General features: G+C 72.7%; 51 protein-coding genes and 1 pseudogene (1 of these 52 cut by a window edge). 20 read left to right on the forward strand and 32 right to left on the reverse strand.

Going from position 1 to position 56,023, the window contains the following annotated elements:
- Positions 1 to 604 precede the first annotated feature (604 nt).
- Positions 605 to 1,615, forward strand: a complete 1,011-nt coding sequence (trpS, locus tag ACZ5GP_RS11925; protein ID WP_468750739.1) for a tryptophan--tRNA ligase — start codon at positions 605 to 607, stop codon at positions 1,613 to 1,615.
- Here the strand turns inward: trpS and ACZ5GP_RS11930 are convergent.
- The gene (locus ACZ5GP_RS11930) at positions 1,570 to 2,595 is read right to left on the reverse strand and encodes a GlxA family transcriptional regulator (RefSeq protein ID WP_468750740.1); all 1,026 of its coding nucleotides are present in this window, start codon (positions 2,593 to 2,595) and stop codon (positions 1,570 to 1,572) included. The genes trpS and ACZ5GP_RS11930 overlap by 46 nt on opposite strands.
- A gap of 75 nt (positions 2,596 to 2,670) precedes the next feature.
- Here ACZ5GP_RS11930 and ACZ5GP_RS11935 point away from each other — a divergent pair, with 75 nt between their 5' ends.
- Positions 2,671 to 3,255 carry a cysteine hydrolase family protein gene (locus ACZ5GP_RS11935; RefSeq protein ID WP_467163533.1) on the forward strand — a complete coding sequence of 195 codons (585 nt, stop codon included), beginning with the start codon at positions 2,671 to 2,673 and terminating at the stop codon, positions 3,253 to 3,255.
- 22 nt (positions 3,256 to 3,277) lie between these two features.
- Here ACZ5GP_RS11935 and proC read toward each other — a convergent pair whose 3' ends face one another.
- The 4 genes from proC to ACZ5GP_RS11955 form a co-directional block, all read right to left on the reverse strand.
- Positions 3,278 to 4,102, reverse strand: coding sequence for a pyrroline-5-carboxylate reductase (gene proC, locus ACZ5GP_RS11940; protein ID WP_467163534.1), 825 nt, complete (start codon positions 4,100 to 4,102; stop codon positions 3,278 to 3,280).
- Positions 4,103 to 4,218: 116 nt separating this feature from the next.
- A complete protein-coding gene (locus ACZ5GP_RS11945; RefSeq protein WP_468750741.1) occupies positions 4,219 to 4,956 on the reverse strand; it encodes an ABC transporter permease in 738 nt (245 codons plus the stop codon).
- The gene (locus ACZ5GP_RS11950) at positions 4,953 to 5,756 is read right to left on the reverse strand and encodes an ABC transporter ATP-binding protein (protein ID WP_468750742.1); all 804 of its coding nucleotides are present in this window, start codon (positions 5,754 to 5,756) and stop codon (positions 4,953 to 4,955) included. Before ACZ5GP_RS11950 ends, ACZ5GP_RS11945 begins: the two co-directional genes overlap by 4 nt.
- A gap of 241 nt (positions 5,757 to 5,997) precedes the next feature.
- Positions 5,998 to 6,480 carry an EamA/RhaT family transporter gene (locus ACZ5GP_RS11955; protein WP_468750743.1) on the reverse strand — a complete coding sequence of 161 codons (483 nt, stop codon included), beginning with the start codon at positions 6,478 to 6,480 and terminating at the stop codon, positions 5,998 to 6,000.
- 129 nt (positions 6,481 to 6,609) lie between these two features.
- Here ACZ5GP_RS11955 and ACZ5GP_RS11960 point away from each other — a divergent pair, with 129 nt between their 5' ends.
- Positions 6,610 to 8,895 (forward strand): protein kinase domain-containing protein, encoded by a 2,286-nt coding sequence (locus ACZ5GP_RS11960; RefSeq protein ID WP_468750744.1) that lies wholly within the window; start codon positions 6,610 to 6,612, stop codon positions 8,893 to 8,895.
- 255 nt (positions 8,896 to 9,150) lie between these two features.
- On the opposite strand, the gene ACZ5GP_RS11965 is transcribed toward ACZ5GP_RS11960, so the two are convergent.
- From ACZ5GP_RS11965 to ACZ5GP_RS11985, 5 genes are all read right to left on the reverse strand, one after another.
- On the reverse strand, positions 9,151 to 9,459 hold the full coding sequence (locus tag ACZ5GP_RS11965; protein ID WP_468750745.1) for an SH3 domain-containing protein: 309 nt from the start codon (positions 9,457 to 9,459) through the stop codon (positions 9,151 to 9,153).
- 102 nt (positions 9,460 to 9,561) lie between these two features.
- Positions 9,562 to 11,415 carry a dihydroxy-acid dehydratase gene (gene ilvD / locus ACZ5GP_RS11970; RefSeq protein WP_468750746.1) on the reverse strand — a complete coding sequence of 618 codons (1,854 nt, stop codon included), beginning with the start codon at positions 11,413 to 11,415 and terminating at the stop codon, positions 9,562 to 9,564.
- A gap of 170 nt (positions 11,416 to 11,585) precedes the next feature.
- A complete protein-coding gene (locus tag ACZ5GP_RS11975; RefSeq protein ID WP_468750747.1) occupies positions 11,586 to 12,218 on the reverse strand; it encodes a TetR/AcrR family transcriptional regulator in 633 nt (210 codons plus the stop codon).
- On the reverse strand, positions 12,215 to 13,039 hold the full coding sequence (locus ACZ5GP_RS11980; RefSeq protein WP_468750748.1) for a sugar phosphate isomerase/epimerase family protein: 825 nt from the start codon (positions 13,037 to 13,039) through the stop codon (positions 12,215 to 12,217). Before ACZ5GP_RS11980 ends, ACZ5GP_RS11975 begins: the two co-directional genes overlap by 4 nt.
- Positions 13,040 to 13,096: 57 nt before the next feature.
- Positions 13,097 to 14,032 carry a Ppx/GppA family phosphatase gene (locus tag ACZ5GP_RS11985; RefSeq protein ID WP_468750749.1) on the reverse strand — a complete coding sequence of 312 codons (936 nt, stop codon included), beginning with the start codon at positions 14,030 to 14,032 and terminating at the stop codon, positions 13,097 to 13,099.
- Positions 14,033 to 14,442: 410 nt separating this feature from the next.
- Here ACZ5GP_RS11985 and ACZ5GP_RS11990 point away from each other — a divergent pair, with 410 nt between their 5' ends.
- Complete coding sequence (locus tag ACZ5GP_RS11990; protein WP_468751262.1) at positions 14,443 to 15,234, forward strand: DUF3109 family protein; 792 nt, start codon at positions 14,443 to 14,445, stop codon at positions 15,232 to 15,234.
- 47 nt (positions 15,235 to 15,281) lie between these two features.
- On the opposite strand, the gene ACZ5GP_RS11995 is transcribed toward ACZ5GP_RS11990, so the two are convergent.
- Positions 15,282 to 17,327, reverse strand: coding sequence for a BACON domain-containing protein (locus ACZ5GP_RS11995; RefSeq protein ID WP_468750750.1), 2,046 nt, complete (start codon positions 17,325 to 17,327; stop codon positions 15,282 to 15,284).
- Between the two features lie 186 nt (positions 17,328 to 17,513).
- Between ACZ5GP_RS11995 and radA the strand changes: the two genes are divergently transcribed.
- Together radA and disA are read left to right on the forward strand one after the other, a co-directional pair.
- A complete protein-coding gene (radA, locus tag ACZ5GP_RS12000) occupies positions 17,514 to 18,923 on the forward strand; it encodes a DNA repair protein RadA (RefSeq protein WP_358586120.1) in 1,410 nt (469 codons plus the stop codon).
- Positions 18,924 to 19,002: 79 nt separating this feature from the next.
- Entirely contained in the window at positions 19,003 to 20,127 is a 1,125-nt protein-coding gene (gene disA, locus ACZ5GP_RS12005; RefSeq protein WP_468750751.1) for a DNA integrity scanning diadenylate cyclase DisA, read from the forward strand.
- 80 nt (positions 20,128 to 20,207) lie between these two features.
- On the opposite strand, the gene ACZ5GP_RS12010 is transcribed toward disA, so the two are convergent.
- Positions 20,208 to 21,035: a hypothetical protein gene (locus ACZ5GP_RS12010; protein WP_468750752.1), complete on the reverse strand. Its 828-nt coding sequence runs from the start codon at positions 21,033 to 21,035 to the stop codon at positions 20,208 to 20,210.
- A gap of 183 nt (positions 21,036 to 21,218) precedes the next feature.
- Here ACZ5GP_RS12010 and ACZ5GP_RS12015 point away from each other — a divergent pair.
- Positions 21,219 to 21,821: pseudogene (locus ACZ5GP_RS12015) on the forward strand (phosphatase PAP2 family protein); the annotation flags it as partial.
- A 244-nt stretch (positions 21,822 to 22,065) separates the two neighbouring features.
- Here the strand turns inward: ACZ5GP_RS12015 and ACZ5GP_RS12020 are convergent.
- Both ACZ5GP_RS12020 and ACZ5GP_RS12025 read right to left on the reverse strand, forming a co-directional pair.
- Entirely contained in the window at positions 22,066 to 22,692 is a 627-nt protein-coding gene (locus ACZ5GP_RS12020; RefSeq protein ID WP_468751263.1) for a response regulator, read from the reverse strand.
- A gap of 80 nt (positions 22,693 to 22,772) precedes the next feature.
- Positions 22,773 to 24,359 (reverse strand): sensor histidine kinase, encoded by a 1,587-nt coding sequence (locus ACZ5GP_RS12025; RefSeq protein ID WP_468750753.1) that lies wholly within the window; start codon positions 24,357 to 24,359, stop codon positions 22,773 to 22,775.
- Positions 24,360 to 24,578: 219 nt separating this feature from the next.
- Between ACZ5GP_RS12025 and ACZ5GP_RS12030 the strand changes: the two genes are divergently transcribed.
- From ACZ5GP_RS12030 to cseC, 5 genes are all read left to right on the forward strand, one after another.
- Positions 24,579 to 25,514 carry an HhH-GPD family protein gene (locus ACZ5GP_RS12030; protein WP_358586112.1) on the forward strand — a complete coding sequence of 312 codons (936 nt, stop codon included), beginning with the start codon at positions 24,579 to 24,581 and terminating at the stop codon, positions 25,512 to 25,514.
- Between the two features lie 242 nt (positions 25,515 to 25,756).
- Complete coding sequence (locus ACZ5GP_RS12035; RefSeq protein WP_468750754.1) at positions 25,757 to 26,305, forward strand: SigE family RNA polymerase sigma factor; 549 nt, start codon at positions 25,757 to 25,759, stop codon at positions 26,303 to 26,305.
- Between the two features lie 20 nt (positions 26,306 to 26,325).
- Positions 26,326 to 26,931 carry a hypothetical protein gene (locus ACZ5GP_RS12040; protein ID WP_468750755.1) on the forward strand — a complete coding sequence of 202 codons (606 nt, stop codon included), beginning with the start codon at positions 26,326 to 26,328 and terminating at the stop codon, positions 26,929 to 26,931.
- Between the two features lie 55 nt (positions 26,932 to 26,986).
- Positions 26,987 to 27,700: a two-component system response regulator CseB gene (gene cseB / locus ACZ5GP_RS12045; RefSeq protein WP_468750756.1), complete on the forward strand. Its 714-nt coding sequence runs from the start codon at positions 26,987 to 26,989 to the stop codon at positions 27,698 to 27,700.
- A 77-nt stretch (positions 27,701 to 27,777) separates the two neighbouring features.
- Complete coding sequence (cseC, locus tag ACZ5GP_RS12050) at positions 27,778 to 29,160, forward strand: two-component system sensor histidine kinase CseC (RefSeq protein WP_468751264.1); 1,383 nt, start codon at positions 27,778 to 27,780, stop codon at positions 29,158 to 29,160.
- A gap of 19 nt (positions 29,161 to 29,179) precedes the next feature.
- On the opposite strand, the gene ACZ5GP_RS12055 is transcribed toward cseC, so the two are convergent.
- Positions 29,180 to 29,626 carry a VOC family protein gene (locus ACZ5GP_RS12055; protein WP_468750757.1) on the reverse strand — a complete coding sequence of 149 codons (447 nt, stop codon included), beginning with the start codon at positions 29,624 to 29,626 and terminating at the stop codon, positions 29,180 to 29,182.
- Positions 29,627 to 29,741: 115 nt separating this feature from the next.
- On the reverse strand, positions 29,742 to 31,385 hold the full coding sequence (locus tag ACZ5GP_RS12060) for an MDR family MFS transporter (RefSeq protein WP_468750758.1): 1,644 nt from the start codon (positions 31,383 to 31,385) through the stop codon (positions 29,742 to 29,744).
- 135 nt (positions 31,386 to 31,520) lie between these two features.
- Here ACZ5GP_RS12060 and ACZ5GP_RS12065 point away from each other — a divergent pair, with 135 nt between their 5' ends.
- A complete protein-coding gene (locus tag ACZ5GP_RS12065) occupies positions 31,521 to 32,108 on the forward strand; it encodes a TetR/AcrR family transcriptional regulator (protein ID WP_468750759.1) in 588 nt (195 codons plus the stop codon).
- Positions 32,109 to 32,120: 12 nt separating this feature from the next.
- Here ACZ5GP_RS12065 and ACZ5GP_RS12070 read toward each other — a convergent pair whose 3' ends face one another.
- Complete coding sequence (locus ACZ5GP_RS12070; protein ID WP_468750760.1) at positions 32,121 to 32,810, reverse strand: M23 family metallopeptidase; 690 nt, start codon at positions 32,808 to 32,810, stop codon at positions 32,121 to 32,123.
- Positions 32,811 to 33,279: 469 nt separating this feature from the next.
- Between ACZ5GP_RS12070 and ACZ5GP_RS12075 the strand changes: the two genes are divergently transcribed.
- Positions 33,280 to 36,327, forward strand: coding sequence for an NACHT domain-containing protein (locus tag ACZ5GP_RS12075; protein WP_468750761.1), 3,048 nt, complete (start codon positions 33,280 to 33,282; stop codon positions 36,325 to 36,327).
- 99 nt (positions 36,328 to 36,426) lie between these two features.
- Here the strand turns inward: ACZ5GP_RS12075 and ACZ5GP_RS12080 are convergent, their stop codons facing one another.
- A complete protein-coding gene (locus ACZ5GP_RS12080) occupies positions 36,427 to 38,955 on the reverse strand; it encodes an ATP-dependent Clp protease ATP-binding subunit (RefSeq protein ID WP_468750762.1) in 2,529 nt (842 codons plus the stop codon).
- Positions 38,956 to 39,395: 440 nt separating this feature from the next.
- On the opposite strand from ACZ5GP_RS12080, the gene ACZ5GP_RS12085 reads away from it, so the two are divergent.
- Positions 39,396 to 39,986: an SCO3374 family protein gene (locus ACZ5GP_RS12085; RefSeq protein ID WP_468750763.1), complete on the forward strand. Its 591-nt coding sequence runs from the start codon at positions 39,396 to 39,398 to the stop codon at positions 39,984 to 39,986.
- Here the strand turns inward: ACZ5GP_RS12085 and ACZ5GP_RS12090 are convergent.
- The 10 genes from ACZ5GP_RS12090 to ACZ5GP_RS12135 form a co-directional block, all read right to left on the reverse strand.
- Positions 39,965 to 40,303 (reverse strand): histone-like nucleoid-structuring protein Lsr2, encoded by a 339-nt coding sequence (locus tag ACZ5GP_RS12090; RefSeq protein WP_358586093.1) that lies wholly within the window; start codon positions 40,301 to 40,303, stop codon positions 39,965 to 39,967. The genes ACZ5GP_RS12085 and ACZ5GP_RS12090 overlap by 22 nt on opposite strands.
- 226 nt (positions 40,304 to 40,529) lie before the next feature.
- Complete coding sequence (locus tag ACZ5GP_RS12095; protein ID WP_468750764.1) at positions 40,530 to 41,072, reverse strand: amino-acid N-acetyltransferase; 543 nt, start codon at positions 41,070 to 41,072, stop codon at positions 40,530 to 40,532.
- A gap of 10 nt (positions 41,073 to 41,082) precedes the next feature.
- Positions 41,083 to 41,481, reverse strand: a complete 399-nt coding sequence (locus ACZ5GP_RS12100) for a BlaI/MecI/CopY family transcriptional regulator (RefSeq protein ID WP_358586090.1) — start codon at positions 41,479 to 41,481, stop codon at positions 41,083 to 41,085.
- Positions 41,482 to 41,612: 131 nt separating this feature from the next.
- Complete coding sequence (locus ACZ5GP_RS12105; protein ID WP_468750765.1) at positions 41,613 to 41,792, reverse strand: hypothetical protein; 180 nt, start codon at positions 41,790 to 41,792, stop codon at positions 41,613 to 41,615.
- Positions 41,793 to 41,806: 14 nt separating this feature from the next.
- Positions 41,807 to 42,466, reverse strand: a complete 660-nt coding sequence (locus ACZ5GP_RS12110; RefSeq protein ID WP_468751265.1) for a hypothetical protein — start codon at positions 42,464 to 42,466, stop codon at positions 41,807 to 41,809.
- A gap of 282 nt (positions 42,467 to 42,748) precedes the next feature.
- Positions 42,749 to 43,555, reverse strand: coding sequence for a type III pantothenate kinase (locus tag ACZ5GP_RS12115; RefSeq protein ID WP_468750766.1), 807 nt, complete (start codon positions 43,553 to 43,555; stop codon positions 42,749 to 42,751).
- Entirely contained in the window at positions 43,555 to 44,553 is a 999-nt protein-coding gene (gene nadC, locus ACZ5GP_RS12120; protein ID WP_468750767.1) for a carboxylating nicotinate-nucleotide diphosphorylase, read from the reverse strand. The genes ACZ5GP_RS12115 and nadC overlap by 1 nt, the downstream gene beginning before the upstream one ends.
- Before the next feature lie 2 nt (positions 44,554 to 44,555).
- Positions 44,556 to 46,271, reverse strand: a complete 1,716-nt coding sequence (locus tag ACZ5GP_RS12125) for an L-aspartate oxidase (RefSeq protein WP_468750768.1) — start codon at positions 46,269 to 46,271, stop codon at positions 44,556 to 44,558.
- Positions 46,268 to 47,272 (reverse strand): pantoate--beta-alanine ligase, encoded by a 1,005-nt coding sequence (panC, locus tag ACZ5GP_RS12130; RefSeq protein WP_468750769.1) that lies wholly within the window; start codon positions 47,270 to 47,272, stop codon positions 46,268 to 46,270. The genes ACZ5GP_RS12125 and panC overlap by 4 nt, the downstream gene beginning before the upstream one ends.
- On the reverse strand, positions 47,269 to 48,228 hold the full coding sequence (locus tag ACZ5GP_RS12135; protein ID WP_468750770.1) for a Rossmann-like and DUF2520 domain-containing protein: 960 nt from the start codon (positions 48,226 to 48,228) through the stop codon (positions 47,269 to 47,271). Before ACZ5GP_RS12135 ends, panC begins: the two co-directional genes overlap by 4 nt.
- A 146-nt stretch (positions 48,229 to 48,374) precedes the next feature.
- On the opposite strand from ACZ5GP_RS12135, the gene ACZ5GP_RS12140 reads away from it, so the two are divergent.
- Entirely contained in the window at positions 48,375 to 49,562 is a 1,188-nt protein-coding gene (locus ACZ5GP_RS12140) for a threonine aldolase family protein (protein WP_468750771.1), read from the forward strand.
- On the opposite strand, the gene ACZ5GP_RS12145 is transcribed toward ACZ5GP_RS12140, so the two are convergent.
- Entirely contained in the window at positions 49,519 to 49,764 is a 246-nt protein-coding gene (locus tag ACZ5GP_RS12145; RefSeq protein WP_468750772.1) for a hypothetical protein, read from the reverse strand. The two genes, ACZ5GP_RS12140 and ACZ5GP_RS12145, sit on opposite strands and share 44 nt — an antisense overlap.
- A 232-nt stretch (positions 49,765 to 49,996) precedes the next feature.
- Between ACZ5GP_RS12145 and ACZ5GP_RS12150 the strand changes: the two genes are divergently transcribed.
- Positions 49,997 to 51,103: a DUF5937 family protein gene (locus tag ACZ5GP_RS12150; RefSeq protein WP_468750773.1), complete on the forward strand. Its 1,107-nt coding sequence runs from the start codon at positions 49,997 to 49,999 to the stop codon at positions 51,101 to 51,103.
- A gap of 43 nt (positions 51,104 to 51,146) precedes the next feature.
- Here ACZ5GP_RS12150 and ACZ5GP_RS12155 read toward each other — a convergent pair whose 3' ends face one another.
- Positions 51,147 to 51,818, reverse strand: coding sequence for a response regulator (locus ACZ5GP_RS12155; RefSeq protein ID WP_468750774.1), 672 nt, complete (start codon positions 51,816 to 51,818; stop codon positions 51,147 to 51,149).
- A 75-nt stretch (positions 51,819 to 51,893) separates the two neighbouring features.
- Positions 51,894 to 53,096 carry a sensor histidine kinase gene (locus tag ACZ5GP_RS12160; RefSeq protein WP_468750775.1) on the reverse strand — a complete coding sequence of 401 codons (1,203 nt, stop codon included), beginning with the start codon at positions 53,094 to 53,096 and terminating at the stop codon, positions 51,894 to 51,896.
- A gap of 106 nt (positions 53,097 to 53,202) precedes the next feature.
- Here ACZ5GP_RS12160 and ACZ5GP_RS12165 point away from each other — a divergent pair, with 106 nt between their 5' ends.
- Entirely contained in the window at positions 53,203 to 54,237 is a 1,035-nt protein-coding gene (locus tag ACZ5GP_RS12165) for an SAM-dependent methyltransferase (protein WP_468750776.1), read from the forward strand.
- On the opposite strand, the gene ACZ5GP_RS12170 is transcribed toward ACZ5GP_RS12165, so the two are convergent.
- Positions 54,202 to 55,365: an NADH-quinone oxidoreductase subunit D gene (locus ACZ5GP_RS12170; RefSeq protein WP_468750777.1), complete on the reverse strand. Its 1,164-nt coding sequence runs from the start codon at positions 55,363 to 55,365 to the stop codon at positions 54,202 to 54,204. The genes ACZ5GP_RS12165 and ACZ5GP_RS12170 overlap by 36 nt on opposite strands.
- 97 nt (positions 55,366 to 55,462) lie before the next feature.
- Between ACZ5GP_RS12170 and ACZ5GP_RS12175 the strand changes: the two genes are divergently transcribed.
- A complete protein-coding gene (locus tag ACZ5GP_RS12175) occupies positions 55,463 to 55,972 on the forward strand; it encodes a PH domain-containing protein (protein WP_468750778.1) in 510 nt (169 codons plus the stop codon).
- A protein-coding gene (locus ACZ5GP_RS12180) for a PH domain-containing protein (protein ID WP_468750779.1) crosses the window boundary here: on the forward strand, positions 55,969 to 56,023 show its 5' portion. Its footprint extends 1,328 nt past the window's final position; the window shows 55 of its 1,383 coding nt (coding positions 1-55); its start codon is at positions 55,969 to 55,971; the stop codon falls past the right edge of the window. Before ACZ5GP_RS12175 ends, ACZ5GP_RS12180 begins: the two co-directional genes overlap by 4 nt.

The following is a 56,023-nucleotide window of genomic DNA, read 5'->3' on the forward strand; positions in this document are numbered from 1 at the left end:
TCAGACTCTTTCGTGTCCGATTTCCTCGGTGCCTTTCCGGTTCTCGCTCCGGCCTTTCGGCTTTCGCGTTTCCCTTTCCGGCGGTTCCGACTCTATCAGATCCTTTCGGGCCTGATTCCCGGTCAGAGCGGGTTGTCTTCCCGGCTGTTGGGCCGTTCCGACGAGTGAGACTTTAGCGGAATCCTGGCTCCCGACCTAATCGGGGGCGCTCTCTCGAACGCCGATTCCTCATTTCGCAAATACGCATGAAAACGAGCCGAAGGCGGATCCCGTGAGGGAACGCGACGTCGATCGCTTGAATGGTTGTTGCGGAATGGCCGCCCGGGGACCGACCAGCTGGTGGTCGGCGCTCACGTCGGGCAACTCGGAGAACACTACGTACCCCCTCCCGGAGTGTCAACTCCCTGCCGGGACGCCCTTCCGGCGCTACTCTGGACCCCATGACAACGCACGCGTGCACCCAGCTGTGGTGGGCCGCCTGACGGCGGCCGTACCTACGCGCGTGTACCCAACGGCCGCCGCCTCGGCGGCCGTTCGTGTCTCTCCCCCCGGAGGACCCGGAGCCCGGTCGTCGGGCCGGCGGCCCGGAGCAGGAGGCGGAGAGATGACGAGGATCTTCAGCGGGGTCAAGCCGACGGGGCATCTGACCCTGGGCAACTACCTGGGGGCCGTCCGGCGGTGGGCCGAGGTCGACCAGTACCGCGCCGACGCGCTGTTCAGCGTCGTGGACCTGCACGCGCTGACCGTGGACCACGATCCCGGCCGGGTGCGCAGGCTCAGCAGGCAGGCGGCGACGCTGCTGCTCGCCTCCGGGATCGATCCCGAACGGGCCACCGTCTTCGTCCAGAGCCATGTCGACGAGCACGCCCGGCTCTCATACCTGCTGGAGTGCGTCGCCACGGACGGTGAGATGCGGCGGATGATCCAGTACAAGGAGAAGTCCGTGCTGGAGCGGGCGCGGGGTGGGAGTGTGCGGCTCTCGCTGCTCACCTATCCCGTGCTGATGGCGGCGGACATCCTCGCGTACGGGGCCGACGAGGTGCCGGTGGGCGAGGACCAGACGCAGCACGTCGAACTCACCAGGGACCTGGCGGTGCGGTTCAACCAGCGGTACGGGCAGACCTTCGTGGTGCCGCGGGCCACGCCGCCCGAGGTCGCCGCGCGGGTCATGGACCTGCAGGACCCGGCGTCGAAGATGGGCAAGTCCCACGAGGCCGGGGCGGGGATCGTCTATCTCCTGGACGAGCCGGACGTCGTGCGGAAGAAGATTCTGCGGGCGGTCACCGACAGCGGGAGCGAGGTCGCGTTCGACCGTGCGGCCAAGCCCGGAATCTCGAACCTCCTGGAGATCCTTGCCGCCTGCCAAGGAGCCGCCCCGGAAGCACTGAGCGGTGCGTACACCTCGTACGGCGCGTTGAAGAAGGACACCGCCGACGCCGTGGTGGAGTTGCTCAGGCCGTTGCAGGAGCGGCACAAGGAGCTGATGGCGGACCCCTCCTATGTGGAGGGGGTGCTGCGGCAGGGGGCCGAGCGGGCCCGGGCGATGGCGAGGCCCACGGTCGACGGCGCCTATCGGGCGATCGGTCTGCTGCCCCCGGAGAACGAGGCGCGGTAGGCGCGGGGGCTGGTGGCGAGGCGCGACGCGAAGTGCTGGCGCATCGTGACCTCGCTGCCGAAGCCGGCGCGGCGGGCGACCTCCGGCATGGGCAGGTCGGTGCGTTCCAGCAGCTTCTGGGCGGCCGCGACGCGCTGCTCCAGGAGCCAGCGCAGGGGCGTCGTGCCGGTCGCCGCCGTGAAGTGGCGGGCGAAGGAGCGTGCCGACATGCCCGCGCGGGCGGCGAGGCCGGCGACCGTGAGCGGTTCGTCCAGATGCCGGAGCGCGTACTCGCGTACGGCGGCCAGGGCGTCGGCGTCGCGGTCGGCACGCGGGGTGGGGTGCTCGATGAACTGGGCCTGCGTCCCCGTGCGGAAGGGGGCCGTGACCATGGAGCGCGCGATCGTCGCCGCCGCTTCGGCGCCGTGGACGGTGCGGACCAGGTGCAGGCACAGGTCGATGCCGGCGGCCGTGCCCGCCGAGGTCCAGATGTTGTCGTCCTCGATGAAGAGGGCGTCGGGCTCGACGCCGACGCGGGGGTGACGGGCGCGCAGCAGGTCGACGAGGTTCCAGTGGGTGATCGCGCGGCGGCCGTCGAGGAGGCCCGCCTGGGCGAGGGCGAAGGCGCCGCCGCACAGCGCCGCGACGGTGATGCCGCGCGCGTGGGCCGTGCGCAGGGCGTCGAGGACCGGCGGCGGTACGGGGGCGAGGTGCGCGTCCAGTCCCGGCACGACGACCAGATCGGCGCCGGTGAGCCGGGTCAGCCAGGCGAGGGTGCGGTCGGGGGTGAGGGTGAGGCCGCCCCGGATGGGGACGGGCCCGGGGTCGGCGGCGACGCGGCGGAGCTCGAAGCGCGGGACGCCCCGGTCGGTGCGGTCGGTGCCCCAGACCTCGGTGATGACGGAGACGTCGAAGGCGCGGATGCCGGGGAAGGCGAGGAGGGCGATGCGCTGAGCGGGGCGGGCGGTTGCCGTCGCCGTGATTTCCGTCGGGGCGGGCACGGTGGCAGTAAACCATCGATCGCTGGCTTCTGTGGCTCTGGGGCGGCGGGGAGCGGGCGCGGCAGCATCGTGGTCATGGAGATCGCGGAGAACGCAGCACTGGTCGTGGTGGACGTACAGAAGGGGTTCGAGGAGGAGGAGTTCTGGGGCCCCCGGAACAATCCGGGGGCCGATGACAACATCGCCGCGCTGATCGACGCCTGGCAGGCGGCCGGGCGCCCGGTCGTCTTCGTACGGCATGACTCGCCGAAGCCGGATTCGCCGTTGCGGCCGGGATACGCGGGGAACGGCTTCAAGGCGTACGTCGAGGAGCGGCGCGGGAGAGGCGCAGGGGCCGAGCTGCTGGTGACGAAGACCGTGAACTCGGCCTTCTACGGGACGCCGGACCTTGACGCGTGGTTCAAGGCCGAGGGGATCTCGCAGTTCGTGGTGACCGGGATCCAGACCAACATGTGCGCGGAGACGACCGCCCGGATGGGCGGGAATCTCGGCTATGAGGTGTTGTTCGCGCTGGACGCCACCTACACCTTCGACCTGGAGGGGCCCTTCGGGTGGCGGCGCGAGGCGGAGGAGCTGGCACAGGCCTCGGCGGTCACCCTGCACGGTGGTGGGTTCGCGCAAGTAGTGACCACCGCGGCGATCCTCTCCTCGGAGGGCTGAGGGGGGCCTTGGGCGGGCGGTGTCAGCTGTTGTTGCCGGAGGCCAGTTCGCGGCTGCGGTCGCGGGCCGCTTCCAGGGCCGCGATGAGGGCGGCGCGCACGCCGTGGTTCTCCAGCTCGCGGATCGCGTTGATCGTCGTGCCCGCCGGGGAGGTGACGGCCTCGCGGAGCTTCACCGGGTGCTCGCCGCTGTCGCGGAGCATGACGGAGGCGCCGACCGCCGCCTGGACGATCAGGTCGTGGGCCTTGTCGCGGGGCAGGCCGAGCAGGATGCCGGCGTCCGTCATGGCCTCGACGAGGAAGTAGAAGTAGGCAGGTCCCGAGCCGGACAGGGCCGTGCAGGCGTCCTGCTGCGTCTCGGGCACCCGCAGCGTCTTGCCGACGGCGCCGAAGATGTCCTCGGTGAGGGCGAGCGCGTCGGCGCTCGCGTGGCTGCCGGCCGAGATGACGGACATGCCCTCGTCCACGAGGACGGGCGTGTTCGGCATGACGCGCACGACGGGCGTCCGGTCGGCCAGGCGCTCTTCGATGAAGGCGGTGGTGATGCCGGCGGCGGCGCTGATGACGAGGCGGTCGGGGGTGACGTGCGGGGCCAGTTCGTCGAGCAGCTTCGCCATGTCCTGCGGCTTGCAGGCGAGGATCAGGGTGTCGGCCTGCTCGGCGGCCTCGGCGTTGCTGACGGGGGCGACGCCGTAGCGGGTGCGCAGTTCGTCGGCGCGTTCCTGGCGACGGGTGGTGACCAGCAGGTCGGTCGGCGCCCAGCCGCTGCGGATCATGCCGCTGAGCAGGGCTTCACCGATCTTTCCGGTGCCGAGGACTGCGACTTTCTGGCTCGTGGTGCGGCTCATGGGCGGTGGCCTTCCGGGGTTGCGTCGTCCGGGGGCCATCCTCGCATCGGGCGGCGGCGGACCGAGGGTGCGTCCGGTGGGCGGACGGGGTCTGTGGGGCTCAGGGGGCAGGGGGTTCAGGCCGTGCGGCGGCGCAGGGTGGCCGCGCCCAGGCCGAGGACCAGGACGGCGCAGCCGGCGACGATGACGGCGTCGCGCACGAAGTCGCCGGTGATGTCGGGGTGGCGGAGCACTTCGTTCATGCCGTCGACGGCGTAGGACATGGGCAGTACGTCGGAGATCTTCTCCAGGACCGGCTGCATGGCGTCCCGGGGTGCGAACAGGCCGCAGAGCAGGAGTTGGGGGAAGATCACCGCCGGCATGAACTGGACGGCCTGGAACTCGGACGCGGCGAACGCCGAGACGAACAGGCCGAGGGCGGTGCCCAGCAGGGCGTCGAGCAGGGCGACCAGGAGCAGCAGCCAGGCGGAGCCGGTGACGTCCAGGCCGAGGGCCCACAGGGCGAGGCCGGTGGCGAGGGCGGACTGGACGACGGCGAGGGCGCCGAAGGCGAGGGCGTAGCCGGTGATGAGGTCGCCCTTGCCGAGGGGCATGGCGAGGAGGCGTTCGAGGGTGCCGGAGGTGCGTTCGCGCAGGGTGGCGATCGAGGTCACCAGGAACATGGTGATGAGCGGGAAGATGCCGAGGAGCGAGGCGCCGATGGAGTCGAAGGTGCGCGGGGCGCCGTCGAACACGTAGCGCAGGAGCAGCAGCATCACGCAGGGGACCAGGACCATCAGGGCGATGGAGCGGGGGTCGTGGCGCAGCTGGCGCAGGACGCGGGCGGCGGTGGCGAGGGTGCGGTGGGTGTTCATCGGGGGCTCCTTGCCGTGTCCTGGTCCACGAGGTGGAGGAAGGCCGCCTCGACCGTGTCGGATCCGGTGCGGGCGCGCAGCGCCTCCGGGGTGTCCTCGGCGAGGATGCGGCCCTCGCGCATGAGGAGGAGGCGGTGGCAGCGTTCCGCTTCGTCCATGACGTGGGAGGAGACGAGGATCGCGGCACCCCGTTCGGCGGCGATGGCGTGGAAGAGGTGCCACAGGTCGCGGCGGAGCACCGGGTCGAGGCCGACGGTCGGCTCGTCCAGCACGAGCAGTTCGGGGGTGCCGAGCAGGGCCACGGCGAGGGAGACGCGGCTGCGCTGGCCGCCGGAGAGCCGGCCGGCGAGGGCGTCGGCGTGAGTGGTCAGGTCGACGTCCTCGATGGCGCGGGTGACGTGCTCGCGGCGGCGTTCAGCCGCGGGGCCGCGGCCGGGGTCGAGGACGGCGGCGAAGTAGTCCAGGTTCTGGCGGACGGTCAGGTCGTCGTAGACGGACGGGGCCTGGGTGACGTAGCCGATGCGGGAGCGCAGGGCGGGGGCGCCGGCGGGCCTGTCGAGGACGCGCAGGGTGCCGGTGACCCTGGCCTGGGTGCCGACGATGGCGCGCATGAGGGTGGACTTGCCGCAGCCGGAGGGGCCGAGGAGGCCGGTGATCCTGCCCCGGGGGACCGTGAAGTCGAGGCCGCGCAGGACGGTGCGGGGGCCTCGGGTCACGGTGAGTCCTTCGGCCTGGACGGCGGGGCCGTGAGAGGTGCCGTCGGGCGGTGGGACGGTCGGCGGGGGCTTTTTATTCACCATGCGATGAATACTCCTCCGGGCGGGTCGACCCGTCAAGACTTATTCACCGAGTGATGAATAAAATTACGGACGGGTCCGCCCGAGTGGTCTGCCGGGGGCCGCAGGGGCGCCGCCGGGATGGTCTGCCGGGGGCCGTTGGGGTGGTCTGCCGGGGGCCGTTGGGGTGGTCTGCCGGGGCCGCACGGGGGGTTGCCGGGCTGATCGGCCCCGCCCAGGGGGCCTCCCGTACCCGCCGGCCGGTTCAGGCCTTGCGCTTCTTGCGCGACGGGTTGCCCGCGCGGCGCGCGGCGCGCTTCTCGTACTGGGCGAGTGCCGCCTCGTACTCCTCGCGGTGCAGGCGCTCGCCGGGGGCCTCGGTCAGGGCGCGGAAGAAGTAGGCGAGGAGGCCGCCGATGAAGCCGATGGTGAGCAGGCCCCGCAGCTGCGCCTGGGACGCCGGGTCGTGCCGCTTGGTGAAGCCCTCCCAGGTGCGGCGGAAGGCGATCGCGCTGCAGATCGCGAACATCACGACGACGAGGAGGTCGACGACCGTCCCCACCTCCGCGATGACCAGCCCCTCGTAGGCGAAGCGCAGCACGAGGCAGCCGGCGGCGGCCGCGAGCAGCGAACCTACGGCGGCACCGGCCCGGCGCGCGCCGTAGCCGCCGTCGTGGGCGACCCACGTCGTGCCGAAGAAGCGGAGGGGCTCGGGGCGCGGGCCGGGGGCGGTGGTGTCTTCGCTCACCGTTTGATTATCGCCCCGCCCGTCACGGAGCGGCGCGCCCTATTCGTCCCCCTCCTTGTCCTGCCCCCATACCCGGCCGCTAGTTTGGGCGGCGTAAGCCGTAACGGGGGATCACGGGGAGGTCGGACCATGTCACTCCGTGGAGGAGATCCCGAGGAGATCGGCGGCTATCCGCTGGAGGCGCGGCTCGGCTCCGGCGGCATGGGCACGGTGTTCCTGGGGCGTACGGCTTCGGGGCGGCCCGTCGCGATCAAGCTGATCCACCAGCAGTTCGCGGACGACGAGGAGTTCCGGATCCGCTTCCGGCAGGAGGTGGCCGCCGCCCGGCGCGTCAGCGGCGCCTTCACCGCGGCCGTGATCGACGCCGACCCGGAGGCCGCCCACCCGTGGATGGCCACGACGTACATCGAGGGCCCCACGCTCGCCCAGCGTATCGCCCGGCACGGCCCGATCGGCGGCGCCGACCTGCGCAGGCTGGCCATCGGGCTCGCGGAGGCGCTGCGGGACATCCACCGCGCGGGGGTCGTGCACCGGGACCTGAAGCCCTCGAACGTGGTCCTCTCCCCCGAGGGGCCGCGGGTCATCGACTTCGGCATCTCGCGCGCGGCGGACCAGCAGACGCTGACGATGACGGGGCGGGTCATCGGGACGCCGCCGTTCATGTCGCCGGAGCAGTTGCAGGCGCCGCGCGGGGTCGGGCCGCGCTCCGACGTGTTCTCGCTGGGCACGCTGCTCGTCTACGCGGCGACGGGGCAGGGGCCCTTCGACGCGGACAGCCCGTACATGACGGCGTATCAAGTCGTGCACGAGCCGCCGTCCCTGGGCTCGGTGCCGGCCGCGCTGCGCGAGGTGGTCGAGCCGTGTCTGGCGAAGGACCCCAAGGACCGGCCCTCGGCGGACGAACTGCTGGTACCGCTGCGGGACCTGCCGGCGGACCTCGGGGGCGCGGCGGCCCCGGGCGCGCCGCGCCGCACCCGTGAGACGGACACCCAGCACCATCTGGCCACGGACGACGCGACCCCGCCGCCGACCGCCGCCCAACCGACCGCCGCCCAGTCGGCCGGCACCGAGGCGGCCGGAAACGAGGCGGTCGGCGCCGAGCCGGTCGCCGCGCGGCCCGCCGGTGGTCGGCGCCGGCTGCGGACCGTGCTCGCCGCCGTGGTCGCCGTCGCGGCGATCGGTACGGGTGCCGCGCTGATGCGGGCCGACGACACCGACAAGCCGGGGGGTGCGCACGGCGAGGGCGGGGGCCGCACGGTCGCGGCAACCGGGGCGCCGCTGCCGGACGGGTTCCGGCCGTGGCTCGAGAAGGTGCCGGGCGGGCGGGCCGACATCCCCGACGAACTGCGGTGCGAGGCGCGTGGCGACGCGCTGTTCTGCGGGGGCGGCGGGGTCGTCGCGACCCGGATCGACGCCTCCGACGGCTCCCGGGTGTGGACGCAGAAGAGCCCGGGCGTCCCGGTCCAGGGCATGCACCTGGTGGGCGTCACCGGCGACACGGTGCTCGGCTACCGCTTCGCGGCCGAGGGCGGGCCCGGCCCCGCCGCCGAAGTGGTCGCCCTCGACGCGGACAAGGGCAAGGAGCTGTGGTCCGTGCCGTCCGGCGCGCAGTCGACGGCCGTGACGGGGCAGACGCGGGACGCGGTGGTGGTGGGCTCCGCCGTCGTGACGGTCGACGCGGGCAACTCCCGCTTCGAGGCCCGGCGGGCGCGCAGCGGCACGGTGCTCTGGCGGCAGCCGTTCCCCTCCGGCACGCGGTGCGCCCCGCTCGCGTCGGGCACCCGGCTGTACGCGATGTGCGCGTCGGACGCCGAACTGGCCGAGGGCCCGGTGCGCCGGCCCTCGCTGCGGACCATGGACCTGGCCTCGGGAGGCCTCGGCGGGGCCGTCGCCGTCAACGGGCCCGTGCTGCCGGCCGGTACGGCGGGCGACAGCCTCGTCTTCCTCCACCAGCGGATGGAGGGGCCGGCCTCGGTCGGCTTCGACGGCGTCACGCGCGTGGACCGGTCGCTGCGCAGGGTGACGTACGCGCGCCTGGCGAAGGCGTACGACGGGACGCCCGGGATGGCGGGCGGCACCGTCTACGTGAGCGGGCGGACCGGGCTCGTCACGGCCCTCGACCCGGTGACCGGCCGCAAGAAGTGGGCCCGGCAGACGGGCGTCGAAGGGGCGTCGGGGCCGGTGGCGAGCGGCGACGGCGGGGCGCTGTACTTCAGCTCGGCCGGCGGTCGCGTCGTCGCGCTGTCCGCGCGCGGGGGTGAGCCGCTGTGGACGACGGACCCGCGGGCGGACGGTGTCGCGGGCGAGGTGAACGCCGCGCCGCGCGTCACCGTCGCCGGGCGCGTCCTGGTCGTCGCGGCGGCCGAGAACACGGTGTTCGCCTTCGACGCGACGAGGCCGCCGAAGTCCGGGTGAGGGGCTGGCTCCCGGGCTCCGACGGCTCCTGCGTCGGGGCCCGGGTCCGTGGCCGGGGCCGGGTCCATCGCCGTGTCCGGGGCCGGGTTCGTGTGCGTGTCTGGCCCGAGTCCGGGCCCGTGGCCGAGTCCGGGTTCCGGGTCCGTGGCCGCTCACCGGGTCGAGGGCCGTGACGAGCCCGAGCCCTCGTCCGAGCCGAGCCCGAGCCCGGGTCCCGGGTCCGGACCCGTGGACGCCGCTGTCCCCCGTAAGGCGTCAGCAGCGCGGCGCCACGTAGCCGTTGCTGCCCGTGCGGACGTAGGTGTCCGAGACGTACCGGCCGCTGCCGATCCGGTCCCAGAGCTTGGAGGTGCCGGTCGGGCCCGTGACCGTCTCGCCCGACTTCTGGCAGGAGATGGCGACCTGCGAGCCCGCCCTGAGGCGGCCCACCTTGGAGTACGAGGAGCCGGGTCCCGAACGGACGTTGACGTCCGCGGCGATCGTGTAGGTCCTGGTGGCCAGGATGGTCTCGACGGGCTCCGCCGTCCCGGCCACACCCTCGGGCGTGATGACGTTCTCGCTCACAGTTCTCTCCCCCGTTCACGGACGGCGCGGGCCGCCCCTGGCATGTTCCTCACACCAAGGACGCGCCCGCGCCGCGAAAGGTTTCGGGGGGTCCGACCGGGTTCAGCCGAGCTTCGACACGTCCCGCACCGCGCCCTTGTCGGCGCTCGTCGCCATCGCCGCGTACGCGCGCAGGGCCGCCGAGACCTTGCGCTCGCGCGCCTTGGGCTCGTACACGCCGCCGAGTGCCTCCCGGCGGCGCTCCAGCTCGGCGTCGTCGACGAGCAGCTCGATCGACCGGTTCGGGATGTCGATGCGGATACGGTCGCCGTCCTCGACCAGCGCGATCGTGCCCCCGGACGCCGCCTCGGGCGACGCGTGGCCGATCGAGAGGCCGGAGGTGCCGCCGGAGAAGCGGCCGTCGGTGACCAGGGCGCAGACCTTGCCGAGGCCGCGGCCCTTGAGGAAGGAGGTGGGGTAGAGCATCTCCTGCATGCCGGGGCCGCCCTTGGGGCCCTCGTAGCGGATGACGACCACGTCGCCCGCCGTGACCGCCTTGTTGAGGATCTTCTCGACGGCCTCTTCCTGCGAGTCGCAGACGACCGCGGGGCCCTCGAAGGTCCAGATCGACTCGTCGACGCCGGCGGTCTTCACCACGCAGCCGTCCACGGCGATGTTGCCCTTGAGGACGCCCAGGCCGCCGTCCTTGGAGTAGGCGTGGGCGACGTCGCGGATGCAGCCGTTCGCGGCGTCCGTGTCGAGGGTGTCCCAGCGCTCGGACTGGGAGAAGGCCTCGGCGGAGCGCTTGCAGCCGGGCGCCGCGTGCCACAGCTCCAGGGCCTCCTCCGAGGCGGAGCCGGAGCGGATGTCCCAGGTGTCCAGCCACTCCTTGATGGAGGGCGCGTGGACGGTGTGCACGTCCTCGTTGAGGAGGCCGCCGCGGTACAGCTCGCCGAGGAGCGCGGGGATGCCGCCGGCGCGGTGCACGTCCTCCATGTAGTACGTGGTGGTGGGCGCGGCGTTCGGGGCGACCTTGGCCAGGCAGGGGACGCGGCGCGAGACGGCGTCGATGTCGGTCAGGTCGTAGTCGACCTCGGCCTCACGGGCGGCGGCGAGCAGGTGCAGGATCGTGTTGGTGGAGCCGCCCATGGCGATGTCCAGGGCCATGGCGTTCTCGAACGCGGCGTGCGTGGCGATGTTGCGGGGCAGGACGGAGGCGTCGTCGCCGTCGTAGTACCGCTTGGTGATGTCCACGACCGTGGCGCCCGCGCGCTGGTACAGCTCCTTGCGGGCGGTGTGCGTGGCGAGGACCGAGCCGTTGCCCGGCAGGGAGAGGCCGATGGCCTCGGTCAGGCAGTTCATGGAGTTGGCGGTGAACATGCCGGAACAGGAGCCGCAGGTCGGGCAGGCGTTCTCCTCGATGCGCAGGATGTCCTCGTCCGAGATGCTCTCGTCCACCGCGTCGCTGATCGCGTTGACCAGGTCGAGCTTGCGGACCGTGCCGTCGACGAGGGTGGCCTTGCCGGCCTCCATGGGGCCGCCGGAGACGAAGACCGTCGGGATGTTGAGGCGCAGGGCGGCCATCAGCATGCCGGGGGTGATCTTGTCGCAGTTGGAGATGCAGATCAGGGCGTCGGCGCAGTGGGCCTCGACCATGTACTCCACGGAGTCGGCGATGAGGTCGCGCGACGGGAGGGAGTACAGCATCCCGCCGTGGCCCATGGCGATGCCGTCGTCCACCGCGATGGTGTTGAACTCGCGGGCGATGCCGCCCGCCTCGCGGATCGCCTCCGACACGATGCGGCCGACCGGCTGGAGGTGGGTGTGGCCCGGCACGAACTCCGTGAAGGAGTTGGCGACCGCGATGATCGGCTTGCGCCCGATGTCGGCCCCCGGTACACCGGAGGCGCGCATCAGGGCGCGGGCGCCCGCCATGTTGCGGCCGTGGGTGACTGTGCGGGACCTGAGCTCGGGCATCGTCGCTCGCTCCTTCGGCAGGGATGGGGCTGCTGTCGAGCGTACGCCGCGGCTCCAGGATCCGGACAGGGTGTCCGGATGGCGGGACGGTCGTCTCATCGCGCAGCCACCGGCCGTACGAGCACTGGGGCGTCGGCCGTACGAAGGCGGGGCGTCGGCCGTACGGACGGTCAGGCGCCGGTCAGGTGTCCCTGCACCACGGGGGCCACCCGGGCCACGATCTGTTCCATGTCCGCCGAGGCCAGCGGCTCGACCTTGACCACGTACCGCAGCATGGCGATGCCCACCAGCTGGGCGGCGGCCAGTTCGGCGCGCAGCTCCGCGTCCGGCAGTTCGAGCCGGCGCGCGATGCGGCCGAGCAGCTGGGCGGCGACGAGGCGGCGGAAGACCGCGGCGGCCGTCTCGTTGTTCAGCGCGGAGCGCACGACGGCCAGCAGCGGGGCGCGGGTGGCGGGGTTCTCCCAGACGCCGAGGAGGAAGCGGGTCAGGCGCTCGCCCACCCCGTCGAGCGGGCCCTCCTCCACGGCGGCGGGCGCCTCCAGGGCGGGCGCGAAGGCCACCGCGACGGCCGCCTCGAAGACCTGCTCCTTCGTGCCGAAGTAGTGGTGCACGAGCGCGGGGTCCACCCCGGCGGCCTTGGCGATGCCGCGCACGGAGGTATTCTCGTACCCCCGTTCGGAGAACTCCTCGCGGGCCGCCTGGAGGATGCGGTCGCGCGTGGCGGGCCCGGCCTCCGACTGCGTACGGGAAGGACGCCCCCGGCGTCGCGGCGCGGCGGGCTCCGGCGGCGCGCCGGAGGTCATGAGCGGGGCACCCGCACCGCCGACGCCAGGTGCAGCCGGGTGAAGGCGAGCGCCTCGGCGAGGTCGGCCTCGCGTTCGGCGCCGGACATCGCGCGCCGGGTGTTGACCTCGATGACGACGTGCCCGTCGAAGCCGGTGGCCGCCAGCCGTTCGAGCAGCTCGGCGCAGGGCTGGGTGCCGCGGCCGGGGACGAGGTGCTCGTCCTTCGCGGAGCCCTTGCCGTCGGCGAGGTGGACGTGCCCGAGCCGGTCGCCCATGCGGTCGATCATGTCCATCGCGTCCGTGCGGGCGGTCGCGGTGTGCGAGAGGTCGACGGTGAAGTGGCGGTAGTCGTCCTTGGTGACGTCCCAGTCGGGGGCGTACGCGAGCATCTCGCGGTCGCGGTAGCGCCAGGGGTACATGTTCTCCACGGCGAAGCGCACGTCCGTCTCGTCGGCCATCCGCCAGATGCCGTCGACGAAGTCGCGCGCGTAGGTGCGCTGCCAGCGGAAGGGCGGGTGCACCACGACGGTGGAGGCGCCGAGCTTCTCGGCGGCGGCCCTGGCGCGCTGGAGCTTGACCCACGGGTCGGTGGACCAGACGCGCTGCGTGATGAGCAGGCAGGGCGCGTGGACGGCCAGGATCGGGATCCGGTGGTAGTCGCTCAGCCGGCGCAGGGCCTCGACGTCCTGGCTGACGGGGTCGGTCCACACCATGACCTCGACACCGTCGTAACCGAGGCGCGCGGCGATCTCGAAGGCCGTCGCCGTCGACTCCGGATAGACCGAGGCCGTCGACAGGGCGACCTTCGCATCCGGGATGCGCACCACTGGATCTGCCACGAGGAACAGGGTACGGGCCGCGCCCGCACACCGGGGAGGCGGCCTCGCGCCGATCGCTCAGGGGGTCGGGGGGAGGTGGTCGAGCCGCCGCAGGATCACGCCCTCACGCAGCGCCCACGGACAGATCTCCACGGACTCGCACCCGAAGAGGTCCAGCGCGCCCTCCGCCACCAGCGCCCCGGCGAGCAGTTGTCCGGCCCGCCCCTCGGAGACGCCGGGCAGCTCCGCGCGCTCGCTCGTGGTCATCGCGGCGAGCTGCGGCACCCAGTCCTCCAGGGACTTCCGCTTCAGTTCGCGCTGTACGTAGAGGCCGTCCGCCGAGCGCGCCGCCCCCGCCAGCCGGGCGAGCTGCTTGAACGTCTTGGACGTCGCCACGATGTGGTCGGGGGTGCCGAAGCGGGCGAACTCCCCCACCGTGCGGGCGATCTGGGCGCGCACGTGCCGCCGCAGCGCCTTCACGTCCGAGGGGTCGGGCGGGTCGGCGGGCAGCCAGGCGGAGGTGAGACGGCCCGCGCCGAGCGGCAGGCTGACCGCGCAGTCCGGCTCCTCGTCCAGGCCGTAGGCGATTTCGAGGGAGCCGCCGCCGATGTCCAGGACGAGCAGCTTGCCCGCGGACCAGCCGAACCAGCGCCGGGCGGCCAGGAACGTGAGCCTGGCCTCCTCCTCGCCGGACAGCACCTGGAGGTCGACGCCGGTCTCCTGTCTGACCCGGGTCAGGACCGCGTCGGCGTTGGTCGCCTCACGCACCGCGGAGGTGGCGAACGGCAGTACTTCCTCCACGCCCTTGTCCTCGGCGGCCTCCACCGCCGCGCGGACGGTGGCGACCAGGCGGTCGACGCCCTCGGGGCCGATCGCCCCCGCCGGGTCCAGGAGTTGGGCCAGCCGCAGGTCGGCCTTGTGGGAGTGCGCGGGCAGCGGGCGCGCGCCGGGATGGGCGTCGACCACGAGCAGATGCACCGTGTTCGACCCCACGTCGAGGACACCGAGTCTCATGCACGGAACGCTACGCCGCGTTGGGCGCTCTGCTGGCCCCGGGCGGCTCACCGCCCGCATACCCTGGAGATGTGCCAAAGACGAAAAAGACGAAGGCCGACAAAACGAAGTCGGGGAAGCCGGAGAAGGCCGGAAAGGCGGAGAAGGAAGGCGCGGCCGGCCGGTCCGGGGAACCCGCGAAGTCCGCGAAGAGTGTGAAGACCGCAGGGCCCGACAGGACCGCGGAGTCCGCCAAGACCGATAAGGCCGGCAAGCCCGATAAGACCGGCAAGGCCGGGAAGGCGGGCAAGGTCGGGAAGGCGGGGGGCGCCGGGCGGCCCGTGGTGGTCGTCGGGCGACCGGAGACGTCCTCGGCGCACGGCGGACCGGAGAAGTCCGCGGTGCTCGGCAGGGCCGAGAAGAACGAGGAGATCGGGAAGTCCGGGAAGCCGGCGAAGGTCGCGAGGACCGAGCCGGACGAGAAGGGCCTGGACTTCGCCCGGGCCTGGGTGGAGTTCCCCGACCCCGCGGACGACGAGCAGGTCTTCCGCTGCGACCTGACCTGGCTGACCTCCCGCTGGAACTGCGTCTTCGGGAGCGGCTGCCAGGGCATCCAGGCGGGCCGCGCCGACGACGGCTGCTGCACGCTGGGCGCGCACTTCTCGGACGACGACGACGAGAAGCGCGTCGCCGGCTACGTCGAGCGGCTCACGCCCGACATCTGGCAGCACCACGACGTGGGCCGGGAAACCGGCTGGGTCTCCACGGACGAGGACGGCGACCGCCAGACCCGCCCGTTCAACGGCTCCTGCATCTTCCAGAACCGCCCGGGTTTCGCGGGCGGCGCGGGCTGCTCGCTGCACATCCTGGCGCTCCGGGAGGGCCGCGAGCCCCTGGAGACGAAGCCGGACGTCTGCTGGCAGCTGCCGGTGCGCCGGACGTACGACTGGATCGACCGGCCCGACGACACGCGCGTGCTGCAGGTCTCCATCGGTGAGTACGACCGGCGGGGCTGGGGCCCGGGCGGCCACGACCTGCACTGGTGGTGCACGTCGGCGACATCGGCGCACGGCGCGGGCGACCCGGTCTACGTCTCCTACCGCCCGGAGCTGATCGAGCTGATGGGCAAGGAGGGCTACGACCGTCTCGTGGAGCTGTGCGAGGAGCGGCTGCGCTCCGCACTCCCGCTGTTCGCCCCGCACCCGGCGGATCCCGCCCGGTAGGCGGCGGGTTCCGTCCGGGTGGCCGCCGGCAGGGCGGGGCAGATCGGTCAGCCGGGGCCCGTGTCCCCGTCGCCGGGAGGCGATGACGGGTCCCCCGGGCCGGGGTCCGAGGGCGTGGGGTCGGGATCCGTCGGTGTCGGCGTGGGGTCGGGGCCGGGATCGGAGGGGCCGGGGTCCGAGGGACCGGGATCGGACGGGCCGGGGTCGGAGGGCCCCGGGTCCACGGGGCCGGGATCGGTGGGGCGCGGCTTCGGTCCCGGGCCGGGACGGGACGGCGGCCGTCCGTCGCCGTGCCCGTCGATGGAGATGACCGCGCCCGAGGGCGCGACGGCCACCCGTGCGCGCCAGGGCCCGTACGGCTCGCGGCTGTGGTCGACGTACACCTGGATGGTGACCGAATCCCCCGGTGCGAGCGTGCCCGACGAGCGGCTCAGGTAGAGCCAGTAGACGTCCTCGCTCGCCGACCAGGCGACCGGTGCGCCACCGGACGCCGTCAGCGTGATGAGCGTCGTGTCGCCGACGGGCCGGGCCGTGACGGTCAGGCGCCCGGGGCCCGTCCTGGAGCCGGACGGGGAGCCGCCGCTGATGACCTCGACGGAGACGTCCGGTGAGCGGCCGCCCGTGGTGAAGCGGGTGTGGGGTCCCTTGCGGGCGTTGCCCGCGTTCTCGTAGTCGCGGGTGCGGTCGCTGCCGAGGCCGGCGCTGTCGCCCTCGCTCGCGGTGACGGGGTTGCCGTCATGGCCCTCTCCGGTGAGGGGCGCTCCCCGGTAGGCGGCCCACAGGGCGAGCACCGGCGCGGCCACGACGGTGGCGACGACGGTCGTCGTGACGGCACGCGCGCGCAGGCGGTCGCGGCGCGCGGCGTGGTCCTTGGGGTCCATCGGGAAACCGCGCCGGTCGTAGCGAGGGTGGGCGCCCCGCGCGCGGGCGACGTGCGCCATGGCGAGGGGCAGGGCGTCGCGCGGGGCCGCCACGAGGGGGAGCGTGGCCGGACTCACGGCCGTGCCGGGCCAGGCGCCCGCCCCCGCGCGCTCGGCGGTGCGGCGGCAGCTCGGGCAGTCGTCGACGTGCCGGACCAGCTCGCGGCGCAGGGCGGCGCCGAGCAGCAGCTGGTTGTCCCCGGTCAGCCGGGCGACGATGGGGCAGCTGCCGCTCTCCACGACCGCGAGGGCGGCGCGGGTGCGCTCCACCTCGCAGGCCGCGGAGGCGAGCAGGCCGCGGGCTTTGGCGAGGTCCATGCCGAGGACGGCGGCGACCTCGGCCGGGGTGAGCTGGTGGCGTACGGCCAGTTCGAGGGCCTCGCGCTGCTCGGGGGTGGTGCCGGCCGCCTCCGGCCAGGCGAGCTGCGCCAGCTCCCGGTGCCGCCGCCGGGCGATCTCCTCCGGGAGGGGGGCGGGGTCCTGGGCGGAGCCGCCGGACGCGCCGGGAGCGGCGGGCCGGCTCCGGTTCGGTGCGCCGGGTGCGTCCGGCGCGACGCACGCGACCGGCGAGGCGCCCGCGCCGAGTGGGGCGGAGGAGCCCGGTGTGGCGGAGGAGCCTGGCGTAGCAGAGGAGCCCGCTGCCGCAGACGCGCCCGGAGTCGCCATCGCGTCGGCCGAGACGCCCGCGCCCCTTGAGACACTCGCCTCGGCCAGCACGGACGCCCCCGATGAGGCGGACGCCATCGGTGAGGCGGACGCGGCGGACCGCGCGGCCCGGGTGGCGGCGTCCGCGTCCCGGCCCGCCCTGCGGCCGGCGCCCGCGCCCCTGGCCGCGTGCGCGCCCTGGCGGTTGCGCTTGGCCTCGGCGAGGCGGCGCAGGCAGACCCAGCGCGCGAGGGCGTAGAGCCAGGGGCGCAGCAGCTCGCCCTCGGCACCGGGGCCCCGCGAGCCCCTGCGCTCGGCGAGCTGGAGCACGTCACCCAGCGCCGCGGTGGCCGCGTCGTGATCGCACAGGACGGAGAGGCAGTAGGTGAAAAGGCCGTCCAGGCACGGCTCATAGCGCGCGGGCGGCGCCGTCCGGGACGCCTGACGGGGCGCCGAACGCTTGCGCGAGTCACGGTGCGCCCGGTGTGCGCCGGTTGCGTTCGCGGGGGTTTCCGGCCTGCTGCTCATCACCCGTGCGAAGGTAGGCGGATGATGCAGGCCCCTCCCTCCGTCTCGGGCACATTTAATCCTTACGGGTGAACAGATCCCTCAAAAGGGGACAGGAACTCACCATTCCGAGACCTCACTCCTCGCCCGGGGTGGGCGTGCGGCGCCCCGGCCCGGGTTGTCAGTGGGCTCGGCTACGGTTCGAGCATGGCTGCCCGTACGAAATCCACCAAGGACCGTCCGTCCTACCGCTGCACCGAATGCGGCTGGCAGACGGCCAAGTGGCTCGGCCGCTGCCCCGAGTGCCACGCCTGGGGGACGGTCGAGGAGTACGGCGCGCCCGCGGTCCGCACCACCGCCCCCGGCCGGGTCACCTCCTCCGCCGTCCCGATCGGCGAGGTCGACGGCCGCACGGCCACCGCGCGCTCCACCGGCGTGCCCGAGCTGGACCGGGTCCTCGGCGGCGGTCTGGTGCCGGGCGCCGTCGTGCTGCTCGCGGGCGAGCCGGGCGTCGGCAAGTCCACGCTGCTGCTCGACGTCTCGGCGAAGGCGGCGAGCGAGCAGCACCGCACGCTCTATGTGACGGGCGAGGAGTCGGCGAGCCAGGTCCGGCTGCGCGCCGACCGCATCGGCGCCATCGACGACCACCTGTATCTGGCGGCGGAGACCGATCTGTCCGCCGTCCTCGGCCACTTGGACGCGGTCAAGCCCTCCCTGCTGGTCCTCGACTCGGTGCAGACGATCGCCTCGCCGGAGATCGACGGCGCGCCCGGCGGCATGGCGCAGGTCCGCGAGGTCGCGGGCGCCCTGATCCGCGCCTCCAAGGAGCGCGGCATGTCCACACTCCTGGTCGGCCACGTCACCAAGGACGGCGCCATCGCGGGGCCGCGCCTGCTGGAGCATCTCGTCGACGTGGTCCTCCAGTTCGAGGGCGACCGGCACGCGCGCCTGCGCCTGGTCCGCGGCGTCAAGAACCGGTACGGCACGACGGACGAGGTCGGCTGCTTCGAGCTGCACGACGAGGGCATCACCGGCCTCACCGACCCCAGCGGCCTCTTCCTGACCCGCCGCGCCGAGCCCGTGCCGGGCACCTGTCTGACCGTCACCCTGGAGGGCCGCCGCCCCCTGGTCGCCGAGGTCCAGGCGCTCACGGTCGACTCGCAGATCCCGAGCCCCCGGCGCACCACCTCCGGCCTGGAGACGTCCCGCGTGTCGATGATGCTGGCCGTCCTGGAGCAGCGCGGCCGGATCACGGCCCTCGGCAAGCGGGACATCTACAGCGCGACGGTCGGCGGCGTGAAGCTCTCCGAGCCCGCCGCGGACCTCGCCATCGCCCTGGCGCTGGCCAGCGCGGCGAGCGACACCCCGCTGCCGAAGAACCTCGTGGCGATCGGGGAAGTCGGCCTGGCGGGCGAGGTCAGACGGGTCACGGGGGTGCAGCGCAGGCTGTCCGAGGCGCACCGTCTGGGCTTCACCCACGCGCTCGTACCGGCCGATCCGGGCAGGATTCCCGCCGGTATGAAGGTCATCGAAGTCGCCGACATGGGTGAGGCGCTCCGTGTCCTTCCGCGATCCCGTCGCCGAGAGGCCCCACGGGAGGAGGAAGAGCGCCGGTAGACTTTGCCCTGGTCTCGCCCATCCGTACGAAGACAGACGTGCGGAAGAGGCGTGGAGTACGTGCGACCGAGGGAGTGCAGTGGCAGCCAACGACCGGGCAGCGAGTCCCGGCAAGCCCGGCGGAAGCACCGCTGCCGAAGTGCTGATGCGCGCCTCCCTGAGCGCCGTCGCCCCCGGCACGGCCCTGCGTGACGGCCTCGAACGCATCCTGCGCGGCAACACCGGCGGTCTGATCGTCCTCGGCTGGGACAAGACGGTCGAGTCGATGTGCACGGGCGGCTTCATCCTGGACGTCGAGTTCACCGCGACGCGCCTGCGCGAGCTGTGCAAGCTCGACGGCGGCATCGTCCTCGACAAGGACATCACCAAGATCCTGCGCGCCGGTGTGCAGCTGGTGCCGGACCCGAAGATCCCCACCGAGGAGACGGGCACCCGGCACCGCACGGCGGACCGCGTCTCCAAGCAGGTCGGTTTCCCCGTCGTCTCCGTCTCCCAGTCCATGCGCCTGATCGCGCTGTACGTGGACGGTCAGCGCCGCGTCCTTGAGGACTCGGCGGCGATCCTCTCCCGCGCCAACCAGGCCCTCGCGACGCTGGAGCGGTACAAGCTCCGACTCGACGAGGTCGCGGGCACGCTCTCCGCCCTGGAGATCGAGGACCTGGTGACGGTGCGGGACGTCACGGCGGTCGCCCAGCGCCTGGAGATGGTGCGCCGCATCGCCACGGAGATCGCCGAGTACGTGGTGGAGCTGGGCACGGACGGGCGTCTTCTCGCCCTCCAGCTGGACGAGTTGATCGCGGGCGTCGAGCCCGAGCGCGAGCTGGTCGTCCGGGACTATGTGCCCGAGCCGACCGCCAAGCGCTCCCGCACGGTGGACGAGGCGCTTCAGGAGCTGGACGCCCTCTCCCACGCGGAGCTGCTCGAACTGTCCACCGTCGCCCGCGCCTTGGGTTACACCGGCTCCCCGGAGGCCCTGGACTCGGCCGTCTCGCCGCGGGGCTTCCGCCTCCTGGCCAAGGTCCCCCGGCTGCCCGGCGCCATCATCGACCGTCTCGTGGAGCACTTCGGCGGCCTGCAGAAGCTGCTCGCCGCCAGCGTGGACGACCTGCAGACGGTGGACGGCGTGGGCGAGGCCCGCGCGCGCAGCGTCCGCGAGGGCCTCTCCCGCCTTGCGGAGTCCTCGATCCTGGAGCGGTACGTCTAGCCGGACAAGGCCCCTGGAGGAGCCGGCGGCGGCCGGCCCTCCTGGAACCGTGGTCCTTCTCCGGGTCGGTCTTCTCCGGGTCAGTCCTTCTCCAGCACGAACGAGGCGCGAGCGGTGCCAAGTCCGGGCGTCTTCGCCTCGATGAGATAGGTACCGGCCTTCGCCGTCGCCCCCGAAGGCGTGGCGCAGCGCGGCTCGCTGCCCCGCCGGTCCCACTGCACGGTGTGCGTCACGTGCCCCTCGGCCGGCACGCGCAGCAGCAGACTGCCGCCACCGGAGGGGCAGTCGGCCGAGGACCAGAACTCCTCGTCGCCGTCGGCACGGGTGATCGTCACGACCGTGCCCTTGCCGCCCAGGTCGACCTTGCAGGCCTTGCCGCCGCGGTTCTCGGCGATCAGCTCGAACTTCGGCTTCTCGCCGCGCTCGTACTCGTTCTTGACGCTGCGCAGCTTCAACTTCGCGCTGCTGCCGGTGCAGTTGGGCACCTTCGTACCGGCCGGGAGCCGGTCGCCGGAGCCGCCGCCACCCTTGGCGTCGTCGGCCGAGCCGCCGCCACCGCCGGACCCCGCCGCCCCTCCGGAGCCCGCGGAGCCCCCGGAACCGCCGGAGCCACCCGAGCCCCCCGACCCGCCCGAACCGGAACCGGAGTCCGAGCCGTCGCCCGACTCGTCCCGCCCGCCCGGGTGTTCGGTGATCGCGGACCCTGATTCGGAGGGGCCCGGCGTGATGGACGTCGCTGGGCCGTTGCCGTTCGGCCCGTCGGCGCCGTTCTCGTCTCCACCACCACCGGAGGTGGCGACCCAGACGGCGAGGAGCACCAGCAGACTGAACACGGACAGCAGGACGGCCCTCCGACGCCAGTAGATGGTGGAGGGAAGCGGCCCGACCGGATTGCGCAGAGATCCCACGCCCAAACCTTACGAGAGATCCGGCGCTTGTCCCGCCCCACCCGCCGCCCTGAGCGACAAAGTTTGCCGATCATCATCCCGGAGAGCCGTTACGGGCCCTTCCGGCACTGTCCATCGTCAGGGGTGCGCACGGATCGATCGCCGGATGTGACGATTCGGACTCACTCCGTACCGTCCGTAATCATGGACACCATGGACGACGATCTCTACCGCGACATCACCGACTTCGCCCACGACACACCGTCGTGGTTCCAGCACCTCGCGGAGGTGTGGACGGAACTCGGGCTGCTTCTCTTCGGCGTGCTCTTCGTCGTCGCCTGGTGGCGTGCCCGGCGCGGCGATCCCCGCGCCCTGGCCGTCGCGGTGCTCGCTCCCCTGGCCACCGCGGTGGCCTATGTGTGCAGCGAGTTGGTCAAGTCCGCGATCGACGAGGAGCGGCCCTGCCGGGCCGTGTCCGGCGCGTTGAAGCCGCTCGTCGAGTGCCCCGCGTACGGCGACTGGTCCTTCCCCAGCAACCACTCGACGATCGCGGGTGCCGCCGCCGTCGGCCTCGCGCTCGCCTGGCCGCGGCTGGCGGCGCTGACGGTTCCGATGGCCGTGCTCATGGCCTTCTCGCGGGTCTTCGTCGGCGTGCACTACCCGCACGACGTGGCGGTGGGCCTGGTCTTCGGCGCGTTGATCACGTACGCGGTCGTCCGGCTCGCCACGCGGCCCGTGGCGCGGGTCGCGCAGACGATGCGCGGGTCCTCGACGGGCGTGGTGCGCTGGTTCGCCGGCCCCGGCCCGGCGCTCGCCCCCTCCCCGGCGACGGATCCGGCGGCGTACGACACCCCGACGATGACGTTCCGCCGCCAGGACCCGCACGGACACGACCCGTACGGGCACGACCCGCACACCCGCGGCTCGCACGACCCGCACACCCGCGGCTCGCACGACGCGCCCACCCACGGCTCGCGTCGCCGCAACTCGCATCGCCGCTGAACCGGGCCCCGTTCGGGGTGATTCAGGTCATTCGGTGGTGGCGCGGGGCTCAGTCCGGGTCCGGGACGAGCCCCGCCTCGTACGCGACGATCGCCGCCCGCACACGGTTCTTGACCCCGAGCCGTTCGAGGACCGCGCTCACATAGGCCTTGACGGTGCCTTCCACGAGGTGGAGCCGGGCGGCGATCTCGGGGTTGGACAGGCCGGCGCCGACCAGGGCGAGGACCTCGCGTTCGCGGGGCGTGAGGGCCTCGACGCGGGTGCGCGCGGCGGCGCCGCGGCCGAGCCGGCGCACGCCCGAGCGGTCGATGACGTGCCGGGCCACTTTGGGCGAGAGGAACGCGGCGCCGCCCGCCACGGCCCTGACGCCCGCGATGAGTTCGTAGGGATCGCCGGACTTCAGGAGGAAGCCGGTGGCCCCGCCGCCGAGGGCCCGGGCCACGTACGCGTCCTCGGAGAACGTCGTCAGCATGGCCACCGCGGTGCCCGGCACCGTACGGACGATCTCCTCGGCCGCCGCGAGACCGTCCAGACGCGGCATGCGGATGTCGAGCAGCGCCACGTCGGGCCGGTGGGCCTGGGCCAGGGAGACGGCCTCGCGCCCGTCGGCGGCCTCCGCGACGACCTCGATGTCCCCGCCCGCGGCGAGGATGGCCCGCACGCCCGCGCGGAGCATGGCCTCGTCGTCGGCCAGCAGAACCCGGATGGCCTTGACCTGATCCACCGCACACGCTCCTTGTCGCTCACGTTCTTCGCTCATCCGTCGGCCGTGGGGATCACGGTCTTGTCCACGAGCCGGTCGCCGTCCTCGTCGAAGCAGATCCTGAAGTAGGGGACGGCGGTGAAGAGTTCACCGCTCGCGCGGTAGTACGCGCAGTCGGCGCCGTCCGGCGGGGGGCTCGGTGCGCGTTCCGCGGGCGGGTCCGAGGCGGCCCGGTCCGGCAGCACGGGTTCGACGGCGGCGCGGGGCGTCCCGACGCGCAGGCGCGCGAAGTCGGCGGGGTCGAGCACGGAGTGCGTCCGTGAGTACGCGTACCAGGCGAACGCCCCGCCGACGAGCAGTACGCCGACGGTGACGGCGCCGCCGAAGGCCAGTACGGTGCGGCGGCGCGCGGACGCGAGGCGGGCGCCGGAGTGCGGGGGCGGCGCGGGGGCGCTCCCGGCGACCGGCAGACGTGCGGCGACCCGGAAGCCGTCCCCGTGCGGCCCCGCGTCGAAGGTGCCGCCCAGGTCGGTGACCCGGGCCCGCAGACCGCGCAGCCCGGTACCGCCCTCCGAGGGGCGAGCGGGCTGCCGGGGACGGCCGTTGACGACGGTGACCGTCGTCGCGTCGGCACCACGCCGCACCGTGACGGCGACGGGGGCACCGGGCGCGTGCCGGGCGGCGTTGGTCAGCGCTTCCCGGACGACGCGGTGGACGGCGGGGTCGGCCGGGCGCGCCGGCGCACCCTCCGCACGGCCCGACGGGCCGCCGTCCCCTCCCGACGCCAGGGCACCGGCATCGGTCCCCGGGTCCGCCGTCGCGTCGTCGTCGTACGTGATCTCCAGGCCGGACTCCGCGGCGCGTGCGACGAGGTCGGCGATGTTCTCCCCGGTGGGTGCGAGCGGGGCCCGCTCGTCGTCGTCCTCGCGGAGCAGGCCGATGATCGCGTGCAGACGGTCCGTCGCCTGCGAGGCGGCGGCGCGCAGGTCGGCGGCGGCCGCGCGGTGCCGGTCCGGCAGGTCGGGGGCCACCTGGAGGGCGCCCGCGCGGACGGCGATGAGGCTGAGTTCGTGGCCCAGGGAGTCGTGCATGTCCTGGGCGATACGGGCGCGTTCGCGCAGCCGCGCGCGGTCGGCGACGATGCGCTGCTCGCGCTCCAACTGGTCGGCCCGCGCCCAGCCCGCGGCGGCCAGCTCGCGGCCCTGGCGCCAGTAGCGGCCGCCGAGCCAGGGGAAGACCGCGCCGAACACGAGCGTCCCCACGAGGACGAGCCACTCGACCACGGGATCGACGTCCCGTACGGCGATCTTGACCGTGCCGACGCCGGCGACACCCGCGAAGGCGAGCAGCGCGGGCCCGGTGCGGGGCGCGCGGCGGCCGAGGAGCAGCGCGAAGAGGGCGAGGGCGGGGCCGAAGGAGAGCGTGAAGAGGGAGGGGGCGGTGACGAGGCCGAGGGCGGCCGCGGCGAGGAGGGCGAGCAGGGGACGGGTGCGGCGGACGCCGACGGCGGCGGCGAGCACGGCCGGCGTGACGAGTTGCACGCCGGCGGACCGGGGTTCCTCCAGCCCCAGCCGGCCCACCACCACCCCGGGCACGGCAAGCCCCACCCACACCCCGACCCCCCGCACCCACCTCTCCACACCCCCGACGCTACTTCCCCACCCCCACGCCCCACCCCTGCCGATAGTCAGTACCGAACCACCTACCGGGCCCGGAGACCCGGGGCAACGGGCGGGTGGGTGGGTGGGAAATCGTCCGCGCGAAGCGCGGAAACAGGACGACGCACCCGCAGACAAAAGACGACCCCACCCCGAGCCAACCCGGAGAACCGCCGAGGCCATGGCAGGATCGACCCTGCCATGACTGCTCCCACCAAGCCCACGCCGAACAGCCCGGCCCCGGGGGACTCCCCCGAGTACGCCGGGGACGCCCTCCACACCCCCGTCATCGCCTGGTTCGACGCACACGCCCGCGACCTGCCGTGGCGGCGCGAGGACGCCGGGCCGTGGGGCGTGATGGTCAGTGAGTTCATGCTCCAGCAGACGCCGGTCAGCCGCGTCCTGCCGGTGTACGAGCAGTGGCTGGCCCGCTGGCCCCGCCCCGCCGACCTCGCCGCGGAGGCTCCCGGCGAGGCGGTCCGCGCCTGGGGGCGCCTCGGGTACCCGCGCCGCGCCCTGCGGCTGCACGGCGCCGCCGTGGCCATAACGGAACGGCACGGCGGTGACGTACCGGCGCAGCACGCGCAGTTGCTCGCCCTGCCCGGCATCGGGGAGTACACCGCGGCCGCCGTGGCGTCCTTCGCGTACGGGCAGCGCCACGCCGTCCTGGACACGAACGTGCGCCGGGTCTTCGCGCGGGCCGTGACCGGCGTGCAGTACCCCCCGAACGCCACCACCGCCGCCGAGCGCAGGCTGGCCCGCGCCCTGCTCCCCGAGGACGAGCGCACGGCGTCGCGCTGGGCCGCCGCCTCCATGGAGCTGGGCGCCCTGGTGTGCACCGCCAAGAACGAGGCCTGTGGGCGCTGCCCGATCGCCGACCGGTGCGCCTGGCTCTCGGCGGGCAAACCGGCGCACGACGGCCCGGCCCGGCGCGGCCAGACGTACGCGGGCACGGACCGCCAGGTGCGGGGCAAGCTGCTCGCGGTGCTCCGCGAGGCCCTGACCCCCGTACCGCAGGCCGCCCTCGACCGGGTGTGGGACGAGCCGGTGCAGCGGGCGCGCGCGCTGGACGGGCTGGTCGCGGACGGTCTGGTCGAGCCGCTGCCGGACGGTCTGTACCGGCTGCCGCTGACCTGACGCGCGGGACACGACGCTGATCTGACGCACGGAGCGCCGCGGCCCGCGCCCCGCGCAACCGGGGGCCCGGCCGGACCCCCGCTTTACGCGCGTCCTACTTCTGTTACACAACCTACGCACAGCCGTGCGCCCGCCGCTGGCTGCTCCGCACAACCCCGTGACACGGCCTCCGTAGCTTCATACCCGTACCGCACGAGCAGGGACGGCGGTCGACATCGGGGATGGAACGGAGGCGGTTTGATATGGCGCACGGCGAGGTGCTCGAGTTCGAAGAGTACGTCCGCACTCGGCAGGATGCCCTGCTGCGCAGTGCCCGGCGCCTGGTTCCGGACCCCGTGGACGCCCAGGACCTGCTGCAGACCGCGCTCGTGCGCACGTACGGCCGTTGGGACGGCATAGCCGACAAGCGGCTCGCGGACGCCTATCTGCGCCGCGTCATGATCAACACCCGTACGGAGTGGTGGCGGGCCCGCAAGCTCGAAGAGGTGCCCACCGAGCAGCTGCCCGACGCGAGCGTGGACGACTCCACGGAGCAGCACGCGGACCGCGCGCTGCTGATGGACATCCTGAAGGTCCTCGCACCCAAGCAGCGCAGCGTCGTCGTGCTGCGACACTGGGAGCAGATGTCCACAGAGGAGACGGCCGCCGCACTCGGCATGTCGGCCGGAACGGTCAAGAGCACGCTGCACCGGGCACTCGCCCGGCTCCGCCAGGAGCTGGAGAACCGGGATCGCGAGGAACTCCTCGCACGCGCGCTCGAACGTGAGGAGCGGGAGCGTTGCGCGGCCTAGGCCCCCGGGCCACCAGAAACGTGAGGGCGGTGAGCACGGCGGTGGCCGGGTTCACCGCCGTCGGCCTTTCACTCTCCGCCTGCTCGACGGGCGGTTCCGGCGCCCGCGACGAGGGCCCGGCCCGCAGCGAGCCGGTGGTGTCCGCGTCGCCGTCGCCCTCCGCCTCCGCGGTGGAGAAGAAGATCGACGCGGTGCGGCTGGTCAAGAGCGACCCGAAGGTCAGCACGGCGATCAAGCGGGACCTCAAGCCCTGTGCGGGCGAGTCGTATCCGGTGGACGTGTCGTACGGGAACCTCACCGGAGGAACTGCTTCCGATGTCGTGGTGAACGTGCTGACCTGCTCGGACGCCGTGGGCATCGGCAGTTTCGTGTACCGCGCCGAGGGCGGTGGGTACGAGAATGTCTTCGCGGCCGAGGAGCCCGCCTCCGTCTACGCCGAGATCGACCGGGGCGACCTGGTCGTCACCAAGCAGCTCTACGAGAAGGGTGACGAGGTGCCCTACCCGTCCGGCGAGGAAGTGATCACCTATCACTGGTCCTCGCACCACTTCGCCGAGACCGGACGCACCCGCAACGACTTCAGCAGCGCGGTGAGCGCGGAGTCGCCCCCCGCGCCGGCGGCGTAGCCCCCGTACCGCACCCACAGGCACGAAACGCACCGAGAAGGACTGAGAGCAGCCGATGGCAGAGCAGACCCATGTCCTGTTCGTCGAGGACGACGACGTCATCCGCGAGGCCACCCAGCTCGCCCTGGAGCGCGACGGCTTCGTGGTGACGGCCATGCCCGACGGACTGGCGGGCCTGGAGGCGTTCCGCGCGGACCAGCCGGACATCGCGCTGCTCGACGTCATGGTGCCCGGCCTGGACGGCGTCTCGCTGTGCCGCCGCATCCGCGACGAGTCGACCGTCCCGGTGATCATGCTGTCGGCGCGCGCCGACTCCATCGACGTCGTCCTCGGCCTGGAGGCGGGCGCCGACGACTACGTGACCAAGCCGTTCGACGGAGCCGTCCTGGTGGCCCGCATCCGCGCCGTCCTGCGCCGGTTCGGGCACGCGAGCGGTTCCGGCTCGGCCACGGGCGCCGCCGACGACCGGTCGTCGGCGGACGGCGGTGTGCTGCAGTTCGGCGAACTGGAGATCGACACGGAGGGCATGGAGGTCCGCAGGGACGGCACCCCGGTCGCGCTGACGCCGACCGAGATGCGCCTGCTGCTCGAATTCTCCTCCGCGCCCGGCACCGTGCTCTCCCGCGACAAGCTCCTGGAGCGTGTGTGGGACTACGGCTGGGGCGGTGACACCCGGGTCGTCGACGTCCATGTGCAGCGGCTGCGCACGAAGGTGGGCCAGGACCGCATCGAGACGGTCCGCGGCTTCGGCTACAAGCTCAAGGCGTGAGCGGGCCCGTGAACGGCTTCCGTGGGGCCACGGACCGGGTCGGCGGGGCCCGCGGGGTCCGTGGGGCGGCCGGGCGCATGCGTGAGGCGCTGCGCTCCCGCCTTCGCACCGGCGCGCGCGCGAACCCGCGCGGTGGTGCGCGCGCGGGCCTGCGCACCGGCGTGCGCTGGAAGATCAGCGCGGCGATCGCGCTGGTCGGCGCGCTGGTCGCGGTGGCGCTGAGCCTGGTCGTGCACAACGCGGCGCGCGTCTCGATGCTCGACAACGCCCGGGACGTACAGGACGAGCGCATCCAGTTCGCCCTGCGGCTGTACTCCGCCTCGCAGCGCCAGACGCTCCAGTTCGGCACGAAGGTCGACGATCCGGCGCTCCCCGAGGAGCTGCGGCAGACGGTCCTCAAGGGCCGCCGCGCCACCTTCGTGGAGGACAAGCCCGACGGGGTCCCGGACATCTGGGCGGCCGTGCCGCTCGCCGACGGGCATGTCCTGTCGCTGCACTCCCGGTTCACCGACCGCAGCGCCACCGTCATGAAGGACCTCGACCAGGCCCTGGTCATCGGCTCCATCGCGGTCGTCTTCGGCGGCTGCGCGCTGGGCGTCCTGATCGGCGGGCAGCTGTCGCGGCGGCTGCGCAAGGCGGCCACGGCGGCGAGCGAGGTCGCCCAGGGCCAGACGGACGTGAGCGTCCGCGACGCCATCGGCGGCGTCGTGCAGGACGAGACCGACGACCTGGCGAGCGCCGTGGACGCCATGGCCGACGCCCTCAAGCAGCGCCTGGAGGCCGAGCGGCGGGTCACCGCCGACATCGCGCACGAGCTGCGCACGCCGGTCACCGGACTGCTCACGGCGGCCGAGCTGCTGCCGCCGGGCCGGCCGAGCGAGCTGGTCAAGGACCGCGCGCAGGCCATGCGCACGCTCGTGGAGGACGTCCTCGAAGTGGCCCGCCTCGACTCCGCGGCCGAGCGGGCCGAGCTGCAGGACATCACCCTCGGCGAGTTCGTGACGCGCCGGATGGCGTCCCTGACCACGGAGGTGACGGTGACGGTGGTGCACGAGTCGGAGGTCACCACCGACCCGCGCCGCCTCGAGCGCATCCTCGGCAACCTCGTCGCCAACGCCGCCAAGCACGGCAAGCCGCCCATCGAGGTCAGCGTCGAGGGCCGCGTGGTCCGGGTGCGCGACCACGGGCCCGGCTTCCCCGAGGCGCTGCTGCACGAGGGGCCGAGCCGCTTCCGCACCGGCAGCACCGACCGGGCGGGGCACGGCCACGGCCTCGGCCTGACGATCGCCGCCGGCCAGGCCCGCGTCCTCGGCGCCCGGCTCACCTTCCGCAATGTGCGCCCGGCGGGGGCCGCGCCCCACGCGAGCTCCGAGGGCGCGGTGGCCGTGTTGTGGCTGCCGGAGCACGCGCCGACCAACACGGGCAGCTTCCCGATGCTTCAGCTCCCGGACAACCTCTGACGCGACCCGGCGCGCGCCGCTAGCAGCTCCACTCCTTGTCGAGGTCCGGGCCGCCCTCGCGGCGCTGTGTGAACGAGAACCAGTTCCCCGAGTCGTCGCGGAAGAGCGCCTCGGTGCCGTACGGGCGCTCCTGCGGCTCCTGGAGGAACTCGACGCCGCGCGCCCTGAGCTTCTCGTAGTCCCCGTGGACGTCGTCGGTGACCAGGACGCCGGCACCGAGGACTCCCTTGGCGACCAGCTTCTTCATGGCCTCGGCCGACTCGGCGTCCAGGGCCGGCGGGCCCGGCACCATCAGTGTCAGCTCCACGTCGGGCTGGTCCTCGGCGCCGACGGTGAGCCAGCGCATGCCGCCGTCGCCCATCGTCATGTCCGTACGCACCTCGAGGCCGAGCTTCCGGGTGTAGAACTCCTTGGCCCGGTCCTGGTCCAGGACCCAGACGGTGGAGATGGCGAGTCCCTTGATCATGGCACGCTCCTTCATCCGGTCATGTCCCGATGCTGGCACGCGGCACCGACGACGGCCCCCCGGCGCGAGAGCACCGAGGGGCCGTGGAGCTGCCGACGAGCCGGGGGGGGCGGGATCAGGCGATGACGCCCGTGGCCGGCTCCTCGGCCGCCCGCACCGCCGACTTCGCGTCGCCGTCGTCCGCGGGCTTCTTGTCGGCGGGGCCCGCGCCGCGCAGCGGGATCTCCTTCACGAAGAGGGAGGCCAGCAGCGCGATGACGGCGACAGCCGTGCCGAGCAGGAAGGCCGAGTGCGTCCCGGAGGACACCGCGAACTTGTACGCGTCGCTCACCCGCTCCGGGAGCTTCGCCAGACTGTCCGCGTCGAGCTGGGCCGACCTCTCGGTGACCTTGCCGCCCAGTTCACCGGCGCGCTCGGCCATCACGTCCTGGACGCGGTCGTTGAAGAGGGCGCCCATGATCGCGACGCCGAACGAGGAGCCGAGCGTACGGAAGAGGGTGGCCGAGGACGAGGCGACGCCCATGTCCTTCAGCTCGACGCTGTTCTGCGCGACGAGCATGGTGACCTGCATCAGGAAGCCCATGCCGGCACCGAGCACCGCCATGTAGAGGCCCGAGGTGAGCCGCGTCGTCCCCGTGTCCATCTGGGCCAGCAGGAAGAAGCCGACGATCATCAGGAGGGTGCCGACGATCGGGAAGACCTTGTACTTGCCGGTCGCCGTGGTGAACCGGCCGGCGAACATGGAGACGGCCATCATCGACAGCAGCATCGGGAGCAGCAGCAGCCCGGAGTTGGTCGCCGAGGCGCCCTGCACCGCCTGCTGGTAGAGCGGCAGGAAGAGCATCGCGCCGAACATCACGAAGCCGGTGATGAAGCCGATGACGGCCATCAACGAGAAGTTGCGGCTGCGGAAGATGTGCAGCGGCATGATCGGCTCGGCGGCCTTCTTCTGTACGAGGAGGAAGCCGATGAGCGAGACGACGCCGATCGCGACCAGCTCCATGATGACGGCCGAGCTCCAGGCGTACTCCGTGCCGCCCCAGGTGGTGACGAGGACGAGCGCGCTGATGCCGACGGTGAGCAGGGCCGCGCCGAGGTAGTCGATCCGTCCCTCGGCCTTCTTCTTCGGCAGGTGCAGGACGGCGGTCACCATGGCGAGCGCCACGGCGCCCAGCGGCAGGTTGATGTAGAACGCCCAGCGCCAGCCGAGGTGGTCGGTGATGGTGCCGCCGACGAGCGGGCCGCCGATCATCGCGACCGCCATGACGCCGGTCATCATGCCCATGTACTTGCCGCGCTCCCGCGGCGGCACCAGGTCACCGATGATCGCCATGACGCCCACCATCAGTCCGCCCGCGCCCAGTCCCTGGATGGCGCGGAAGCCGATGAGCTGCTCCATGTCCTGCGCCATGCCGCTGAGCGCGGACCCGGCGAGGAAGATGACTATGGAGGTGAGGAAGGCGCCCTTGCGGCCGTACATGTCGCCGACCTTGCCCCAGATGGGGGTGGATGCGGCGGTGGCCAGCGTGTAGCCGGTGACGACCCACGACAGGTGCTCCAGGCCGCCGAGGTCGCCGACGATCGTCGGCATGGCGGGGCTCACGATCATGTTGTCGAGCATCGCGAGCAGCATCGCGATCATCAGGGCCATCAGCACGACGCGCACACTGCGCTGCCGGGGTTCGCCCTGCGCGGCCGGTCCGGCCTTGTCCAGCTCCGGTTCGGCTCGCGCCGTGGTCTTGTCGTTCATGGTCCCCATTCCCCGCACTTCCCCAGGTACGCCCTGGCCCCACCGGCGCCTTACTTGCCGACCGGCTAGCTGACTACACTGAGGGAAGGTAGACCCCGAACTAGCCGGGCGTCAAGTAAGTTAATTGGAGTCGAGGAGCACCCGATGGGCACGGGCACAGACAAGCAACAGCGCCGCGGGAACACCCGCCAGCGCATTCAGGACGTGGCCCTCGAACTCTTCGCCGAACAGGGGTACGAGAAGACGTCACTGCGCGAGATCGCGGAGCGGCTGGAGGTCACGAAGGCGGCGCTGTACTACCACTTCAAGACCAAGGAGGCCATCCTCACCAGCATCTTCGAGGACCTCACGCGGCCCATCGACGAGCTGATCGCCTGGGGTCACGAACAGCCCCAGCCGCCGTCCCTGGAGGTCCGGCAGCAGGTTCTGCGCCGCTACAGCGACATCCTGGTGGACGCGGCGCCGCTCTTCCGCTTCATGCAGGAGAACCAGGCCACCATGCGGGACCTGAAGACGGGCGAGAGCTTCAAGGACCGCATGTTCGGGCTCTACGAGATCCTCAAGGACCCCGGGGCGCCGATGACCGACCAGGTGCGGTGCTTCAGCGCGCTGTTCACCATGCACGGCGGGATGTTCGTCCTCAAGGACGTCGAAGGCGACCCCGAGGAGAAGCGCAAGGCCATCCTCGAAGTCGCCATCGACCTGGTCACGCAGGCCCACTCGGGCGGCTGAACCGCCCCCGGGTCAGACGCGCACGCCGACCGAGCGCAGGAAGGCGACGGGGTCGACGGCCGAGCCGTAGTTGGGGGTCGTGCGGATCTCGAAGTGCAGGTGCGGGCCGCTGGAGTTGCCGGTGTTGCCGGACAGGGCGACGCGCTGGCCGGTGGCGACGTTCTGGCCCACCCGGACGTCGACGCGCGAGAGGTGCGCGTACTGCGAGTACGTGCCGTTGCTGTGCCTGATCACCACGGCGTTGCCGTAGGCCGGACCGTCACCGGCGCCGTTGGGGCCGGCCTTGACGACCGTACCGCCGTGCACGGCGGCGACCGGGGTGCCGACCGGGACGGCGAAGTCCTGGCCGGAGTGCTTGTGGGCCCACATGTTGCCGCCGCGGCCGAAGGTCGCGGAGAGCGTGTAGCGCTCGACCGGGTGGATCCAGGAGGCGGCCTTCGCGGCGGCGGCCTTCTTGATGCCGGCGGCCTTCTTGGCCGCGTCCTGCTGGGCCTTCTCGGCGGCCTTGGCCTGGGCGGCGGCCTGCGCGTGCACCGAGTTCACGGTGACGCCGGGCAGGACACCGCCGCTCCTGGCGCTGTCCGCAGCGACCGAGACCCCGGCTCCGAGCACCGCCGACGCGCCGAGGCCGACGGCGAGAACGGCCGCCCGCGTACGGAGCGTGGACGGGCGGGGATGGTGGGACCTGGTGCGCTTCGACATGGGGACGTCCTTCGGGTGACGGGGAGGGGGCGTGCGACGACCCGGCGGACGGGAGCGGGACAGGGCCCCGCACCACCGCGCTTCACCGGGTCGGCCATCCCTTGGTAACCCGCGCTCGAACCCCTGCCAAACCCCCCATCTACTACCGAAAGCCGTAGCGACCCATGATGATTTTGGACCCTTGACACCACCAAATCCGGACAATTCCCTCGTTGGGTGGCATGTGAATCCTTGGCCTCTCACGCGTTTGACCCCACGTGGGACAGCCCCGCGCCCCGCGTCACCCCTGGATCCCCACCCCGGGCCCCGTGACGCGGTGAAGGTCCCGGGGGTTGCGGGCCGAAGGTCCCGAACCGCCGGCCCTGGCGCCCACTAAAGCGCGTAGTACCGCGCAAACCCCCTGTGCGGCATGTCACCGGCCCCGAGGATCCGCCCCACCGCCGATGTGACGCCCACTACGCTCACGCCCATGGATCCCGCGGTCGTAGGCACCCGCCTGGCGTCGAGCGTCGTCACCCCGCTGATCAAGAAGCTGTTCGCCCGTGAGGGCCCCGGCGCCGGGCTCGTGGGCCGGCCCGTGCGGGTGTCCGCGCTCGTGTCCTTCCGGGGCGAGAAGCGGACCCTGACCGAGCCGGACGTACGCCGTATCGCGGAGCGGCTCGTGGCCCGGTCCCTGTCCCTGTCCTCCCAGGGCGAGCGGCCCTTCCCGCCGGACGAGGCCGTGGCGGTCACCGACGCCCTGACCCGCGTGCTCCTGGCCCTCGGCGACCTCGACATGGACGACGTCCAGGCGGTCGGCCTCGGCCACCAGAAGCTGGCCCGCCTGCTCCTGCGCGCGGCGCGGGACGCCGACGCCTGGCTGTCCGAGGACGCCGCCCGCTACCTCGACTCGGTCACCGAGTGGGCCTGCCTGCACATCCTCCAGTTCTTCACACAGCGCTCCACCTTCGTGGCGGCCACGCTGGTCGCCCAGCGGCGGAGCCAGGACGAACTCATCGCGAAGGCCGACGCGCTGATCGCCCGCAGCCCGCTCCCCGGGGCACAGGACACCGCCTTCGAAGAGCGCTACCTCGCGTACGTGGCGAGGAAGCACGGCAAGCTGACGATCTTCGGGATCGACCTGACGGACACCCCGGGCAAGTGGCCGCTGGACGCGGCCTACATGTCGTTGGAGGCGACCGCGCCCTCAGGCACCGCCGACGTCGTCTTGCGCCCCGGGGAGAACTGGGTTGAGGCCCTGAAGGAGATCCACGCCGCCCGCCCCGCCGACCAGGCCCTCGCCGCCCACGACCGCGTCCTGCTGCGCGGCGAGGCCGGTTCCGGCAAGACGACCCTCGTGCAGTGGCTCGCGGTCAGCGCCGCCCGCCAGGACCTGGCCGAGGGCCCCATGACGTACCTCTACGACCGCGTCCCCTACGTCCTGCCCCTGCGCACCCTGACCCGCCACGGAGAGCGCCTGCCCGCCCCCGCGGACTTCCTCGCCTCCGTAGGCTGCCCGCTCGCCGGCACCCAGCCCGCGGGCTGGGAGGCGCGCGTTCTGGCGGCGGGTCGCGCTCTGGTCCTGATCGACGGCATCGACGAGATCCCGGAGGCCGAACGCGCCGCCACGCGCGCGTGGCTCACCGATCTCCTCGACGCCTACCCCGGCAACCGCTGGCTGGTGACCTCACGCCCGGCGGCCGTACGGGCCGACTGGCTGGCGGAAGAGGGCTTCACGGAGCTGACGCTCTCCGCGATGAACGAGAAGGAGGTGAGCGCCTTCATCGAACGCTGGCACGCCGCGGCGGCCACGGGCGCGCCCGACGAGGACGCGGCCCTCACCGCGTACGAGAGTCAGCTCCTCGCGGCGGTGAAGTCGAAGCCGGACCTGGGCCGCCTGGCCACCAACCCCCTGATGTGCGGCCTGATCTGCGCCCTGCACCGCGACCGCAGGGGTTTCCTGCCGCTGGGCCGCAAGGACCTCTACGCGGCCGCCCTCTCCATGCTCCTGGTCCGCAGGGACCGCGAACGCCACATGACCGTCCCCGAGTTGCGCGAGGAACCTCAGCTCCAGCTGCTCCAGCGCCTCGCGTACTGGCTGATCCGCAACGGCCGCACGGTTCTGGACCGTTCGCGGGCGGAGACGATCATCGCGGACGCACTGCCGGCCGTACCGGAGCTGGCCGCACTCGGCGACGCCCACGCCGTCTACACGCACTTCCTGCACCGCAGTGGCCTGCTGCGCGAACCGGGCCCCGACACCGTCGACTTCGTCCACCGCACCTTCCAGGACTTCCTCGGCGCCCGCGCCGCCGTCGACGAGGGCGACTTCGGCGTCCTCGCCCGGCACGCGGCGGACGACCAGTGGGAGGACGTCATCCGCATGGCGGTGGCCCAGGCCCGCCCCCGCGAACGGGCGGAGATCCTGCGGGACCTGCTGGCCCACGGCGACGCCCACACCGACGAGCGTTCCCGCAAGCGCGTCCACCTCCTCGCCGCGGCCTGCCTCGAACACGCGGCGGAACTGGCCCCGGCGGTACGGGAGGAGGTGGAGCACAGGACCGCCGGGCTCATCCCGCCGCGGGACGCCGACGACGCCCGCGCCCTCGCACAGGTCGGCCCCATGGTCCTCGACCTGCTGCCGGGCCCGGACTCGCTGACCGCCGAGGAGGCCCGCCTGGTGACGGTCACCGCGACCCACGTGCGCTCCGACGCGGCCATCCCCTTCCTGGCCCGCTTCGCCCGCCACCCCGACCTCATGGTCCGCAGCCAGCTGATGTGGGGGTGGCACCGCTTCGACTGCCGCGCGTACGCGGACCAGGTCATCGCCCATCTCGACGCCACCGCCCTGCACTTCACGCTCCGGGACGACGTACAGATCGCGGAGCTGGAGCGGCTGGGGCTGTTTCCGAGGCGGCTCGACATGCGGGTCGGCGTCTCCCCCGAGGTCGCCTCCCGCTTCCTCGTCGCCTGCGAGCCGGCCTTCCTGCTGCTCTCCTACTCCCCGGCCCACCTCACGCCCGAGGCCCTGGCCGCCCTGCACGGCCTGGACGGGCTGAATGTCTTCAGCGTCGGCGACACCGACGAGCCCTGGAGCCTCACCCTGTTCCCGGCCGAGGCCCCGTTGACGTTCGTCGGGCTCACGGGCTCCCGCTCCTCCGTGCGGGACCTGGAGCTGCTGCCCCGCTGGCCGCTCCTTGAGCGCGTCACCTTCGGGGAGAGCGGTCCGGACTCGGCCGCCGACTGGGAGATACTCGCCCGCCTGCCCCGGCTCGCCCGGCTGGGCTGCGGCTCCCGCGGCCTCGCGTACGCGCCCGAGGGGCTGAGCCTGCCGCGCCTCACCGAGCTCTGGCTCTCCCCCGACGGCGACCGGGAGGCGGCGATGGCCCGCATCGCCACCTTGATGCCGGGACTCCAGCTCCTCCACGTGGAGCCTCCCACCGACAGGGGGACGGCGGGAGAGCCGAGGCGGCACCTCGACGTCTCCGCCCTGCCCGACCACATCGACGTACAGGTGTGGGAGCCGTCCAAACTCTGAGCGCCCCCCTCCCCCGCCACACGGGGCACGAGAAAAGGGACTGCCCCGGAACCGTACGAAACGGTCCGGGGCAGCCCCTGTCAGCGCACCCTGGGAGGGCTACGCCTCCTTGCTCAGGTTCGGGCCCGTGCCGCCACCGGCGGCCGACTCGATCGGCGGCACGTCGGGCAGTGCCGCCTTCTCCTCGCCGCGGAAGGTGAAGGTCTTGGTCTCGCCCTCGCCCTCCGTGCCGACGACCACGATGTGGCCGGGGCGCAGCTCGCCGAAGAGGATCTTCTCGGAGAGGGTGTCCTCGACCTCGCGCTGGATCGTGCGCCGCAGCGGACGCGCGCCGAGCACCGGGTCGTAGCCCTTCTTCGCGAGCAGTTCCTTCGCGGACTGGGAGAGCTCCAGGCCCATGTCCCGGTCCTTCAGGCGCTCGTCCACCTTGGTGATCATCAGGTCGACGATCTGGAGGATGTCGCCCTGGCTGAGCTGCGGGAAGACGACGACGTCGTCCACGCGGTTCAGGAACTCCGGGCGGAAGTGCTGCTTCAGCTCGTCGCTGACCTTGTTCTTCATGCGCTCGTAGTTGGACTTCGTGTCGCCCTGGGCGGCGAAGCCCAGGTTGAAGCCCTTGGAGATGTCACGGGTTCCAAGGTTGGTCGTCATGATGATGACCGTGTTCTTGAAGTCCACGACGCGGCCCTGGGAGTCGGTCAGGCGACCGTCCTCCAGGATCTGCAGGAGCGAGTTGAAGATGTCCGGGTGGGCCTTTTCGACCTCATCGAAAAGGACGACGGAGAACGGCTTGCGGCGGACCTTCTCGGTCAGCTGACCGCCCTCTTCGTAACCCACGTAACCGGGGGGCGAACCGAAGAGCCGCGAGACCGTGTGCTTCTCGCTGAACTCCGACATGTCGAGGGAGATCAGCGCGTCCTCGTCGCCGAAGAGGAACTCGGCGAGCGCCTTGGACAGCTCGGTCTTACCGACACCGGACGGGCCGGCGAAGATGAACGAACCGCCGGGACGCTTCGGGTCCTTCAGACCCGCACGCGTACGCCGGATCGCCTTCGAGAGCGCCTTGACGGCGTCCGTCTGGCCGATGACGCGCTTGTGGAGCTCGTCCTCCATGCGCAGCAGACGGGAGGACTCCTCCTCCGTGAGCTTGAAGACCGGGATGCCGGTGGCGGTCGCGAGGACCTCGGCGATCAGCTCGCCGTCGACCTCGGCGACGACGTCCATGTCGCCGGCCTTCCACTCCTTCTCGCGCTTGGCCTTCGCGGCGAGCAGCTGCTTCTCCTTGTCGCGCAGGGAGGCTGCCTTCTCGAAGTCCTGGGAGTCGATGGCCGACTCCTTGTCGCGACGGACGCCCGCGATCTTCTCGTCGAACTCGCGGAGGTCCGGCGGCGCGGTCATCCGGCGGATGCGCATCCGGGAACCGGCCTCGTCGATCAGGTCGATCGCCTTGTCCGGCAGGAAGCGGTCCGAGATGTACCGGTCGGCCAGGGTGGCGGCCTGGACGAGCGCCTCGTCGGTGATCGACACGCGGTGGTGCGCCTCGTACCGGTCGCGCAGACCCTTGAGGATCTCGATGGTGTGCGGCAGCGACGGCTCCGCGACCTGGATGGGCTGGAAGCGGCGCTCCAGCGCGGCGTCCTTCTCCAGGTGCTTGCGGTACTCGTCGAGCGTGGTGGCACCGATGGTCTGGAGCTCACCGCGGGCCAGCATCGGCTTCAGGATCGAAGCGGCGTCGATGGCGCCCTCGGCGGCACCCGCACCGACCAGCGTGTGCAGCTCATCGATGAACAGGATGATGTCGCCGCGGGTGCGGATCTCCTTGAGGACCTTCTTCAGGCGCTCCTCGAAGTCACCGCGGTAGCGGGAACCGGCGACCAGCGCGCCGAGGTCGAGGGTGTAGAGGTGCTTGTCCTTGAGGGTCTCGGGCACCTCGCCCTTGACGATGGCCTGCGCGAGGCCCTCGACGACGGCGGTCTTGCCGACGCCGGGCTCACCGATCAGGACCGGGTTGTTCTTCGTGCGGCGGGACAGCACCTGCATGACCCGCTCGATCTCCTTCTCGCGCCCGATGACCGGGTCGAGCTTGGACTCACGGGCGGCCTGCGTCAGGTTCCGGCCGAACTGGTCGAGCACCAGGGACGTGGAGGGCGTGCCCTCGGCAGGACCGCCGGCGGTGGCGGTCTCCTTGCCCTGGTAACCGGAGAGCAGCTGGATGACCTGCTGCCGCACCCGGTTGAGATCGGCGCCCAGCTTGACCAGGACCTGGGCGGCGACGCCCTCGCCCTCGCGGATCAGGCCGAGCAGGATGTGCTCCGTGCCGATGTAGTTATGGCCCAGCTGAAGGGCCTCGCGGAGCGAAAGCTCCAGGACCTTCTTGGCACGGGGGGTGAAGGGGATGTGCCCGGACGGGGCCTGCTGGCCCTGCCCGATGATCTCCTCCACCTGCTGGCGGACCGCCTCGAGCGAAATCCCGAGGCTCTCCAGGGCCTTAGCGGCGACACCCTCGCCCTCGTGGATCAAGCCCAGGAGGATGTGCTCGGTGCCGATGTAGTTGTGGTTGAGCATCCGGGCTTCTTCCTGAGCCAGGACGACAACCCGCCGCGCGCGGTCGGTGAACCTCTCGAACATCGTTAATCGCTCCTCAGAGCGGTCAGGCAGTAAGGGGTCGGTCCCCTCCCTGTCCTTCCGCAGCTTAGTCCCGCAAGCGGGGACCGCTCATTCCAACTGCCGACACCCGGCCCCCATCTCGGGGGATCTCCTGACCGCGAACGCCGACAATTGCTCCAACCCGATGGTGCGAGACGATGTTCCCGCAGGCCAGGCAGTTACCCCCACCATCAGTACGCCGATGGCGAACGTGAGACGCCCCGAACCGCGTGTCGCCCCTCCCCACTAGGGATGTCTTACCCGTAAAGCCCGGCAGTCCATGCGGCGCACCCCCATTCCCTCCGCTACGGGCGAACACCCTTGCGCCGCCGAGTGCGCTCTTGCGCCCCACCCCCCGCCACCGACCGCGTTCGGACGGCCACCCTGCGTAACCCGGAAGGCCTTCGGACTGTTGCTGGGACATGGCCCCCACAGTTCCTCAGCCCCGGACGCCGGTCGAGCGACACGACCCGGTGCGGCAGTGGTACGAGAACGGACTCGGCTGGGCGACCGTGCCCGGCCCCGGCCCGGTGCGTCTGGTGACGGGGCTGCGCTTCGACGTCCTCGAACTGCCCGCGGAGGCGGGCTTCGCGGCGCTGCGCCACCTCGGGCCGAAGGCGCCCGTGGCGCTGTGCGGGGAAACGATGCGGCTGCTGGTGGGCGCGGGGAGCGCCGACGAGCTGCCGGGGCTGCTCGACTGGCTGGAGTGGGGGGACATCCCCCTCGGCCTCACCGCCGTCGGGGCGGGCGGACGGATCGACGCGCCCACGCCTCCGGGGTGGTCCGGCTCACGGGGGGCCGCCGTGTGGCTGCGACCCCCGGAACCCGGGTGCGAGGTGGAGCCGACGCTGCCGGCACTCGTGTCCCTGCCTTCGATGGGAGGAGGCGGGACCGCGCACCACAGCGACCCCGCCGTGGGCTCCGATCTCGTACGGCTCGTGGACACGGCGGCGACACAGTGCCACCGGTTCCGGCTGCGTCGTCGCAGCCGTCAGCCGTTGGCCTTCTCGTAGGCCTCACGGATCGAGGCGGGAACACGGCCGCGGTCGTTGACCTCGAAACCGTTCTCCTTCGCCCAGGCGCGGATCGCGGCGGTGTCCTGACCACCGCTCGCCGCCGACGCGCGGGCCTTGCCGCGGCCACCCGAACTCCGGCCGCCGGTACGCCGACCGGCCTTGACGAAGTCCTCCAGGGCGCCACGGAGCTTGTCCGCGTTGGCCGTGGTGAGGTCGATCTCGTAGGACTTGCCGTCCAACGCAAACGTCACGGTCTCGTCCGCCTCGCCACCGTCGAGGTCATCGACAAGAAGGACCTGAACCTTCTGTGCCACCGGATTTCCTTTCATCGATAACTTTGAGGCCGGCCCGCACGGCGTCGCCGCCGATTCACCGGCCCCTGTTATATGCAGTACTGCAGTACGTCGGAAAGCAAACCGCTTTTGCCGGGAAAACACAAACCCCTGGCAGAGACCAGGGGGCCGAGGAAGCCCGGAAACATGCGCGTTTCGGACATAGGCCACCGGGGCAGCCGGTCGGATCGGAATACCACAGAGGCGATCACAGATGCAGAAGCATCCGACTGTTGCCCAAGGTGTTCGGTTTCACTCGTTCGAGGCCGAGGAACTCTGCGACGCCCTCGTCATAGGAACGCAGCAGCTCGCTGTAGACATCTCCGTCGACCGGAGTCTCGCCGATCTCCACGAAGCCGTGCTTGGCGAAGAAGGGGACTTCGAAGGTGAGACAGAAAACCTTGCGCACGCCGAGCCACCGGGCGGTCTGCAGCAACTTCCCGAGCAGCTGATGCCCCACCCCGGCCCCCTTCATCGCCGGATTCACCGCGAGGGTGCGGACTTCCGCGAGGTCTTCCCACATCACGTGCAGGGCGCCGCAGCCGACCAACTCGGCGTTGTCGTCGCGTTCCGCCACCCAGAACTCCTGGATGTCCTCGTAAAGCGTCACCGTCGCTTTGTCCAGGAGGATGCGCTCGCGGACGTAGGAGTCCAGGAGCCGACGCACGGCCGGCACATCGGAGGTGCGCGCCCGGCGGACGGAAACCGCTTTTGCGCTGAGTTCGCTGAGTTCGGGGACCTCTGCTGCCATGACGCGGACGCTACCGCTCTGCGGCGCGCTCCGCGGCGCCGGGGTTCTCCGGGCCCTGGACGATACGCATGGCGTCGGTCAGGGCTTCCCGCTGTTCCGACGACATCATGCCGAAGAAGGCGACGAGAGCGGCGGCGGGGTTGTCGCTGCGCGACCAGGCTTCGTTCATCAGTGCGGCCGCGTAGGCGGCACGGGTGGAGACCGCCTCATATCGATAGGCGCGGCCTTCCGCTTCGCGACGCACCCAGCCCTTCTGATGGAGATTGTCCAAAACGGTCATCACGGTCGTGTACGCGATGGACCGTTCCTGCTGAAGGTCTTCCAGGACTTCTCGAACGGTCACGGGGCGGTTCCACTTCCACACCCGTGTCATGACGGCGTCTTCGAGTTCTCCCAATGGACGAGGCACAGCTGAACAATAGTGGGAGACGTCCCCGATTACGGGACATTACGGGATGTTGCCCAGCAAAAAGGGCGTACGACTCGGGGGATCCGTGAGTCGTACGCCCTGCGGGGGGCCTGGGCCGGCCGGAACGGGCCTCAGGCGCTGCTCGTGTCGGGGCTCTGGCGGAGCGCTTCGGCGCGGGAGATCGCGGCGTCCGCGGCCGCGTCCTCCTTGGCCTTGTTGGCACCGCCCTGGGTCTTCACGATCGTCACGATGAGACCGCCGAAGAACACGGCCATCACTACGGGGGGCACGAGCGCGGAAACGTAGTCCATGCCCCCCAGAGTAGCTAGCCCGCGGCGAGCTGGTGCGGGGGGTCCGCCGGTGCGGGGGACGCGGGAGGCGGGGGCGGGGCGGGGGCCGTGGGGGCCGGCGAGGGCGCCGGGCGGCGCTTGGGCGGGAAGACCTCGGCCGGGGTGGGGACCGGCCGGGGGCGTTCCTGGTCCGCGGAGGTGCGGCCGCCCGGCAGGGCGAGCAGGTGGGTGCGGGACGCGGGGACCGTGGCCGTGGCGGTGGTCGCGGCCATGGCGGCGGGCAGGGGGGTGCGGGTCGGGGACGGGACGGAGCGGCCCGCGAGGCGGGCGCGCAGGGCCCGCTCGGCCAGCACCCGGCAGCGGTCGAGCAGGGTGGCCGCGAGGGCGTTGCCGCGCAGGGCGCGCAGGGCGGCGAGGTCGTCGGGACCCGGTTGGTAGCCGGCACCGAGCACGTCTTCGAGGAGGGCGAGATAGCCGGACGCGGTGCCGGGCAGGGAGGCCCGGTAGCGGGCGAGATCGGCCATCAGGAAGGCGCGGAGCCTGGCGCCCTCCCGCACGGCCTCGTCCACCGACTCCGCGAGGCGGAGACAGTCCTGGACGTCCTCGTCACGGGCGGGGCTGCGGTGCGGGCTGGGGTGGAGGGCAAGGGCCAGAGCGCGGCGGAGCACACGCAGCTCCTCCGCGCTGAAGGCCATGCCGCCACGGGATCCGTATGGCGTGGGCATGAATTGACAATACGCGCTAAACGGACAAAATCGGGTTAACGCCAATGAAGTCCGGCGCGTCTTCTGGCGGGGGCGCCTGGGCGGTGGGGGTGGCCCGCCGCTTCGCGGCGGAATTTTGCCCACCCACCCCGCCCGTCTCGCCGGGTTGGTTCTGCGAGGAACAGGCGGCCATTCGTCCGTCTTGCCGGGTTGGTTCTGCGAGGAACAGGCGGCCATTCGTCCGTATCGCCGCGTTCGGTCCCCTGAGGGTGGTCAGGTGCGGGAGATGTTTCGTTCGTAGACCAGGCGGAGCCCTATCAGGGTCAGCCACGGTTCGTGTTCGTCGATGACCGCCGCCTCGCCGAGGACCATCGGCGCGAGGCCGCCCGTCGCGATCACCGTCACGTCGTCGGGGTCGCCGCCCGCGCCCGCCAGCTCCCGCGCCATGCGGTTCACGACGCCGTCGACCTGGCCCGCGAAGCCGTACAGGATGCCGGCCTGCATGGCCTCCACGGTGTTCTTGCCGATGACGCTGCGCGGCCGGGCCAGCTCGATCTTGCGGAGCTGTGCGCCGCGTACGCCGAGCGCCTCCACGGAGATCTCGATGCCGGGGGCGATGACGCCACCGGCGTACTCCCCGCGTGCGGAGACCGCGTCGAAGGTGGTGGCCGTGCCGAAGTCGACGACGATGGCCGGTCCTCCGTAGAGCTCCACCGCCGCCACCGCGTTGATGATGCGGTCGGCGCCGACCTCCTTGGGGTTGTCCATCAAGATCGGGACGCCGGTTTTGATGCCGGGCTCGACCAGGACGGCGGGGACGTCTCCGTAGTAGCGGCGGGTGACTTCGCGCAGCTCGTGCAGGACCGAGGGGACCGTCGAGCAGATCGCGATGCCGTCGATGCCGTCGCCCAGCTCCTCGCCGAGCAGCGGGTGCATGCCCATCAGGCCGTTGAGCAGGACGGCCAGCTCGTCGGCCGTGCGGCGCGCGTCGGTGGAGATGCGCCAGTGCTCGACGATGTCCTCGCCGTCGAAGAGGCCGAGGACGGTGTGGGTGTTGCCTACGTCGATCGTCAGCAGCATCAGTCGCGCACCGCTTCCCGCAGGTCGAGGCCGACGTCCAGGATCGGGGAGGAGTGGGTCAGCGCGCCCACCGCGAGGTAGTCGACGCCCGTCTGCGCGTACGCGCGGGCGTTGTCCAGGGTGAGGCGGCCCGAGGACTCCAGGAACGCGCGGCCGTCCACGAGGGCCACGGCCTCCGCGGTCTCGCCCGGGGTGAAGTTGTCCAGGAGGATCAGGTCGGCGCCCGCGTCCACGACCTCGCGCAGCTGGTGGAGGGTGTCGACCTCGACCTCGATCGGCACGTCCGGGAAGCGCTCGCGCACGGCCGCGAAGGCCTGTGCGACGCCGCCCGCGGCGACCACGTGGTTGTCCTTGACCAGGGCCGCGTCGGAGAGCGACATGCGGTGGTTGACGCCGCCGCCCATGCGCACCGCGTACTTCTCCAGGGCGCGGTACCCGGGCGTCGTCTTGCGGGTGTCGCGGACCTTCGCCTTGGTGCCGTCCAGGGCGTCCGTCCACGCGCGCGTGGCCGTCGCGATGCCGGAGAGGCGGCACAGGATGTTCAGTGCGCTGCGCTCGGCGGTGAGCAGGTCGCGGGTGCGGGTGGTGATGCTCAGCAGCGTGTCGCCCGCCTCGACGCGGTCGCCGTCCTCGACGTGCCGCTCGACCTCGAACTCCTCCTCGCACACCACGGACATGACGGCCTCGGCGATGCGCAGGCCCGCCACGGTGCCCGCCTCGCGGGCGGTGAAGTCGGCGGTGGCGACGGCGTCCTCGGGGATGGTGGCGACCGTGGTGACGTCCACGCCGCCCGCCAGGTCCTCCTCGATGGCCATGTGCGCGATGTCCTCGACCTGGAGGGGGTCGAGGCCCGCCTCGGCCAGGAGGCGGGCGAGAGCGGGGTCGAGACCGCACTCCAGGGGGTCGAAGGTGTTGTCCCCGCCGCAGCCGCAGGCGTCGCCGCAGCCACCGCCTGCGGCTGAGGGGGCGGCGAGGTGGAGGTCGTCGGGGGTGCTCACGGTCACTGCTCCTGGGGACTGGGGCGGGTGGGAGGGAAGTCGGCGGTGCGGGTGGTGTGGGCGGCCAGGGTCCTGTCCGGGTTCAGGCGCACGACGATGTGGCGCCGCCAGGCGGCGTCGTCGCGGTCGGCGTGGTCCTCGCGCCAGTGGCAGCCCCGGGTCTCCTCGCGGCGCTGGGCGGCGGCCACCAGGACCCGGGCCACGCACAGGAGGTTGGTGGTCTCCCAGGTGTCGACGCCGGGCTCGGCGGTCTTGCCGTCCACGGCGAGGGCGCCCGCCGCCTCGGCGTGAATGCGGGCGAGGCGGGCCGCGGCTTCGCTGAGCGATTCGGCGGAGCGGAGCACGCCGGCGCCCTCGGTCATGACGCGCTGGATGGTGAAGCGGGCCTCGGGCGGCAGCAGGGGGTGGGAGGGCGTCTCCGGCTGGGCGACGGGCTGCGGCACGCGCGCGTGGAGGGTGTTCCGCGCGTGCTGGGCCGTGATGTCGGCGACGATGCGCTCGGCGTAGACGAGGCCTTCGAGGAGGGAGTTGGAGGCGAGGCGGTTCGCGCCGTGCACGCCGGTGCAGGCGACCTCCCCGCAGGCGTACAGGCCGGCGACGGTGGTGCGGCCGTGGAGGTCGGTGCGGACGCCTCCGGAGGCGTAGTGCGCCGCCGGGGCGACCGGGATCGGCTCGGTGACCGGGTCGATGCCGTGGGCGCGGCAGGCGGCGAGGATCGTCGGGAAGCGGTGGGCCCACATGTCGGCGCCGAAGTGCCGCCCGTCGAGGTACATGTGTTCGGCGCCCTGTTCCTGCATGCGGCGCGTGATGCCCTTGGCGACGATGTCGCGGGGCGCCAGCTCGGCCAGTTCGTGCTGTCCGACCATGAAGCGCACGCCGTCGGCGTCCACGAGGTGCGCTCCCTCGCCCCGCACGGCTTCGGAGACCAGCGGCTGCTGGCCCTCGGCGTCCGCGCCGAGGAAGAGCACGGTGGGGTGGAACTGCACGAATTCGAGGTCGGAGACCTCGGCGCCCGCGCGCAGGGCGAGCGCGACGCCGTCACCCGTGGACACCGACGGGTTGGTGGTCGCCGAAAAGACCTGGCCCATGCCACCGGTCGCGAGGACCACGGCGGGGGCGTGGACGGCGCCCACGCCGTCGTGCTGGCCCTCCCCCATGACGTGCAGGGAGACGCCGGCGGTGCGGCCGTCGGCGTCGGTGAGCAGGTCGAGGACCAGGGCGTTCTCGACGGTCGGGATGCCCCGTGCGCGGACGGCCTCGACGAGGGCGCGGGAGATCTCCGCGCCGGTCGCGTCGCCCCCGGCGTGCGCGATGCGGCGGCGGTGGTGGCCGCCCTCGCGGGTCAGCTCGATGGCGCCTTCTGGGCCGGTGTCGAAGTGGGCGCCGGTCTCGATCAGGCGGCGCACGGCGTCGGGCCCCTCGGTGACGAGGGTGCGCACCGCCTCCTCGTCGCACAGGCCGGCGCCCGCCACGAGGGTGTCCTCCTGGTGCTGTTCGGGGGTGTCGCCCTCGCCGAGGGCCGCGGCGATGCCGCCCTGGGCCCAGCGGGTGGAGCCGTCGTCCAGGCGGGCCTTGGTGACCACGACCGTCCGCAGGCCGGCGGCGGCGGCGCGCAGCGCCGCGGTCAGGCCGGCGACCCCGGAGCCGACGACGACGACGTCCGCGTCCAGGGACCAGCCGGGGGCGGGAGCGTGCAGCCGTATTCCGGTGGCAGTCATACGGCGGCTCCGAAGGTCAGCGGGATGTTGTCGATCAGCCTCGTGGAGCCGACCTTGGCGGCCACCGCGAGGATGGCCTCCCCGGTGTGGCCGGGGCGGACCTCGGTGAAGTCGGCCGGGTCCACCAGCGCCACGTAGTCGAGCTGCAGCGGGGGGCGCAGGCGGGCGGCCTCGTCGAGGAGCTGCCGGGCCGCGGCGACGACGACGGCGGGCCCGCCGGACGCGGAGGGTGCCGCGCACTGGGCGACGGCGTGGGCGTCGGCCGCGGCGCGGGACTCGCCGATCGCACTGAGGGCGGCGGCGCGCGCCTGGGTGGCGGGCTCGCCGGCGGCACGCGCGCGCAGCGCCTCCTGCGCGGCATGCCGGTCGCGGCCCGCGAAGAGGGCCTGGGAGAGGGCGAGGGCGGTGTGCCGCTCGTCCGGGGAGAGGTAGCGGTTGCGGCTGGAGAGGGCCAGGCCGTCGTCCTCGCGGACGGTGGGGACGCCGACGATCTCCACGGGGAAGTTCAGGTCGCGGACCATGCGGCGGATGAGGGCGAGCTGCTGGGCGTCCTTCTGGCCGAACAGCGCCACATCGGGCCGGGTGAGGTGCAGCAGCTTGGCGACGACGGTGAGCATGCCGTCGAAGTGGCCGGGGCGGGTGGCTCCTTCGAGGACCGTCCCCATGGGGCCCGCGCTCACCCGCACCTGGGGTTCGCCGCCGGGGTAGACCTCGTCCACGCCGGGGGCGAACACGGTGTCCGCGCCGGCCTGCTCGGCGATCTTGAGGTCGGCGTCGAGGGTGCGGGGGTAGCGGTCCAGGTCCTCGCCCGCCCCGAACTGCAAGGGGTTCACGAACACCGTGACGACGACCTCGCCGTCGGGGCCCGCGATGCGGCGCGCGGCGCGGATCAGCGAGGCGTGCCCCTCGTGCAGGGCACCCATGGTCATGACGACGGCCCGGCGGCCTTCACGCACGCGCGTGCGCAGCGGTTCGGCGGTGTGCAGGAGGGTGGTGGTCATCGGCTGCTTCCTCCTTCGGTTCCGCCGGTTCCGCCGGCGCCGCCCGCGCCGGGGACCCCGCCGGACAGGACGCCGAGGAGGTCTTCGGCCAGCTCCGGCTTGAGCAGGCCGTGGGCGAGGGCGCGGTCGGCGGTGGCGCGGGCCATCGCGAGATAGCCGGGGACGGTCTGCGGGGCGTGCTCGCGCAGCTCGGCGACATGGGCGGCGACGGTGCCCGCGTCGCCGCGCGCGACGGGGCCGGTGAGGGCCGCGTCGCCCGAGCGCAGGGCGTTGTCGAGGGCCGCGCCGAGCAGGGGGCCGAGCATCCGGTCGGGGGCGGCCACACCCGCGGCGCGGAGCAGGTCCATGGCCTCGGCGACCAGGGTGACCAGGTGGTTCGCGCCGAGGGCGAGTGCCGCGTGGTAGAGCGGGCGCATCTCCTCGGCGATCCACTCGGGCTCGCCGCCCATCTCGATGACCAGCGCTTCCGCGGCGAGCCGCAGCTCCTCGGGCGCGGTCACGCCGAAGACGCACCCGGCCAGGCGTTGGACGTCGACGGGGGTGCCGGTGAACGTCATGGCGGGGTGCAGCGCGAGCGGCAGGGCGCCGGCCCGCAGGGCGGGTTCGAGGACCTTGGTGCCGTAGCGCCCGGAGGTGTGCACGAGGAGCTGGCCTGGGCGCACCGCGCCGGTCTCCGCGAGGCCTTCGACCAGGCCCGGCAGGGCGTCGTCGGGCACGGTCAGGAGTACCAGGTCGGCGCGCTCCAGCACGTCGGCCGGGGGGACGAGGGGGACGTCGGGCAGCAGGGCTGCGGCCCGGCGCACCGAGGTGTCGGACACCCCGGACACGGCCACCGGGCGGTGCCCGGCGAGCTGGAGCGACGCGGCGAGCGCGGGGCCGACACGGCCCGCTCCCACGACTCCCACCGTGAGCCTCGCGGGGCGCTCCCGCGGGTCCGGCTGATGCGATGCGTTCACGCGATGACGCCTTCCGTTCCAGTCCGCTCGGGGTACCGGACGATTTCTCGTCATGCTAACGCGATCGGCCTCCGCCGCGTCCTGCGCTGTCCACAGGCTGTGGTTATTCATATGACTGGCGGGGGTGGGCGGGCCATGCTCGGGGGATGACTGTCGATGACACGGACCAGACGCACCCCGAGGAGCCGGCCACGCCGCCGGGCCAGGAGCCGGACCCCCGGGCCAGACGGGTGGCGGCCGCCCGGGGCGCCACCCGGATCCTGCACCGCTCCCCCCTGCACCTCCCGCTCGTCGAACGCCTCGCGGCGCTCGCGGCGGCGGCCCCCGAGGTCGTCGGCGCGGACGAGCCCGTCGACGTCTACGGAGACGGCGTCGTCGCCGCCTTGGAGGAGGAGGTCGCGCGGCTGCTGGGCAAGGAAGCGGCCGCCTTCTTCCCGACCGGCACGATGGCCCAGCAGGTGGCCCTGCGCTGCTGGGCGGGGCGCACGGGGAACGCGACCGTGGCGCTGCACCCCAAGGCGCACCCCGAGCTGCACGAAGGCGGCGCCTTCAGCGCGGTCAGTGGTCTGCGCCCGGTGCACCCGACGCGTGAGCCGCGCCTGCCCACGGCCGGTGAGGTGCGGGACTTTCCGGAGCCCTTCGGGGCGCTGATGCTCGAACTGCCGCTCAGGGAGGCGGGCTTCGTCCTGCCGACGTGGGAGCAGCTCGAAGCCGTCGTGGAGGCGGCGCGGGAACGGGACGCGGTCGTGCACATCGACGGCGCCCGGCTGTGGGAGTGCACGCGGCACTTCGACCGCCCGCTCACGGAGATCGCGGGGCTCGCGGACAGTGTGTACGTGTCGTTCTACAAGTCTCTGGAGGGGCTGAGCGGGGCGGCGCTCGCCGGGCCGCGGACGCTCGTCGAGGAGGCGAGGGTGTGGCGTCACCGGTACGGAGGGCAGCTGTTCCAGCAGTTCCCGGCCGCCGTGTCCGCTCTGCTCGGCCTGGAGCGCGTCCTGCCGCGGCTGCCCGATTACGTCGCTCACGCGCGCGTGGTGGCCGAGGCGCTGCACGAGGGATTCGCGGCCACCGGGGTTCCCTGGTCGCGCGTGCACCCGCGCCCGCCGCACACCCACGAGTTCCAGGTCTGGCTGCCGTACGCAGCCGACGTGCTGGACGAGGCGTCGGTGGGGCAGGCCGAGGAGACGGGGACCTGCCTGTTCGGCCGGTGGTTCGCGGACGGGCCGCCCGGCCTTTCGGTCACGGAGGTCACCGTGACCGAGGAGGGCCTGGAGTGGACGGCGGCCGACGTCAAGGAAGCGGTCGCGGAGTTCGTGCGACGGCTCCCCCGCTGAGGCGGCCGCCGTGCAGGAGGCGGGCCAGGGCGGCGCGGACCCTGCCGTGGGCGGGGCGTTCCTCGACGACGGCACGGAAGCGGCCGTAGTCGCGCACTTCGCGGACGGCCTGCCAGTCCTGACGGCCGGGGGCGGGCGGCGTCCGCTCGCCGTGCTGGGCGGCGCGGTAGGTGTCGAGCAGGTACTGCTGGGTGACGCTCATGACGTATCGCCTCTCGGGATAAAGGGTACTTTTCGGGCGCCATAGGGTCACGGGGTCCCAGCGGCGCGGGATCGGGATACGGAGGTGGCGGCGGAGGTGGTGGTCGTCCGGAGGCTTCGGCGGCTCCGGCGATGACCTCAGCCTGCTCCCGCGGGGCCGCCCCCGTCGCGTCGATTGACGGTGCCCGTCAATCGACGGCGGCGCTGTCGGTGGTGCGGTGCACCATGGGGCCATGAGCGTGAGCATCGACATCAGCGGGCTGTCCCACCAGCGGATCCACGTCGTGCCCTCGCCCCTGGCGGAGCTGGGCATGGCGCTGCACGCGCTGTCCGAGCCGGGCCATCACCCCGGCCTCCAGGGCTGGGCGACGGCCGTCTCGGCACGCCTGGACCCCTGCCTGGCGGACCGCTTGTGCGAGGCCGACTTCCTGTGGCGCTCGACGTTCTCGGACGTGTTCGCGCCCTTCGCGGGCCTGCCCGGGCAGAGCGCGCTCCCCGGGGCCACGCTCGCCGAGGAGCTCGACCAGCTGGACAAGCTGACGGACGAGCAGTTCGTGGACGCCGCCCTGGAGTTCACCTGCCAGTCGACGTACGCGGAGCCGGAGCGCGACATCCTGGCCGATCCGGCCGTGCAGCGGCGCGCGCTGGACCTGGCCGCCGCCCGCGGCCCGCAGCAGGTGCGGTTCACCCGGCGGCTCCTGGAGGAGCCGCCCGCCGTGCGCGCGTGGCTGCGCCAGCTGCTGCAGGACTGCGACGAGGCGTTCTTCGCCGACACCTGGGCCCGGCTGAGCCACCAGCTGGCCGCGGACGCCCGCCACAAGACCGAGCTGCTGCGCCGCAAAGGCCTTGCGGAGGCCCTCAAGGCGATCTCCGGGGCGGTCTCCCTGGACGAGATCGGCCGGCGCATCGTCGTCGACAAGATCTCCACGGGGCACACGACCACGGGCGCCGGCGGACTGGTGCTCGTCCCGACCAGCCTCGGCTGGCCGCACCTGATGGTGCTGCACCGCAAGGGCTGGCAGGCCGCCATCACGTACCCCGTCAGCGCTCCGGGCCTCACCGCCCCGCCCACCGTGGAGCAGCTGACCCGCCGCATGTCCGCGCTCGCCCACCCGGTGCGGATGCGCCTGTGCCGCCACCTCGCGCGCGGGGCGTACACCACGAGCGAGCTGGCCGACGCGCACGGCATGACGGCGCCCGAGATATCCCGGCACCTGAGCGTCCTGAAGAAGGCCGAGCTGATCACCACGCGCCGCCGCGGGCGCTATGTACAGCATCAGCTGGACATCAGCGTGGTGTCCCGTCTCGGCAGCGACTTCATCGAGGGAGTACTGCGCTAGGACGCGCTTCGAGAGCCCCGCCGCGGGGCCCTCGGGACGTGCTTCAGGAACCGCCCCCGGCCCGTACGAGCCCCGTCTCGTAGGCGAGGACGACGACCTGCACCCGGTCCCGCAGCTCGAGCTTGGTCAGGATTCGGCCGACGTGCGTCTTGACCGTGGCCTCCGAGAGCACGAGCCGCGCCGCGATCTCGCCGTTCGACAGGCCCTGCGCGACGAGCACCATCACCTCGCGCTCGCGGCTGGTCAGGCGCTCCAGCTGCTTGTGCTGCGGCTGTCCGCCCGCGTTCGGCAGCATCGGCGCGAAGCGGTCGAGCAGGCGCCGCGTGGTGGACGGCGCGACCACCGCGTCACCGCTGTGTACGGCGCGGATCGCGGCGAGCAGGTCCCCCGGGGGCACGTCCTTGAGCATGAAGCCGGAGGCGCCCGCCTTCAGCCCCGAGAAGGCGTACTCGTCCAGGTCGAAGGTGGTCAGGATCAGCACCTTCGGCGGGTTCGGGCCCTGGCAGACGCGCCGGGTCGTCTCGACGCCGTCCAGCTTCGGCATGCGGACATCCATGAGGACCACGTCGACCTTGGTGGCGCGGAGCACCTCGAGGGCCTCGACCCCGTCACCCGCCTCGGCGACCACCTCCATGTCCGGCTGCGCGGCGAGCACCATCCGGAACCCGGTGCGCAAGAGCGCCTGGTCGTCGACGAGCATGACGCGGATCGACATCTTGGGGTGTCCCTTCGAGGGTCAATGCGGGGGAAAAGCACCGGTGACAGGTGTCATCGCCGGACATGATCGAGTTCAGTGTGCCGGTTTGAGGGGCAGCAGCGCGCTGATCCGGAAGCCGCCGCCCGGGCGCGGCCCGGCGTCCAGGGTGCCGCCGACCATGCCGACGCGCTCCCGCATGCCGATCAGCCCGTGCCCGCGGCCGTCGGCACCGCCGTCCTCGTACAGCTCGTGGGGGGCGCCCTTGCCGTCGTCCTCGACGAGCAGCCCGAGGCCGTCGTCGAAGTAGACGAGGCGCACGCTCGCGCCGGCGTTCTCGCCGCCGTGCTTGCGGGTGTTCGTGAGCGCCTCCTGCACGATGCGGTACGCGGTCAGCTCCACGCCGCTGGGCAGCGGGCGCGGGGTGCCCTCGACCTTGTAGTCGACGGGCAGGCCCGCCGTGCGCACCTGCTCGATCAGCTCGTCGAGCTGCTCCACGTCGGGCTGCGGGACGTACTCGGAGCCCTCCTCGGGCTCTCCTGTACGCAGCACGCCGAGCAGGCGGCGCATCTCGGCCAGCGCCTGGCGGCCGGTCCCCGAGATGGTCTCCAGGGCCTTCTTGGCCTGGTCGGGCGCGGCGTCCATGACGTAGGCGGCGCCGTCCGCCTGGACGACCATCACCGAGACGTTGTGCGCGACGACGTCGTGCAGCTCCCGTGCGATGCGGGCCCGCTCCGCCGCCACCGCGACCTTCGACTGGGCCTCGCGCTCCTTCTCCAGGCGGGCGGCGCGCTCCTCCAGTTCGGCGAAGTACGCGCGGCGGGTGCGGATGGAGTCGCCGAGGACCCAGGCGAGCGCGAAGGGGACGATCTGGAAGATCGTGTAGAAGACGTTGCCGAGGACGGAGGTGCCCGTCACGGGCCAGCGCATCGACGCCAGGGGGGCCGCGCACAGGCCGCCCACCAGGGCGAACCGCGAGGCCCACTGCGGCCCGTCGGCGGCCGCGGTGTAGATGACCACCAGCATGGCGAAGTTCGCCGGCATGATCTCCAGGTCGATGACGAGCTGGACGGCACCGAGGACCGCGGCGAGCACGAGCATCTGCCCGGTCATCCTCCGGCGCAGCGCGATCACCAGGGAGTATCCGAGGACGAGCGGGATCGCCGGGATGACCGGCAGGTCGTCGTCCACACCGGACATGGAGACCAGACCGATACCGGAGACCCCGAGGAGGACGACGGCCCAGAAGGCGTCGACCCATGTCGGGTGTCTGCGGAGAAAGTCATAGAGGCGCTGCACGTAACCCAGCGTAGGCAGGCCCACGGCGCCCCGGGGTCAACCGGAGGGGCGATCCGCGTGGAGCACGTGTACTCCCCAAGGTGGAGGCCCCCTTAGCCTGCGGTCTGTGACGAATGACGAGCACGGTGACGCGGCGGGCGGTCCGCGCGGCTGGCGCGAAGCCGCGGAAACGGCCCTGTACGGCCCCCGGGGCTTCTACCGCCGCCCCGAAGGGCCCGCCGGACACTTCCGCACGTCCGTGCACGCCACGCCCCTCTACGCGGCGGCGGTGGCCCGCCTCCTGGTCCGGGTGGACCGGCGGCTCGGCCATCCGGAGGAGGTCGCCTTCGTCGACATGGGCGCCGGACGCGGCGAGTTGACGGCGGGCGTTCTCGCCGCGCTCCCCGCCGACGTGGCGGCACGCGTGCGTGCGTACGCGGTGGAGCGCGCGGAGCGCCCCCGGGGGCTCGATCCGCGCATCGCCTGGCGGGATACGCCACCGGCCGGCGTGAGCGGCCTGCTCTTCGCCAACGAGTGGCTGGACAACGTCCCCGTGGACGTCGCCGAGGTGGCCGCCGACGGAACAGTGCGCCGGGTCCTCGTACGCGAGGACGGTTCCGAGGCGCTGGGCGGGCCCGTGGCCGGGCCGGACGCGGCGTGGCTGGCGCGCTGGTGGCCGCTGGCGGACGAGCCCGGCCTGCGCGCGGAGATCGGCCGCCCGCGGGACGAGGCGTGGGCGGCCGCCGTGGCGTCCTTGGCGCGCGGCCTCGCGGTCGCCGTCGACTACGCGCACGCCAAGGGGAACCGGCCGCCCTTCGGGACGCTCACGGGCTTCCGGGCGGGCCGCGAGACGCCTCCCGTGCCCGACGGCAGCTGTGACCTCACGGCCCATGTGGCGCTGGACGCCTGCGCCCTGGACGGGGCCGAGCTGCTCACGCAGCGGGCGGCGCTCGCCGCGCTCGGGGTGAGCGGCGGCCGCCCCCCGCTCGCCCTGGCCTCCACCGACCCGGCGGCGTACGTGCGCGCTCTGTCGCGCGCGGGGCAGGCCGCCGAGCTGACGGCGCCCGGCGGCCTCGGGGACTTCGGGTGGCTGCTCCAGCCGGTCGCCCTGCCCGGCGGCGCGGCGCTACTTGTCGATGTCGCCGACCACGAAGAAGAGTGACCCGAGGATCGCCACCATGTCCGCCACGAGCTGCCCCGGCAGCAGTTCGGCCAGCGCCTGGATGTTGTTGTACGACGCCGAGCGCAGCTTCAGGCGGTAGGGGGTCTTCTCGCCCTTGGAGACCAGGTAGTAGCCGTTGATGCCGAGGGGGTTCTCCGTCCACGCGTACGTGTGGCCCTCGGGGGCCTTCAGGACCTTCGGCAGGCGCTGGTTGATCGGGCCCTGCGGGAGTTCGGCGAGCCGGTCCAGGCAGGCGTCGGCGAGGTCGAGGGCGTTGTGGGTCTGCTCCAGGAGGCACTCGAAGCGGGCCAGGCAGTCGCCCTCCTGACGCGTGACGACCTTCAGGGTGTCCTGGAGTTCGCCGTAGGCCAGGTAGGGCTCGTCGCGGCGCAGGTCGAAGTCGACGCCGGAGGCGCGGGCGATGGGGCCGCTCACTCCGTAGGCGTGTACCGCCTCGGCGCTCAGGACACCGACGCCGCGCGTGCGGCCCCGGAAGATCTCGTTGCCGAGCACGAGCCGGTCGTAGACGTCCATGCGTGAACGCACCGAGGCGACCGCCGCACGCGCGCGGGAGGGCCAGCCGGCGGGCAGGTCCTCCTTGAGGCCGCCCACGCGGTTGAACATGTAGTGCATGCGGCCGCCCGAGATCTCCTCCATCACGTTCTGGAGCTCCTCGCGCTCGCGGAACGCGTGGAACACCGGGGTGATGCCGCCCAACTCCAGGGGGTAGGACCCGAGGAACATCAGGTGGTTCAGCACGCGGTTCAGCTCCGCGAGCAGGGTGCGCGTCCACACCGCGCGCTCGGGGACCTCCATGCCCAGCATCCGCTCGACGGCCATCACCACGCCCAGCTCGTTCGAGAACGCCGACAGCCAATCGTGGCGGTTGGCCAGCATCACGATCTGCCGGTAGTCCCGGGCCTCGAAGAGCTTCTCCGCGCCGCGGTGCATGTAGCCGATCACCGGCTCCGCGTGCTGGATGCGCTCGCCGTCCAGGACGAGGCGCAGCCGGAGCACGCCGTGCGTGGACGGGTGCTGGGGGCCGATGTTGAGCACCATGTCGGTGCTCTCGGCCGCGCCGCCGATGCCGAGCGTGGTCTGCGTGGTGGTCTCCGCCGTGGGACTCATGCGCACAGTCTCTCGTACGCGCTCTCGTACGCGCTCCCCGCTCGGACGCGGCCATCGGGCCTACGCGGCTGTCGGAGGGCGTACGTACGCTGGGGGCATGGAAACGGGGACGGCAGGGACCGCTGGACCGGCGGGGGCACGGGTCGAGCCGGTGTGGACGGGGCTGCCGCGGGGCCTGCTGAAGCTGCGGCGGCTGCTGCTGGTGGCCTGGCTGGTGCCGCTCGCGGCGGCGACCGGCGTACTCCTCTGCCTCTTCGCGGGCCCGGCGTGGACGGCCTGCGCGCTGCTGCCGCTCGCCGTCGTGGCGGGCGGCTGGCCGATGCTCGGGCGCAACTGGCGCTCGTGGCGCTACGCCGAGCGCGACGACGACCTGCTCATCAGCCGGGGCGTGCTGTGGCGCGAGGAGACCGTGGTGCCCTACGGGCGGATGCAGCTCGTGGAGGTGACGTCCGGGCCCGTGGAGCGGCACTTCGGCCTGGCGAGCGTGCAGCTGCACACCGCCGCCGCCGCCACCGACGCCCGCATCCCCGGGCTGCTCCCCGAAGAGGCCGAGCGGCTGCGCGACCGTCTGACGGAGCTGGGCGAGGCCCGATCGGCGGGGCTGTGAGCGGCGAGGGGGCGGCCGAGGGCGGCGGGGCCCCGCACGACGTACGGGACG

It is taken from the genome of Streptomyces sp. NPDC031466, assembly GCF_055581265.1.

Coding starts and splice junctions, on each gene's coding strand:
- ilvD (WP_468750746.1), bottom strand. CDS start 11,415: ATGCCCGAGCTCAGGTCCCGCACAGTCACCCACGGCCGCAACATGGCG.
- ACZ5GP_RS12150 (WP_468750773.1), top strand. CDS start 49,997: ATGAGCGTGAGCATCGACATCAGCGGGCTGTCCCACCAGCGGATCCAC.
- ACZ5GP_RS12055 (WP_468750757.1), bottom strand. CDS start 29,626: ATGATCAAGGGACTCGCCATCTCCACCGTCTGGGTCCTGGACCAGGAC.
- ACZ5GP_RS12060 (WP_468750758.1), bottom strand. CDS start 31,385: ATGGGGACCATGAACGACAAGACCACGGCGCGAGCCGAACCGGAGCTG.
- ACZ5GP_RS12175 (WP_468750778.1), top strand. CDS start 55,463: ATGGAAACGGGGACGGCAGGGACCGCTGGACCGGCGGGGGCACGGGTC.
- ACZ5GP_RS12155 (WP_468750774.1), bottom strand. CDS start 51,818: ATGTCGATCCGCGTCATGCTCGTCGACGACCAGGCGCTCTTGCGCACC.
- proC (WP_467163534.1), bottom strand. CDS start 4,102: ATGAGCCGCACCACGAGCCAGAAAGTCGCAGTCCTCGGCACCGGAAAG.
- ACZ5GP_RS11995 (WP_468750750.1), bottom strand. CDS start 17,327: ATGAGCAGCAGGCCGGAAACCCCCGCGAACGCAACCGGCGCACACCGG.
- ACZ5GP_RS12035 (WP_468750754.1), top strand. CDS start 25,757: ATGGCGCACGGCGAGGTGCTCGAGTTCGAAGAGTACGTCCGCACTCGG.
- ACZ5GP_RS12110 (WP_468751265.1), bottom strand. CDS start 42,466: ATGGCCTTCAGCGCGGAGGAGCTGCGTGTGCTCCGCCGCGCTCTGGCC.
- ACZ5GP_RS11935 (WP_467163533.1), top strand. CDS start 2,671: ATGGAGATCGCGGAGAACGCAGCACTGGTCGTGGTGGACGTACAGAAG.
- ACZ5GP_RS12065 (WP_468750759.1), top strand. CDS start 31,521: ATGGGCACGGGCACAGACAAGCAACAGCGCCGCGGGAACACCCGCCAG.
- ACZ5GP_RS12170 (WP_468750777.1), bottom strand. CDS start 55,365: ATGAGTCCCACGGCGGAGACCACCACGCAGACCACGCTCGGCATCGGC.
- ACZ5GP_RS12115 (WP_468750766.1), bottom strand. CDS start 43,555: ATGCTGCTGACGATCGACGTAGGCAACACCCACACCGTCCTCGGCCTC.
- ACZ5GP_RS12030 (WP_358586112.1), top strand. CDS start 24,579: ATGACTGCTCCCACCAAGCCCACGCCGAACAGCCCGGCCCCGGGGGAC.
- ACZ5GP_RS12095 (WP_468750764.1), bottom strand. CDS start 41,072: ATGGCAGCAGAGGTCCCCGAACTCAGCGAACTCAGCGCAAAAGCGGTT.
- ACZ5GP_RS12080 (WP_468750762.1), bottom strand. CDS start 38,955: ATGTTCGAGAGGTTCACCGACCGCGCGCGGCGGGTTGTCGTCCTGGCT.
- ACZ5GP_RS11985 (WP_468750749.1), bottom strand. CDS start 14,032: ATGAGACTCGGTGTCCTCGACGTGGGGTCGAACACGGTGCATCTGCTC.
- ACZ5GP_RS12105 (WP_468750765.1), bottom strand. CDS start 41,792: ATGGACTACGTTTCCGCGCTCGTGCCCCCCGTAGTGATGGCCGTGTTC.
- ACZ5GP_RS12140 (WP_468750771.1), top strand. CDS start 48,375: ATGACTGTCGATGACACGGACCAGACGCACCCCGAGGAGCCGGCCACG.
- ACZ5GP_RS11975 (WP_468750747.1), bottom strand. CDS start 12,218: ATGACCTCCGGCGCGCCGCCGGAGCCCGCCGCGCCGCGACGCCGGGGG.
- ACZ5GP_RS12145 (WP_468750772.1), bottom strand. CDS start 49,764: ATGAGCGTCACCCAGCAGTACCTGCTCGACACCTACCGCGCCGCCCAG.
- ACZ5GP_RS11950 (WP_468750742.1), bottom strand. CDS start 5,756: ATGGTGAATAAAAAGCCCCCGCCGACCGTCCCACCGCCCGACGGCACC.
- ACZ5GP_RS12070 (WP_468750760.1), bottom strand. CDS start 32,810: ATGTCGAAGCGCACCAGGTCCCACCATCCCCGCCCGTCCACGCTCCGT.
- ACZ5GP_RS11945 (WP_468750741.1), bottom strand. CDS start 4,956: ATGAACACCCACCGCACCCTCGCCACCGCCGCCCGCGTCCTGCGCCAG.
- ACZ5GP_RS11960 (WP_468750744.1), top strand. CDS start 6,610: ATGTCACTCCGTGGAGGAGATCCCGAGGAGATCGGCGGCTATCCGCTG.
- cseB (WP_468750756.1), top strand. CDS start 26,987: ATGGCAGAGCAGACCCATGTCCTGTTCGTCGAGGACGACGACGTCATC.
- ACZ5GP_RS12085 (WP_468750763.1), top strand. CDS start 39,396: ATGGCCCCCACAGTTCCTCAGCCCCGGACGCCGGTCGAGCGACACGAC.
- trpS (WP_468750739.1), top strand. CDS start 605: ATGACGAGGATCTTCAGCGGGGTCAAGCCGACGGGGCATCTGACCCTG.
- radA (WP_358586120.1), top strand. CDS start 17,514: ATGGCTGCCCGTACGAAATCCACCAAGGACCGTCCGTCCTACCGCTGC.
- ACZ5GP_RS12075 (WP_468750761.1), top strand. CDS start 33,280: ATGGATCCCGCGGTCGTAGGCACCCGCCTGGCGTCGAGCGTCGTCACC.
- ACZ5GP_RS12125 (WP_468750768.1), bottom strand. CDS start 46,271: ATGACTGCCACCGGAATACGGCTGCACGCTCCCGCCCCCGGCTGGTCC.
- panC (WP_468750769.1), bottom strand. CDS start 47,272: ATGACCACCACCCTCCTGCACACCGCCGAACCGCTGCGCACGCGCGTG.
- ACZ5GP_RS12020 (WP_468751263.1), bottom strand. CDS start 22,692: ATGCTCCGCGCGGGCGTGCGGGCCATCCTCGCCGCGGGCGGGGACATC.
- cseC (WP_468751264.1), top strand. CDS start 27,778: ATGCGTGAGGCGCTGCGCTCCCGCCTTCGCACCGGCGCGCGCGCGAAC.